52 protein-coding genes, 1 tRNA gene, 1 pseudogene and 1 riboswitch (1 of these 55 only partly in view) are annotated in these 57060 nt (G+C 70.5%); of the genes and pseudogenes, 31 read left to right on the top strand and 23 right to left on the bottom strand.

The genetic code is table 11. The features are described 5' to 3' along the window. The 3 genes from H293_RS0124965 to fahA all read right to left on the bottom strand — a co-directional run. A protein-coding gene (locus H293_RS0124965; RefSeq protein WP_020120575.1) for a GntR family transcriptional regulator crosses the window boundary here: on the bottom strand, nt 1–133 show its beginning. Its footprint begins 653 nt before the window's first position; only the first 133 of its 786 coding nucleotides appear in the window; it begins with the start codon at nt 131–133; the stop codon falls past the left edge of the window. A 214-nt stretch (nt 134–347) separates the two neighbouring features. After that, nucleotides 348–1289 (bottom strand): M56 family metallopeptidase, encoded by a 942-nt coding sequence (locus H293_RS0124960; RefSeq protein ID WP_020120574.1) that lies wholly within the window; start codon nt 1287–1289, stop codon nt 348–350. Between the two features lie 153 nt (nt 1290–1442). After that, nucleotides 1443–2666, bottom strand: coding sequence for a fumarylacetoacetase (fahA, locus tag H293_RS0124955; RefSeq protein ID WP_020120573.1), 1224 nt, complete (start codon nt 2664–2666; stop codon nt 1443–1445). Nucleotides 2667–2940: 274 nt separating this feature from the next. Here fahA and H293_RS0124950 point away from each other — a divergent pair, with 274 nt between their 5' ends. After that, nucleotides 2941–4179 (top strand): carboxylate--amine ligase, encoded by a 1239-nt coding sequence (locus tag H293_RS0124950; RefSeq protein WP_020120572.1) that lies wholly within the window; start codon nt 2941–2943, stop codon nt 4177–4179. A 66-nt stretch (nt 4180–4245) separates the two neighbouring features. Further along, nucleotides 4246–5448: an FAD-dependent oxidoreductase gene (locus tag H293_RS0124945; protein ID WP_028808170.1), complete on the top strand. Its 1203-nt coding sequence runs from the start codon at nt 4246–4248 to the stop codon at nt 5446–5448. A 52-nt stretch (nt 5449–5500) separates the two neighbouring features. On the opposite strand, the gene H293_RS0124940 is transcribed toward H293_RS0124945, so the two are convergent. Then, nucleotides 5501–5899: a hypothetical protein gene (locus H293_RS0124940; RefSeq protein ID WP_020120570.1), complete on the bottom strand. Its 399-nt coding sequence runs from the start codon at nt 5897–5899 to the stop codon at nt 5501–5503. Between the two features lie 370 nt (nt 5900–6269). Further along, nucleotides 6270–7479, bottom strand: a pseudogene (locus tag H293_RS52870) (RNA-guided endonuclease InsQ/TnpB family protein). A 716-nt stretch (nt 7480–8195) separates the two neighbouring features. Here H293_RS52870 and H293_RS0124925 point away from each other — a divergent pair. From H293_RS0124925 to H293_RS0124905, 5 genes are all read left to right on the top strand, one after another. Beyond that, on the top strand, nt 8196–9527 hold the full coding sequence (locus H293_RS0124925) for an ABC transporter substrate-binding protein (RefSeq protein ID WP_020120568.1): 1332 nt from the start codon (nt 8196–8198) through the stop codon (nt 9525–9527). After that, nucleotides 9524–10519, top strand: a complete 996-nt coding sequence (locus tag H293_RS0124920; RefSeq protein ID WP_020120567.1) for a carbohydrate ABC transporter permease — start codon at nt 9524–9526, stop codon at nt 10517–10519. Before H293_RS0124925 ends, H293_RS0124920 begins: the two co-directional genes overlap by 4 nt. Beyond that, nucleotides 10516–11385 carry a carbohydrate ABC transporter permease gene (locus tag H293_RS0124915; RefSeq protein ID WP_020120566.1) on the top strand — a complete coding sequence of 290 codons (870 nt, stop codon included), beginning with the start codon at nt 10516–10518 and terminating at the stop codon, nt 11383–11385. The genes H293_RS0124920 and H293_RS0124915 overlap by 4 nt, the downstream gene beginning before the upstream one ends. Nucleotides 11386–11426: 41 nt before the next feature. Continuing rightward, nucleotides 11427–12455 carry a LacI family DNA-binding transcriptional regulator gene (locus H293_RS0124910; RefSeq protein WP_020120565.1) on the top strand — a complete coding sequence of 343 codons (1029 nt, stop codon included), beginning with the start codon at nt 11427–11429 and terminating at the stop codon, nt 12453–12455. Nucleotides 12456–12920: 465 nt separating this feature from the next. Beyond that, the gene (locus H293_RS0124905; protein WP_020120564.1) at nt 12921–13733 is read left to right on the top strand and encodes an HAD family hydrolase; all 813 of its coding nucleotides are present in this window, start codon (nt 12921–12923) and stop codon (nt 13731–13733) included. Between the two features lie 3 nt (nt 13734–13736). On the opposite strand, the gene H293_RS0124900 is transcribed toward H293_RS0124905, so the two are convergent. Further along, a complete protein-coding gene (locus H293_RS0124900) occupies nt 13737–14219 on the bottom strand; it encodes a transglycosylase SLT domain-containing protein (RefSeq protein WP_020120563.1) in 483 nt (160 codons plus the stop codon). A gap of 3 nt (nt 14220–14222) precedes the next feature. Next, nucleotides 14223–14397, bottom strand: a riboswitch (cyclic di-AMP (ydaO/yuaA leader). A gap of 270 nt (nt 14398–14667) precedes the next feature. Next, a complete protein-coding gene (locus H293_RS0124895; RefSeq protein WP_020120562.1) occupies nt 14668–16692 on the bottom strand; it encodes a CocE/NonD family hydrolase in 2025 nt (674 codons plus the stop codon). Nucleotides 16693–16943: 251 nt separating this feature from the next. Between H293_RS0124895 and H293_RS0124890 the strand changes: the two genes are divergently transcribed. The 4 genes from H293_RS0124890 to H293_RS0124875 all read left to right on the top strand — a co-directional run bounded on the left by H293_RS0124890 (nt 16944) and on the right by H293_RS0124875 (nt 21624). Continuing rightward, nucleotides 16944–17954 carry a polyprenyl synthetase family protein gene (locus H293_RS0124890; RefSeq protein WP_020120561.1) on the top strand — a complete coding sequence of 337 codons (1011 nt, stop codon included), beginning with the start codon at nt 16944–16946 and terminating at the stop codon, nt 17952–17954. A 466-nt stretch (nt 17955–18420) separates the two neighbouring features. Continuing rightward, on the top strand, nt 18421–19659 hold the full coding sequence (locus tag H293_RS0124885) for a LolA family protein (protein WP_020120560.1): 1239 nt from the start codon (nt 18421–18423) through the stop codon (nt 19657–19659). A gap of 32 nt (nt 19660–19691) precedes the next feature. Continuing rightward, nucleotides 19692–20708, top strand: coding sequence for an ABC transporter ATP-binding protein (locus H293_RS0124880; protein WP_020120559.1), 1017 nt, complete (start codon nt 19692–19694; stop codon nt 20706–20708). Beyond that, on the top strand, nt 20695–21624 hold the full coding sequence (locus H293_RS0124875; protein WP_020120558.1) for an ABC transporter permease: 930 nt from the start codon (nt 20695–20697) through the stop codon (nt 21622–21624). Before H293_RS0124880 ends, H293_RS0124875 begins: the two co-directional genes overlap by 14 nt. Here H293_RS0124875 and H293_RS0124870 read toward each other — a convergent pair. From H293_RS0124870 to H293_RS0124860, 3 genes are all read right to left on the bottom strand, one after another. Continuing rightward, nucleotides 21614–22204, bottom strand: coding sequence for a flavodoxin family protein (locus tag H293_RS0124870; RefSeq protein ID WP_020120557.1), 591 nt, complete (start codon nt 22202–22204; stop codon nt 21614–21616). The two genes, H293_RS0124875 and H293_RS0124870, sit on opposite strands and share 11 nt — an antisense overlap. 110 nt (nt 22205–22314) lie before the next feature. Continuing rightward, nucleotides 22315–23466 (bottom strand): amidase, encoded by a 1152-nt coding sequence (locus H293_RS0124865; protein ID WP_028808167.1) that lies wholly within the window; start codon nt 23464–23466, stop codon nt 22315–22317. Then, nucleotides 23463–23957 carry a DUF6668 family protein gene (locus H293_RS0124860; protein WP_020120555.1) on the bottom strand — a complete coding sequence of 165 codons (495 nt, stop codon included), beginning with the start codon at nt 23955–23957 and terminating at the stop codon, nt 23463–23465. The genes H293_RS0124865 and H293_RS0124860 overlap by 4 nt, the downstream gene beginning before the upstream one ends. A 129-nt stretch (nt 23958–24086) precedes the next feature. Between H293_RS0124860 and H293_RS0124855 the strand changes: the two genes are divergently transcribed. Then, on the top strand, nt 24087–25562 hold the full coding sequence (locus H293_RS0124855) for a hypothetical protein (protein WP_020120554.1): 1476 nt from the start codon (nt 24087–24089) through the stop codon (nt 25560–25562). 15 nt (nt 25563–25577) lie between these two features. On the opposite strand, the gene H293_RS0124850 is transcribed toward H293_RS0124855, so the two are convergent. The 4 genes from H293_RS0124850 to H293_RS0124835 form a co-directional block, all read right to left on the bottom strand. Beyond that, complete coding sequence (locus tag H293_RS0124850) at nt 25578–26528, bottom strand: M28 family metallopeptidase (RefSeq protein WP_020120553.1); 951 nt, start codon at nt 26526–26528, stop codon at nt 25578–25580. Nucleotides 26529–26688: 160 nt separating this feature from the next. Further along, a complete protein-coding gene (locus tag H293_RS0124845; protein ID WP_020120552.1) occupies nt 26689–27141 on the bottom strand; it encodes a VOC family protein in 453 nt (150 codons plus the stop codon). 262 nt (nt 27142–27403) lie between these two features. Continuing rightward, a complete protein-coding gene (gene rarD / locus H293_RS0124840) occupies nt 27404–28408 on the bottom strand; it encodes an EamA family transporter RarD (protein ID WP_020120551.1) in 1005 nt (334 codons plus the stop codon). Nucleotides 28409–28536: 128 nt separating this feature from the next. Beyond that, entirely contained in the window at nt 28537–29391 is an 855-nt protein-coding gene (locus H293_RS0124835; protein WP_020120550.1) for an SDR family oxidoreductase, read from the bottom strand. A 91-nt stretch (nt 29392–29482) separates the two neighbouring features. On the opposite strand from H293_RS0124835, the gene H293_RS0124830 reads away from it, so the two are divergent. Together H293_RS0124830 and H293_RS50010 are read left to right on the top strand one after the other, a co-directional pair. Beyond that, complete coding sequence (locus H293_RS0124830; RefSeq protein ID WP_028808165.1) at nt 29483–29878, top strand: winged helix-turn-helix transcriptional regulator; 396 nt, start codon at nt 29483–29485, stop codon at nt 29876–29878. Then, nucleotides 29879–30370: a DUF6082 family protein gene (locus tag H293_RS50010; protein WP_020120548.1), complete on the top strand. Its 492-nt coding sequence runs from the start codon at nt 29879–29881 to the stop codon at nt 30368–30370. A gap of 110 nt (nt 30371–30480) precedes the next feature. Here the strand turns inward: H293_RS50010 and H293_RS0124820 are convergent, their stop codons facing one another. From H293_RS0124820 to H293_RS0124800, 5 genes are all read right to left on the bottom strand, one after another. After that, a complete protein-coding gene (locus H293_RS0124820) occupies nt 30481–31560 on the bottom strand; it encodes a 2-oxoacid:ferredoxin oxidoreductase subunit beta (protein WP_020120547.1) in 1080 nt (359 codons plus the stop codon). Beyond that, complete coding sequence (locus tag H293_RS0124815; RefSeq protein ID WP_020120546.1) at nt 31553–33481, bottom strand: 2-oxoacid:acceptor oxidoreductase subunit alpha; 1929 nt, start codon at nt 33479–33481, stop codon at nt 31553–31555. The genes H293_RS0124820 and H293_RS0124815 overlap by 8 nt, the downstream gene beginning before the upstream one ends. A gap of 275 nt (nt 33482–33756) precedes the next feature. Next, entirely contained in the window at nt 33757–34416 is a 660-nt protein-coding gene (locus H293_RS0124810; RefSeq protein ID WP_028808164.1) for a response regulator transcription factor, read from the bottom strand. A 909-nt stretch (nt 34417–35325) separates the two neighbouring features. Next, nucleotides 35326–36669, bottom strand: a complete 1344-nt coding sequence (locus H293_RS0124805) for a sensor histidine kinase (protein WP_020120544.1) — start codon at nt 36667–36669, stop codon at nt 35326–35328. Between the two features lie 133 nt (nt 36670–36802). Next, entirely contained in the window at nt 36803–38026 is a 1224-nt protein-coding gene (locus H293_RS0124800) for a sensor histidine kinase (protein ID WP_028808163.1), read from the bottom strand. Nucleotides 38027–38249: 223 nt separating this feature from the next. Here H293_RS0124800 and H293_RS0124795 point away from each other — a divergent pair, with 223 nt between their 5' ends. From H293_RS0124795 to H293_RS0124730, 14 genes are all read left to right on the top strand, one after another. Then, nucleotides 38250–38672, top strand: coding sequence for an NADH-quinone oxidoreductase subunit A (locus H293_RS0124795; RefSeq protein ID WP_020120542.1), 423 nt, complete (start codon nt 38250–38252; stop codon nt 38670–38672). Continuing rightward, the gene (locus H293_RS0124790; RefSeq protein WP_020120541.1) at nt 38663–39373 is read left to right on the top strand and encodes an NADH-quinone oxidoreductase subunit B; all 711 of its coding nucleotides are present in this window, start codon (nt 38663–38665) and stop codon (nt 39371–39373) included. Before H293_RS0124795 ends, H293_RS0124790 begins: the two co-directional genes overlap by 10 nt. Beyond that, a complete protein-coding gene (locus H293_RS50005) occupies nt 39370–41451 on the top strand; it encodes an NADH-quinone oxidoreductase subunit C (RefSeq protein WP_051138153.1) in 2082 nt (693 codons plus the stop codon). Before H293_RS0124790 ends, H293_RS50005 begins: the two co-directional genes overlap by 4 nt. Next, entirely contained in the window at nt 41448–42416 is a 969-nt protein-coding gene (locus H293_RS0124780; RefSeq protein ID WP_020120539.1) for a complex I subunit 1/NuoH family protein, read from the top strand. Before H293_RS50005 ends, H293_RS0124780 begins: the two co-directional genes overlap by 4 nt. A 2-nt stretch (nt 42417–42418) precedes the next feature. Beyond that, a complete protein-coding gene (locus tag H293_RS0124775) occupies nt 42419–42988 on the top strand; it encodes a NuoI/complex I 23 kDa subunit family protein (protein ID WP_020120538.1) in 570 nt (189 codons plus the stop codon). Then, nucleotides 42985–43713, top strand: a complete 729-nt coding sequence (locus tag H293_RS0124770; protein WP_020120537.1) for an NADH-quinone oxidoreductase subunit J family protein — start codon at nt 42985–42987, stop codon at nt 43711–43713. Before H293_RS0124775 ends, H293_RS0124770 begins: the two co-directional genes overlap by 4 nt. Next, nucleotides 43713–44129 carry an NADH-quinone oxidoreductase subunit NuoK gene (gene nuoK / locus H293_RS0124765; RefSeq protein ID WP_020120536.1) on the top strand — a complete coding sequence of 139 codons (417 nt, stop codon included), beginning with the start codon at nt 43713–43715 and terminating at the stop codon, nt 44127–44129. The genes H293_RS0124770 and nuoK overlap by 1 nt, the downstream gene beginning before the upstream one ends. After that, nucleotides 44126–46120, top strand: coding sequence for an NADH-quinone oxidoreductase subunit 5 family protein (locus tag H293_RS0124760; protein WP_020120535.1), 1995 nt, complete (start codon nt 44126–44128; stop codon nt 46118–46120). The genes nuoK and H293_RS0124760 overlap by 4 nt, the downstream gene beginning before the upstream one ends. 6 nt (nt 46121–46126) lie before the next feature. Continuing rightward, nucleotides 46127–47701, top strand: coding sequence for an NADH-quinone oxidoreductase subunit M (locus H293_RS0124755; RefSeq protein ID WP_020120534.1), 1575 nt, complete (start codon nt 46127–46129; stop codon nt 47699–47701). Between the two features lie 14 nt (nt 47702–47715). Beyond that, the gene (locus H293_RS0124750; protein ID WP_028808162.1) at nt 47716–49260 is read left to right on the top strand and encodes an NADH-quinone oxidoreductase subunit N; all 1545 of its coding nucleotides are present in this window, start codon (nt 47716–47718) and stop codon (nt 49258–49260) included. 211 nt (nt 49261–49471) lie between these two features. Further along, entirely contained in the window at nt 49472–50335 is an 864-nt protein-coding gene (htpX, locus tag H293_RS0124745; protein ID WP_020120532.1) for a zinc metalloprotease HtpX, read from the top strand. Continuing rightward, nucleotides 50332–50724, top strand: a complete 393-nt coding sequence (locus H293_RS0124740) for a YccF domain-containing protein (protein ID WP_020120531.1) — start codon at nt 50332–50334, stop codon at nt 50722–50724. Before htpX ends, H293_RS0124740 begins: the two co-directional genes overlap by 4 nt. A gap of 15 nt (nt 50725–50739) precedes the next feature. Continuing rightward, the gene (locus tag H293_RS0124735) at nt 50740–51912 is read left to right on the top strand and encodes a barstar family protein (RefSeq protein ID WP_020120530.1); all 1173 of its coding nucleotides are present in this window, start codon (nt 50740–50742) and stop codon (nt 51910–51912) included. An 84-nt stretch (nt 51913–51996) separates the two neighbouring features. Continuing rightward, nucleotides 51997–52566, top strand: coding sequence for an SMI1/KNR4 family protein (locus H293_RS0124730; RefSeq protein WP_020120529.1), 570 nt, complete (start codon nt 51997–51999; stop codon nt 52564–52566). A 30-nt stretch (nt 52567–52596) separates the two neighbouring features. Here the strand turns inward: H293_RS0124730 and H293_RS0124725 are convergent, their stop codons facing one another. After that, nucleotides 52597–53841, bottom strand: coding sequence for an APC family permease (locus H293_RS0124725; RefSeq protein ID WP_020120528.1), 1245 nt, complete (start codon nt 53839–53841; stop codon nt 52597–52599). A gap of 212 nt (nt 53842–54053) precedes the next feature. Here H293_RS0124725 and H293_RS0124720 point away from each other — a divergent pair, with 212 nt between their 5' ends. Next, on the top strand, nt 54054–54320 hold the full coding sequence (locus H293_RS0124720; protein WP_007384028.1) for a GlsB/YeaQ/YmgE family stress response membrane protein: 267 nt from the start codon (nt 54054–54056) through the stop codon (nt 54318–54320). A 101-nt stretch (nt 54321–54421) separates the two neighbouring features. On the opposite strand, the gene H293_RS0124715 is transcribed toward H293_RS0124720, so the two are convergent. After that, on the bottom strand, nt 54422–54910 hold the full coding sequence (locus H293_RS0124715; RefSeq protein ID WP_020120527.1) for a YajQ family cyclic di-GMP-binding protein: 489 nt from the start codon (nt 54908–54910) through the stop codon (nt 54422–54424). Nucleotides 54911–55145: 235 nt separating this feature from the next. Between H293_RS0124715 and H293_RS0124710 the strand changes: the two genes are divergently transcribed. Further along, nucleotides 55146–55227: transfer RNA gene (locus H293_RS0124710), tRNA-Tyr, on the top strand. Between the two features lie 256 nt (nt 55228–55483). On the opposite strand, the gene H293_RS59270 is transcribed toward H293_RS0124710, so the two are convergent. Together H293_RS59270 and H293_RS0124700 are read right to left on the bottom strand one after the other, a co-directional pair. Next, nucleotides 55484–55660 (bottom strand): hypothetical protein, encoded by a 177-nt coding sequence (locus H293_RS59270; protein ID WP_020120526.1) that lies wholly within the window; start codon nt 55658–55660, stop codon nt 55484–55486. Between the two features lie 341 nt (nt 55661–56001). After that, on the bottom strand, nt 56002–56541 hold the full coding sequence (locus H293_RS0124700) for a hypothetical protein (RefSeq protein ID WP_020120525.1): 540 nt from the start codon (nt 56539–56541) through the stop codon (nt 56002–56004). A 275-nt stretch (nt 56542–56816) separates the two neighbouring features. Between H293_RS0124700 and H293_RS0124690 the strand changes: the two genes are divergently transcribed. Next, nucleotides 56817–57060 (top strand): helix-turn-helix domain-containing protein (locus H293_RS0124690; protein WP_028808160.1); only part of this gene is annotated, 244 nt, incomplete at its 3' end.

Genomic DNA, 57060 nt, shown 5'->3' with positions numbered 1-57060 from the left:
CGGTGAGGATCTGGTGGCGGAGGAGATCGGCGAGTTGCCGTGCCTGGTCCGCCCGCAGCCGGCGCCGGGCCCGGGCGGCGACGGTGGTCGCGCCCTGACCGGCGTGGTCCCGGATACGGTCGGTGGCTGGCATGGCTGGAACCATACCGACCTGGTAGGAAAACCTGTGTTGCCGAATTGTTGCGCCACCTGACGGAGCAACGGTTCACCGCCTGACCTGCGGTTCCTATGCCTGTGGGGCGAGATGTGCCACCTGCCGGTGAAAGGTGGGGGTGACTGCACCCACCCAGGGGCGCGGGGAACTGCGCGCCCAGCCCCCACCGGCCGAAAGCCGAAAAACGACCGCCCTACGCCAGCGCCGACAACCCCGGCCCAAAAACGATCAGCAACGGCAACAACGGCACCAGCGCAGCCGTCGCAGACGTCAGCGCCCGCTGCCTGCGCAGCAACCGCGGCGGCGGCTCCAGCAACCGATCCACCCGCTCACCCAGCAACCGATGACTGGACGCGCACGACAGCACCCCTCGATGCTGGTTCAGCTCGATCAGCGCCAGCGCCGTCGTCAGATGCCCGCACCGCCGCGACGCCGTGTCGTCCGCCGCCAGCTCCACCAGCCGGTGCGTCTGGTCGCAGAAGTGGGCGAACAGCGGTACCCGCGGGAACCCCGTGGCCAGCGCGGTCGACAGGTGGAGCAGCCAGTCGTGGCGGGCCCGCGCATGGCCGCGCTCGTGGGTGAGGACCGCGTCCAGCTGGTGGTCGGTCAGCCGGTGCAGCGCGCCGGTCGTCACGATCAGCTGCGGCGGATTCCCCGGCATCCACCAGGCGTCCGGGTACTCGTCCTCCAGCACCAGCAGCGGTCCGCGGGTCGCCGCCCCCAGCCCGGCCGGCAGGTCCGGCGCGCGCTCCCGCAGATGCTCACGGGCCAGGCCCCGGCGCCGACGGGCCTCGACCAGTTCACGGGCCAGCATCGCCGTGGTCCACGCGGCACCGGCGGCCAGCAGGAGGGTGGAGGCGACCGCCCAGACCGGCGCGGCCGACAGGTCGTACGCCGCGGTCACGGCCGGCGGCGCCGGGGCGAACACATGGTCGCGGACCGTGTGGAAGACCGCCGCCGCGCCCAGCACCAGCGCGGTCAGGCAGCACAGCAGCACCGTGGCGACCAGGCACTGCCACACCCACAGCCCCACCACCGGTTCCCGTTCGGGCCACGCGGCCCGGGTGAGCGCGCGCGGCACCGGCACGGCGGCCGCGACGGCGACGGTGCTCAGCAGGAGCAGGCAGAGAGTCATGCCACGGGCTCCGGATCCTGATCGGAGACAGGGGAGGTGGGGCGGTGTGGTGAGGCGCTGCTGGGCGGTCGCACGTCGTCCCACGCATGCCGCCCGCCGCCAGTATGCCGTGCGTGGAGGCCGCGTGGCAGGGCTCGAACGGCTCCGAACGCCTCACACGTCCCTGGACACCACCCGTCCCACCACGTCCCCCAGCCCCACCCGGACCCCGTCCGGACCGGGAGCCCACGCCGACAGCGCCACCACGTCGCCGTCCTCCAGGAACGTCCGCTTCCCGTCGGGGAGTTCCAGCGCGTCCCGTCCGTTCCAGGTCAGCTCCAGCAGCGACCCGCGCTCGGCGGCGGAGGGCCCGCTCACCGTCCCCGAGCCGTACAGGTCACCCGTCCTGAGCGAGGCCCCGTTCACCGTCATGTGCGCCAACTGCTGGGCCGCCGTCCAGTACATGCTCGAGAAGGGCGGCTCCGACACCACGTGACCGTTGATCGCGACGGAGATCCGCAGGTCGTAGCCCCCCGGCTCCACGTCGGAGGCGGAGTCGTCCAGATACGGCAGCAGCTCGTGCGTCCGCTCCGGCGGCGCCACCCGCGCCTCCTCCAGCGCGTCCAGCGGGGTGATCCACGCCGACACCGACGTGGCGAAGGACTTGCCGAGGAACGGTCCGAGAGGGACGTACTCCCAGGCCTGGATGTCCCGCGCGGACCAGTCGTTGAGCAGGCACAGTCCGAAGACGTGCTCCCGGAAGTCGCCGAGCCCGACCGGCCGGCCCAGCTCGGACGGCACCCCGACCACGAAGCCGACCTCCGCCTCGATGTCGAGTCGCACGGACGGCCCGAAGACGGGAGCCGCGTCGGCGGGAGCCTTCCGCTGCCCCGAGGGCCGTACGACGTCCGTGCCCGAGACCACCACCGTGCCCGAGCGGCCGTGGTAACCGATCGGCAGGTGCTTCCAGTTGGGGGTCAGGGAGTCCGCCGCGTCCGGGCGGAAGATCTGGCCGACGTTTCGCGCGTGGTTCTCGGAGGCGTAGAAGTCGACGTAGTCCGCGACCTCGAAGGGGAGGTGGAGGTCGACCGACGACAGCGGGTGGAAGAGGCCAGCGATCGCCTCCTGGTGCGCCGGCACCGTCACCCACGCGGTCAACGCGCGCCGCACGTCCGACCAGGCCGTGCGGCCGGCGGCGAGAAGCGGGCCGAGGGAGGGCCGGGCGAGCAGGGAGACGTACGGGGAGCCGAGGGCCGCGGCGGCGGCTCCCGCGTCGAGGACGTGGTCGCCGAGCCGGACGCCGACGCTCCGGTCGGCCGAGCCCGAGGGCGAGAAGACGCCGTACGGCAGGTTGTGCGGGCCGAAGGGGTCGCCCTCGGGCAGGTCGAAGGGGGGCATGGGGTGCTGCCTCACTCTCGCGCATGCCGTGCTGACCAGGTGGTCGCGGCACACGTTGCGGTCCGGGTGGTCGGGCCACACGTTACGGCCGAGTCGCCGGTCACGGGAGTGTCTGAAGGGTTGGCGATGTGGCTAAAGAGTTAGCAATGTCCTGTTAAGGGACGGTCGGAGGCTTCCATTCCGGCTTAGCGTCCTTTGCGAGCACGGACGGGGTGGGTGGGGTCGCGTCCGTGGGGGGACGCGTGGGGGGATTGTGGCCAAAAGCGCGAGCAGTGTGCCGTTCAAGGTCGACCGTGACGTACCGGCCTTGATCGTCAAGTTCGGCGACTACCCCCTGCACCACGGGGGAGTCGGCGCGATCCGCAGTCTGGGCCGCCTCGGTGTGCCCATGTACGCCATCACGGAGGACCGATACACGCCCGCGGCCGCCTCCCGGTACCTCACCCGCGCCTTCGTCTGGCCGACGACCGGAACCGAGGACCCCGGCCGGCTGGTCGAGGGGCTGATCCGGATCGGGCGCCGCATCGGCCGCCCCGCGGTCCTCGTCCCGACCGACGAGGAGGCGGCGGTCCTGATCGCCGAGCACCAGAGCGACCTCTTCGGCCGGTTCCTCTTCCCGCGCGTGGAGCCCGGCCTCACCCGCCGGCTGGCCAGCAAACAGGGCTTGCACGAACTGTGCGTGGAACACGGGATCGCGAGCCCGCGGGCCGCCTTCCCGCAGTCGTACGAGGAGATCGTGGCCTTCGCCGAGACGGCCCGATTCCCGGTGGTGGCCAAGAACCGCGAGGCGTTCGTACGGCGCCGAAGGCCCGCGGTGGGCGGCACCACGCGCATCGCCACCCGTGAAGGGCTGCTCGCCCTCGCCCGTGACTGGGGCGAGCGGCCCGGGGTGATCCTCCAGGAGTACCTGCCGCGAAAGGAGGCGGAGGACTGGATCGTGCACGCCTACTTCGACGACAACTCCACCCCGCTGGCCCTGTTCACCGGCGTCAAGGTGCGCTCCTGGCCGCCGCACGCGGGCATGACGGCCAACGCGTACGTCGTCGACAACCCGGAACTCGCGGACCTCGCCGCACGTTTCGTCAAACAGATCGGCTACACCGGCATCATCGACCTCGACCTGCGCTTCGACCGGCGCGACGGTCAGTACAAACTGCTCGACTTCAACCCCCGGATGGGCGCCCAGTTCCGGCTCTTCGAGAGCGAGTCGGGCGTGGACGTCGTCCGCGCCATGCACCTGGACCTGACCGGGCGGGCCGTCCCGGAGGGGGAACAGCGGGCCGGTCACCGCTATGTCGTGGAGAACATCGACCTGCCCGCCCTGCTCGCCTACCGCCGCAGCGGCTATACGACCCCGCACGCGCCGGCGCGGCCGAGCGGGACCGAACTGGCCTGGTTCGCGGGTGACGACCCGCTGCCGTTCCTCACCATGCTCGGGCGCTTCGTGCGGCCCGGCGCGAAGCATCTCTACCAGCTGTGGCGCACCAACCGCCGCGGCAGATCGACCAGTTGAACAGCGGCTCCACGAACAGCGGAACCACCACGAAGTGACGAAGTGAACGTCCTGGGGAGGGACTTCGTGATCCAACCGGTAGCAGTCATCGGCGCCGGGCCCTTCGGCCTGTCGACCGCGGCCCATCTGCGGGCGCGCGGCATCCCCGTGCGCGTCTTCGGCGACCCCATGGTCAGCTGGCGCGACCACATGCCCGCGGGCATGCTCCTCAAGTCCACCCCGGCCGCCTCCAACCTGGACGCGCCGCAGCCCGGGCACACCCTCGTCGACTACTGCGACGCGGCGGGCATCCGCCGGCTGGTGACCGACGAGGACATCATCCCCGTGGAGACCTTCATCGCCTACGGCCAGTGGTTCCAGCAGAAGCTGGTGCCCGAGCTGGAACAGGTGCGGGTGGTGTCCGTGGACCGCAGCGAGCGGGGCGGCTTCCAGCTCAAGCTGGACTCGGGGGAGTCGTTCACCGCACGGGCGGTCGTCGTCGCCACCGGTCTCTCGGGGCTCTCCCACCTGCCCCCGGAACTGTCCGCCGCCGCACCCGACGGCCCCGCCCCCACCGGTCCGGTCTCCCACAGCTCCCAGCACCACGACCTCAGCCGGTACTCCGGCAAGGAGCTGATCGTCGTCGGCGCCGGCCAGTCCGCGCTGGAGACGGCCGCCCTCGCGGCGGAGGCGGGCGCCCAGGTCAGGGTGGTCGCCCGTGGACGCGGCAGTGTGGACTTCGGCGCCCCGCCGTGGAAGCAGCCGAGGCTGCGCCCGGAGTCGCCCTTCGGCCGCGCCTGGTCGCTGTGGGCCCTGACCTACTACCCGCACCCCTACCGCCGGCTCCCGGCCGGCGCCCGCCACTACCTGGTCCGGCGGGTCCTCGGCCCGCTCGGCGCGTGGTGGCTGCGCGACCGCTTCGAGGGCAAGGTCCAGGTCACCGAGGTGGACCGGATCCTCAAGGCGGACACGGCCGGCGGCCGTCCGACCCTGGAGGTCCGCACCCATGGCGGCACCATGGACCGCCTCGACGCCGACCACGTCGTCGCGGCCACCGGCTACCGCGTCGACCTCGCCGCGATGGACTTCCTCGGCCATGAACTGCGCGCCGCCCTCGCGGTCAGCCGGGGCACGCCCAGGCTCGGCGCCGGATACGTCTCCTCCGTGCCGGGCCTGTACTTCACGGGCCTGCCGGCGGCGGCGTCCTACGGCCCGGTGATGCGCTTCGTGTGCGGCACGGAGTTCGCCTCCCCGAGGCTGGCCCGACACCTGGCGGCGGCCCACGGCTAGCCTCACGAGGTGCAGACACGCGCCCGGCACCTGCTGCCGCCCACGGCCGGCCTCACGACGTGCAGACGTCCTTCAGCCGGTCGGCCGCCGCGTCGATCCTGCCGGTGTCCGGGTGGGCGTCTCCGTCGAGGATGGACTTGTTGTAGTCCTCGATCGCCTGGTCGAGGTCCTTGACGGCCTTGTCGACCTTGCTGCCGGCCGAGTCGTCGTGGGCCTTGTTGATCTCGTCGACGTTCTTGTCGATCGTGGCGATGGACTCGTCGGTCTTCGAGGGGTCTTTCACCGCGTCCCAGCCGGCCTCGTGGATGGCCTTGACGCTGTCGGCGATCGTGTCGGCGTTCGACACGCAGTCCAGGGAGTTGTCCACGTCGTCGGGGTCGCAGCCGGTGGCGAGGACGGCGGTGAGGGCGACGGCGGTCAGGGCGGTGGCGATGGTGAGGCTACGGCGCATGGCTGTGGCCAACCCTTTCTCGGGGCGGGATTCGATGCCGTCCACGATTCCGTCACCGGTCCGCGGCCACGAGGGAGCTGCCTGGTCTATGCGGGGTGTATCGGGCTACACCCCCGCAGCGGCCACCGAGGGGCTACGACCGATAACGCCCGAGCGTCCGCAGCCCCCGCAGCGCCCTGTCCTCGAAGTCGAACAGCGCCAGGTTCTCCCACGCGTTGCCCAAGGACAGGTCCGTCTGTCCCAGCCGGTGCCCGCGCCGGGAGGTAGGGAGCGGTGGGTGGGGGTGGGTCCACAGACCCTCCCATTGACTTGCTCCTCGCCCTGAAGTGAAGGGCGAGGATTCTGGCCGTCCCTGCCGAAAGCCGTGCCGCTACGCGACATGGCTTTCGGCGAGGATTCCGTGGCTTCCTGTTTCTTCGCGCTGTGCCAGAACGGGTTCTGGTCTTACCGGCGCTCCGCAGGCCGATACCGCCAGTCCAGCGGCCTGTTTCACGTTGATCGCGGCATTGTGGTCCCGGTCGTGGACGGTGTCGCAGACGGGGCAGGTCCATTCCCGCACCTGCAGAGGCTTGGGCCCGTCCCGGTGGCCGCAGGCGGAGCACGTCTGGCTGGTGGGCTCGAACCGGCCGATCTTGACGAAGGCCCGTCCGTACCGCTGCGCCTTGTACTGCAGCATGGTCACGAACTGGGCCCAGCCCGCGTCGTGCACGCTCTTGGCCAGCGTCGTGCGCGCCAGTACCGACACCGCCAGATCCTCCACCGCGACCGCTTGGTTCTCGCGGATCAACTTCGTGGAGAGCTGGTGGTGGAACTCCTTGCGCGCATCGGCCACAGCCGTGTGGGCGCGGGCGACCCTCATACGGGCTTTGGCCCGATTGTTCGATCCCTTCTGTTTGCGGGAGAGCTCCCGCTGGGCCTTCTTCAGTTTCTTCTCCGCCCGGCACAGAAACCGGGGGCTGTCGATCTTCGTGCCGTCGGAGAGGACTGCGAGTGAGTCAGCCCCAGGTCGATGCCGATCGCGGCCCCGAGGTCCGGCTCCGTCCAGCGGGCCCGGTCAATGTCGGGGTCGGTGTCGATGACGAAGCTGGCGAAGTACCGGCCCGCCGAGTCCAGGATGACCGTGACACTGGACGGCACGGCGGGCAGGACGCGCGACCACGTCACCTTCACGTCGCCGATCTTCGGCAGCGTCAGCCGCCCACCGCTGGTGATCTTCCAGCGGGCGTTCGCAGTGAACCGGATCGCCTGCCGGGCATCCTTGCGCGACCTGAACCGCGGCGCACCCACCCTCTTCCCCTTGCGCTCCCCCTTCAGCGAAGCGAAGAAGTTCCGGTACGCGGCCTCCACATCCCGTAAAGCCTGCTGCAGGACGACCGAGGAGACTTCGCCCAGCCAGGAACGTTCGGGGGTCTTCTTGGCGTGGGTGATCAACTGCTGGGACAGGGCCGCTGTGCCGCGCGGGCATTCTCACGGGCGCGCACCGGGTCGTTGAACACGACACGGGCACACCCGAACGCCCGCGCCAACGCGGCGCGTTGACCAGGCTCCGGGTACAAACGGAAAGCATACCGAAGCTGCATTCGGCGATCGTACGAACAGGCGGCACGCGATGTCGCCGGGAACATCCGTTCCCTGCCTCACCCCGGGGTTGCAGCGTCCGGCTCTCTGCCGGAATGTCACCGTGGCGCTCCGCCCCACAGTCACGAGATCGGCTTCACCACCGGCGTGAACACCGATGCACTGCCGATGAAACCCGGTAGCCGTAGCCGAGTCCCTGCCCGTTCGGCATGCCCTCGGTCAGCTGCGATGGGTCGTACAGGGTCGTTGACGTCATCCTCGCTCTCCAGCGCGAACGGGTATGCGGTCTCGGCGATCCCGCATGGCCTGCCTTAACGCGCCGTGATGGCGGCCGCCCCGGGCAGCGGCCCATTGCAGGAGGGGGCCTTTCATGAACGGTCACGGAGATACCGGCGCTGCGATCAGTTCGCCGCCCGAGGGGGTCCGTAGAACGGGGCGAGGGGAGTCGGCGTAACGCCTGACGATCACAGAAAACCCCTGATTTTCTGTGATCGTGCACAGCTCACCTCGCCCCTGTCATCGGCGAGCAACAAGTAGGTAACCCCACGCACCCGCCATTGACAAGGGGCCGAAACAATTCTCTACTGTGCACGATCACAGAGTCGCGCGGCCCTCGCGCACAGCCTCTCGGCCACGTCCGCAGAACCTCCCCCCACGGCGGTTGCCGCGAACGCGCGACGTCTCGAGACCGGCTGGTTCCAAGTCAGGGGAGATGTAGATGTCGATCAACCGCCGCCAGATCAGCAGGCGCACCATCCTTGCCGGGGCCGCAGCCCTCGGCCTCACCGGCACGCTCGCCGCCTGTGGCGGTTCCGACGACAAGGACTCCGGCGAGAGCAGCGGGCCCGTCAAGCTGACCTACTGGTCGTGGGCGCCGAACATGGAGAAGGTCGCCGCGATCTGGAACAAGAAGAACCCGGACATCACGGTCACCGTGTCCAAGCAGGCCAGCGGCGGTGAGATCGTCTCCAAGCTGATCACCGCGAAGAAGGCCGGCAACGCCCCCGACCTCATCCAGGTCGAGTACCAGTCGCTGCCGACCCTGGTCTCCAACGACGTCCTGGCCGACATCACCAAGTACGCCGGTGACACCAAGTCCCAGTTCGCCGAGGGCCTGTGGGGCATGGTCACCCTCGGCACGGACGCGCTCTACGCGATCCCGCAGGACGCCGGGCCGCTGATGTTCTACTACCGCGAGGACCTCTTCAAGAAGCACGGCCTCACCGTCCCGAAGACCTGGACGGAGTTCGCCGAGACCGCCCGCGCCGCCAAGAAGGCCGTCCCGGACGCCTACTTGACCACGTTCTCCGCCAACGACCCCGGCCTGTTCGCGGGCCTTTCCCAGCAGGCCGGCGGCAAGTGGTGGACCGTCGACCCGTCCGGCAAGTGGACCGTCGGCATCGACGACGCGGCCACCAAGCAGGTCGCCGAGTTCTGGGGCGGGCTCGTGCAGGAGGGCGTCATCGACAACCAGCCGATGTACACCCCGGCCTGGAACAACGCCCTCAACAAGGGCACCCACCTCGCCTGGGTCTCCGCCGTCTGGGCGCCCGGTGTGCTGGTCTCCTCCGCGCCCGACACCAAGGGCAAGTGGCGCATGGCCCCGCTGCCGCAGTGGAAGTCCGGCGAGAACGTCACCGGCAGCTGGGGCGGTTCCTCCACCGGCGTCTCCACCGACTCCAAGCACGCCGAGGCCGCCGCCAAGTTCGCCACCTGGCTGAACACCGACCCGGAGGCGCTGGCCGCCCTGGTCAAGGAGGTCGCGATCTACCCGGCCGCCACGAAGGGCCAGTCCGGGGACGTCCTGACCACGCCGGAGTTCTTCTCGAACCAGGCGGACTTCTACACCACGGCCGGTGAGATCGCCGCGACCACCGCCGCCGCGGCCTGGGGCCCCAACGTCAACACGGCCTACACCACCTTCCAGGACGCCTTCGGCAAGGCCAGCAAGGCGAAGAAGGAGACCCAGTTCGACTCCGCCCTCGCCACCATGCAGTCGAAGACCTTCGGCGACATGAAGAAGCAGGGTTTCGAGGTGACCGAGGCATGACCAGCGCTCCGCTCAAGGGCTCCGTCCTCACCGAGGCCGGGCCCTTGGCGGACGGCACCGGCACCGCCCAGTCCGTCCGCCCCAGCCGCCCCCGCCGCCGTGGCCGCAGCGCACCGTACTGGTTCCTGGTGCCCACCCTCACCCTCTTCGCGGCCTTCACCGTCGTGCCCATCGGGTACGCGATCTGGCTGAGCCTGCACAAGGTCCGGGTCAAGGGCATCGGACTCGGCAAGGGCGCCCGCGAGCAGGTGTGGAACGGCCTCGGCAACTACACCGACGTCCTCAAGGACTCCGAGTTCGGCCACAGCATCCTGCGCGCCTTCGGCTACGGCCTCATCGTCATCCCGACCATGCTGGGCCTCGCGCTGCTGTTCGCGCTGATGCTGGACACGCCCAAGGCGCGCAGCGCGCCCTTCGCCCGGCTGATGATCTTCCTGCCGTACGCGGTGCCGGGCATCATCGCCGCCCTCATGTGGGGCTTCCTGTACCTGCCGGACGTCAGCCCCTTCTACTACCTGCTGGACAAGTTCGGCCTCCCGCAGCCCGACCTGTTCGACGGCGGCAACCTCTACCTCTCCTTCGCGAACATCGCGGTCTGGGGCGGCACCGGCTTCAACATGATCGTCATCTACACCGCCCTCAGGGCGATCCCGCCGGACATCTACGAGGCGGCCAGGATCGACGGTGCGACCGACCTGGGCATCGCCCTGAAGATCAAGATCCCGATCGTGATGCCCTCCCTGGTGCTCACTTTCTTCTTCTCGGTGATCGCCACCCTCCAGGTCTTCACCGAGCCGATGGCCCTCAAGCCGCTCACCAACGGCCTGCCCAGCTCGTGGAGCCCCCTGATGGCCATCTACGACAAGGCCTTCCTCCAGTCCGACATCTACGGCGCCTCCGCCACCGCGGTCGTCCTGGCCCTGGCCACGTTCGTCCTGTCCTTCACCCTGCTGCGCATCTCCGACCGCTACACCCGGGAGGACCGGGCATGACCCCCCTCACCCTCACCGCCGGCACCACCACGAAGGCGCGCCGCACCGCCTGGGTGCCCACGCTCGTGCTGATCCTCGGCGCGCTGTACTGCCTGATCCCCATCGCCTGGGTGGTCGTCGCGGCGACCAAGGACCGGTCGGAGCTCTTCTCCACCTTCACCTTCGCCCCCGGCGGCGGCTTCTTCCAGAACCTCAGCGACCTGACCGCCTACCGGGACGGCATCTTCTGGCGGTGGATGGCCAACTCGGCCTTCTACGCCGGTCTCGGCGCCCTGCTCTCCGCCGCGGTCTCCGCCGCCGGCGGCTACGCGCTCGGCCGCTACAGCTTCCGCGGCCGTGAGGCAGTCTTCAAGATGATCCTGGCCGGCGTCCTGGTGCCGTCCATCGTGCTGGCCGTACCGCAGTACCTGCTGCTGTCGAAGCTCGGCATGGCCGACTCGTACGGGGCGATGCTGCTGCCGTCGATCCTGTCGCCGTACGGCGTCTACCTGGTCCGCATCTACGCGGCCGCGTCCGTGCCCGCCGAACTCATGGAGGCCGCCCGCATGGACGGCGCGAGCGAGTGGCGGATCTTCTCGCGGATCGCCGTACCGATGATGATGCCCGGGCTGATCACGGTGTTCCTCTTCCAGTTCGTCGGCATCTGGAACAACTTCCTGCTGCCCTACGTCATGCTGGCCGACGACGAGAAGTTCCCGATCACCCTCGGCCTGTACACGCTGCTCGCCCAGGGCGCCTCGCAACCGGCCCTGTACACCCTGGTCATCACCGGGTGTCTGCTGGCGATCGTCCCGCTGATCGGGCTCTTCCTGGTGATCCAGCGGTTCTGGTCCCTGGACCTGATGAGCGGCTCGGTCAAGGCCTGAGGCTCCGGGCTCCCCTTCACGAACGTCTCCGAACGAGGAACATGACCACCAGCGCGAACGGACGCCGCAAGCCACCGACCATCCACGACGTGGCCCGGGAGGCGGGCGTCTCGCGGGGCACCGTCTCCCGCTTCCTGAACGGCGGCCACTACGTCTCGCCCGCCGCCCGGCGGGCGGTCGAGGCCGCCGTCAGGAAGACCGGGTACGTGGTCAACCGGCATGCCCGCAGCCTCAGTACGGGCCGGTCGGACTCGGTGGCGTTCCTGCTGACCGAGCCGCAGGAGAAGTTCTTCGAGGACCCCAACTTCAACGTCCTGCTGCGGGGTTGCACCGAGCGGCTCGCCCAGCACGACATCCCGCTGCTGCTGATGCTCGCCGAGAGCGACGACGACCGGCGCCGGCTGACCCGGTACATCACCTCGGGCCACGTCGACGGGGTGCTGCTGCTCTCCAACCACAGCGGTGACCCGGTCGCGGCAGAACTGCACGACGCCGGGATCCCGTTGGTGGTCTGCGGCAAGCCGATCGGGCGGGGGACCAAGGTGAGTTACGTGGCCGCCGCCGACCGGGAGGGCGCGCAGGACATGGTCCGTCATCTCCTCGCCGGCGGCCGTCGCCGTGTCGGCATGGTCACCGGGCCGCTGGACATGCCGGGCGGCCCCGACCGGCTGGCCGGCTACCGGGACATGCTCGCCGAGGCGGGCCTGCCCTACGACCCGGCACTCGTCGTCGAGGGCGACTTCCGGCGCAGCGGCGGCGAACGGGCGGCCCGCCGCCTGCTGGCCCAGGCCCCGGACCTGGACGCGGTGTTCGTCGCCTCGGACCTCATGGCCCTGGGTGTGGTGGGCGTCCTTCAGCAGGCCGGGCGCTCGGTCCCCGATGACATCGCTGTCGGCGGCTTCGACGACTCCCCGGCGGCCACCGCCATCGCCCCCGCCCTCACCACCATGCGTCAGCCCTTCGACCGCATCAGCGCCGAGATGGTCCGCATGCTCCTCGCCCAGATCGCGGGCGAGGACACGGCCGGAGTGATCCTCCCGACGGAACTGGTGGTCCGGGACTCGGCGTAGCGCTCCGCGGGAAGCGCCGAGGGGCGGCCCGGGCGCGGGGGTACAGCGGTCTCCGCGGCGGCGAACGCGACGGCGCGCATGGCGGTCTCGGCGGCCGGTCAGGTGGCCTATGCGGCCGGTCAGGCCGGCGGCGCCGCAGCCGGTGAAGCGCGAGCGGCACCGGCCACTTTGGCCCACCGTCGAAGTCCTCGGCCAAGACCACCCGTCGGCTCGTGGGGAGGCCGGGAGGCCGCCGCCGGAGAGCGGGAGGCTCGCGGCCTTCACAAGGGTCCGCCGGTGGTGGTGAACGCCCGCGACCGGCCGAGGGTTTCGGGCCGCGCCCGGCAGGGTCCGTCGGCCGGGGCCGTGCCGTACCAGCGCGTGACCGCCGCACCCCGGAACCGGAACCGCCGTCAACGCATGTGAAAGCAGCAGCCGTCCGGTTCGCGTCGAGTCGGAGGGGCCAACCATCCGTATTCTCTGATCATGGCCGCCTCTTCCGCATATTCACTGATCGCCACTGACCTGGACGGAACGCTGCTGCGGACCGACGACACCCTCTCCGACCGGTCGTTGGCCGCGCTCGCACGGGTGGCCGCGGGTGGGGCCCGGCATCTCGTCGTGACGGGCCGGCCGGCGCCCAGAGTGCGGCCGCTGCTCGACGACCTCGGCAGCACGGGGCTCGCGGTGTGCGGACAGGGCGCGCAGGTGTACGACGCCGGCGCGGACCGTCTGCTCTGGTCGGTGACCTTGGACCGGGAGCTGGCCGAGACCGCGCTGGGCAAGATCGAGGCCGAGGTCGGGCAGGTGTACGCGGCCGTGGACCAGGACGGAGTCGACGGACTCACGCTCATCGAACCGGGCTACCTGATGCCCCATCCGACCCTGCCCGCGGTGCGGGTCGGCCGGCGCGACGACCTGTGGTGCGAGCCGATCAGCAAGGTGCTGCTGCGCCACCCCTACCTGTCCGACGACGAGTTGGCGGTCACGGCGCGGTCGGTGGTGGGTTCGCTGGCGACGGTCACCATGTCGGGCCCCGGGACCGTCGAACTCCAGCCATGCGGCATCACCAAGGCGACCGGCCTCGCGCTGGCCGCCGAACACCTGGGACTCGGGCCCGAGGTGACGATCGCCTTCGGGGACATGCCCAACGACATCCCGATGTTCGACTGGGCGGCCCGTGGTGTGGCGATGGCCAACGCCCACCCCGAACTCAAGGCCGTGGCCGACGAGGTGACCCTGTCGAACGAGGACGACGGCATCGCCGTCGTCCTCGAAAGACTGTTCAGCCAGGCGTAGTTCCTAGTACGCGCCAAACACGTTGTCGATGGACCCGTACCGCTGCGCCGCGTAGTTGCAGGCCGCGGTGATGTTCGCGACCGGGTCGTACGGGTCCCACGAGGTGTTGGCCACGTGGTACGCGTTGAAGGTCGGGTCGATCACCTGGAGCAGGCCCTTGGAGGGCGTGCCGGCGGCCGCGTTGGAGTCCCAGAGGTTGATGGCGTAGGGGTTGCCGGAGGACTCACGGATGACGTTGCGGTAGATGCCGTCGTAGGAGCCGGGGATGCCGTGCTCCGCCATGACGGCGAGGGAGGCCCGGATCCAGCCGTCGAGGGTGTTGGAGTAGCCGAGCGTGGTCGCGGTCTGCACGGTCGGGGTGGCCGCGGACGCGCTGGTCGCGCCGATGAGCGGGAGCGCGAGGACGGCGACGCCCGTACCGGCGACGGCGAGCCTGCGGACGAGACGGCTGGTAACGGGACGGCGGTGCTGAGCGGCAGCGGGCATGGCGAAGTTCCTCTCCGTCGCCTGCGAGGTGAGCTGTCGGGTTCGGGCGGGAGCTGCCCGGCCACGCTTGCGAAAAGCGCGACTTCACCCCAAGCCGTACCGGTATGTCCGAAGACATCCGGCCCGGCGACTTACCTGGTTCCCCCGCTCCTGCCGTGGTTCTCGGTGGGTGTAGCGGGCGGTGGCAGGATTCGGCGGCCGCCCGACAGGCCGGGAACGTATGCGAGAGCACATGTCCGGAACAAGTGGCGAATTCACATGCGATGCCTATTGACCTTGGTAAGAGGCATTTGAGGCACTTGATCCTTTGCGTTCGCCAAGCCTCAACTCGCGCACGGCGAAAGGTGGATCGACAGATTCCGGATGTTCGCCGATCCGTTCGTCCGCGTGGGCCAAGTCACAGCCAAGCGCAAGAGGGGTAAAACGGTCAGGAATGCCCAACTCGTGTTCAACCGGCCGTGCGTGGGATCCGCTTCTCCCACGTCCGATGGAAGACCACCTCGTCGCCGGCGGTGCACACGACCTCGTCCGAGGTGTGGAAGTCCGTCCCGTCGCAGGTGATCTCCGAGCGGGTGCGGACGGTGGTGTCCCAGGCGAGCTCGGGGCGGTGCAGCCGGATCGTCAAGTCCGAGCGGGTGCGGGCGGACAGAGGGTCCTGCTCGTCGATCGTGTACGTCTCCAGCGCGTCCTCGGTGATCTCCAGCCCGTCGGGGTACACGCGCGTGCCGCCGTACCTGGGGTCGACCTCCAGACGCCACTCGCCCTTGGCCACGTCACGGACGACCAGGCGCTCCGGGCGGGGTTCGTCCAGGGTGGCGGGGCTCCATCCGTCAGCGGCTACGCCGCGGGTGACCCCGAGCGGCGCCGACTGCTCCGGCTCCTCGAAGGCGATGTCCGAGGCCGATTCCCGCGCGCGTACCGGCAGTTCGAGGAAACTGCCCGCCGGCTCCAGGGTGAATCCGGCCTGCGAGCCGGGCTGCGGCCAGATCCACGGCCAGTACGCGGAGGAGACGGCGAGCCGGATGCGGTGACCGGGCGGGAAGGCGTGCCCGATGCCGTTCAGCTCGAAGGCCACCTCCTGTGTGGCCCCTGGCTCCCAGGGCACTACCCGGTCCCGTCCATGGCGGGCCGAGAGGTTCAGCACCCCTCGCGTGACGAGCGTCGACGACCCGTCCGGGGCGACATCGCAGAGCCGCGCGGCGATCTGCCCGCGCGACACCTCCGAGGTCACCCTGAGCCGCACCCGCGGCCGCCCGAGGACCCACGTCTCCTCGCCCGTCGCGAACTCGAAACAGGCCGAACGGGCGTCCTCCTCCCGCTGATCCGGCGGCAGGTCGGCGTCGTTCCCGAGAGGGCGGAAACGGCCGGCGTCCACGCCCGTGTGCTGCGGGGAGCGGACCAGGACGGGGGCGCCCTGAAGGCCGTACGCCACCGTCGTCACGTGGGGGGAGGGCCAGGACGGCTCGCCGACCCAGCGGCCGGGCAGGGTGTCGAGGACGGTGGCCGGGGGGTGGGAGTCGCTGACGTAGGCCCTCAGGAGGGGTTCCCTCATGACGCCGGTGTCGATGCCCTTGAGGTGCTGGTCCCACCAGCGAAGGGTCTCCTGGAGGAAGCCGATCGCCGGGCCGGGCGGCAGGCCGCGGTCCGGGTACTGGTGCGACCAGGGGCCGACGATCCCCCGTACCCGGTCGGCCGGCAGGTGCTCGACGAGCCGCAGGACCGTGTCGCGGTACGGGTCGTGCCAGCCGCCGACCGCGAGGACGGCCGCGCCGATCGCGTCGTAGTCCTCGTCCTCGCGGACGCTGCCGTGGCGCCAGTAGTCGTCGCGGGTCTGGTGGCCGAGCCAGGTGTGGACGAACGGTTCGACCGCGTCGAGGCGCGCGAGCCACATCTCCCGCCAGGCGTCACCGACATGGAGGGGATCCGGCGGCCGGGCGACGAAGGCCAGCATCGTCGCCGCCCACGCGTGCATGTCGGCCGCGAGGACGGAACCTCCCCTGTAGTACGCGTCGTTGTCGTAGCGGTCGTCGGTGCAGCAGACGGTGACGACCGCCTTGAGCGGTTCGGGTGCGAGGGCCGCGATCCGGAGGGAGTCGAAGCCGCCCCAGGAGATGCCGAACATGCCGACCCAGCCGTCGCACCAGGGCTGCGCGGCCAGCCAGTCGACGACCTCGACCCCGTCGGCGAGTTCGGCCGCCGAGTGCGCGTCACCCGGCAGGCCCTCGCTGTTGCCGTGCCCGCGCACGTCGACCCGGACCGAGGCGTAGCCGTGGCCCGCGTACCAGGGGTGGCGCTGCCCGTCGCGGGGCGCGGTCCAGTCGGTGAGGCGGTACGGCAGGTATTCGAGGATCGCGGGTACCGGTTCCTGGGTGAGGGGTCGCCACACGCGTGCGTACAGGAGTGTCCCGTCCGGGAGCGGGATGCGGACGTCGTCGTGCACCGTCTCGTAGGGGAAGGACGTACGGATGCGCATCGGTGGGGTCCCGTCGGTCTCAGTGCGCCGGGTGTCACGACGAGGGCGACTACTTCCCTACAAATCGATTGATATCCATTCTTTTCAGGTGATCAAAAACATACCGGTCGTGATCCGATACCGCCTGGCATGGACGGGGCGGGCGCTATCGGTGATCCAAAGGTGACCGGATACGCTGACTTGAGTGATGGCAGCGACCTATCGACATTCCGCGTAACCGCCAGTAGACACCAGCAGACAGGAGACCCCTCGTGACCGTCGTCGGGCCGTTCGGGCTGAGCGTGCGGGACCAGGCTCTGGAAGCCGATGTCCAGGCCGGAATGACGGCTGTCGAGGAGGGACTGCTCGAGGCCACCAAGAGCGAGGTCCCCTTCATCACGGAGGCCGCCCAGCATCTGGTGCGGGCGGGTGGAAAGCGCTTCCGGCCGTTGCTGGTGATGCTCGCCGCCCAGTTCGGCGACCCCTATGCGCCGGGCGTGGTGCCGTCGGCCGTGGTGGTGGAGCTGACCCACCTCGCGACGCTGTACCACGACGACGTCATGGACGAGGCCGAGGTCCGGCGGGGCGTCGACAGCGCCAACACCCGCTGGGGCAATTCGGTGGCCGTGCTGACCGGTGACTTCCTGTTCGCCCGGGCCTCGCACATCCTGGCCGACCTCGGGCCCGAGGCGGTCCGGGTGCAGTCCGAGGCGTTCGAGCGCCTGGTCACCGGCCAGATCCTGGAGACGGCCGGCCCGCAGGACGGCCGCGACCCGGTCGAGCACTACCTCGACGTGCTCGGCGGCAAGACGGGCTCGCTGGTCGCGGTCTCGTGCCGCTTCGGGGCGATGATGTCCGGTGCCGACGAGAGGGTCGTGGACGTCCTGACCCAGTACGGCGAGCGCCTCGGCGTCGCCTTCCAGCTCGCCGACGACGTCCTGGACATCGCCTCCGACTCCCACGAGTCCGGCAAGACGCCGGGCACGGACCTGCGCGAGGGCATCCCCACGATGCCGGTCCTGCGGCTGCGGGAGCGCGCCGCCCGGCTCGGCCTGGCCGAGGACATCGCCCTGTGCGAGCTCCTCGACTCCGACCTCACGGACGACGACCGGCACGCGGAGGCACTGGCCGCCCTGCGCACCCATCCCGCGCTGGAGCAGGCCCGCCGGGACACCGTGCGCTACGCGGAGGACGCGCGCGCGGCCCTGGCCCCGCTGCGGGAGTGCGGCGCGCGGGCGGCGCTGATGGAGCTGTGCGACGCGGTGGTCCACCGGGCGGGCTAGAGCCCGTTGGCGAAAGTGGCCTCGTCGCCCGGAGGGCGGCCGCGCGGCGTTCGGTGCGTGCTCTGGGGGTCGCCGGCCGGAGGCTGGGGGAGTGCCGCCCCGAAGCCCTCGTACTGGGCGCAGTCGGGCTTTCGGGCGGTGCGGCGAGTGGGGGTGCCCCCTCTGGGGGAGCGCGCCGGGCGTCGCGCGGCAGAGGCCACCTTCGTGACAGCCCCAGGTCCGGTCGGGCAGGTCCGGCCGGTCCCGAGCAGTGACGCCCCCTACGGGTTGTAGGGGGCGTCGGCATGTCGTGTCATACCCCAGGTGTACGTGGAGTTGGCCCCGAGGGCTGACGCATGCTCATGGCCGATTTGGTCAGATGGACATCACGGAAAACACCACTCCTCACCGATTCGGGTGAGAATGGCGGCTACAGGTGGACGCACGGGAGTTGACAGCCGCCGCCGACGACGGAGGTAAGGCACACATGGCACCGTACGAATCCGACGACAGCGTGACCGCCGCGGACGCCGAAGAGCTGCGTTCCGCGCGTCGGCGCAAGGCCGCGCGGTACGTCGTGCCGGCCACGGTGGTGGGGATCGCGGCGGCGACCATCGGGCTCGTCCCGGCGCTCGCCGACTCCGGCGACCCCGACCTGCCGAAGATCAGCGCACAGGAACTCATCGAGAAGATCGCCGCGTCGGACGTGCAGCAGCTCTCCGGCACCGTGAAGATCACCACGGATCTCGGTCTGCCGGACCTCGGCGGCCTGGAGAGCTCGCTCGGCTCCGCCGCCGGACCCTCCGGATCGGGCGACTCGTCCGCCGACCCCACCACCAAGCTCACCGAACTCGCCTCCGGCACGCACACGCTGCGCGTCGCGGCGGACGGCGAGGACAGGCAGAAGGTCTCGCTGCTGGAGAACGCGGCCGAGTACAGCCTCATCCACAACGGCAAGGACGTCTGGGGGTACGACAGCAAGTCCAACTCCGTCTTCCACACCACGGCCTCCGGGAGCGAGGGGAAGCAGAAGGAAGAGCTCCCGGCCACGCCCAAGGACCTCGCCCAGGACGCCCTCAAGGCCGCCGACAAGACCACGTCGGTGACGGTGGAGGGCACCGCGCAGGTCGCGGGCCGGGACGCCTACCGCCTGGTCATCAAGCCCAAGGACGAAGGCTCCACGGTCGGTCAGATCACCGTGGCCGTGGACTCGAAGACCGGTCTGCCGCTGAAGTTCACGCTGACACCGGCCAGCGGCGGTTCCGCCGTCGTGGACGCGGGCTTCACCCAGGTCAGCTTCGCCAAGCCGGCCGCCGCCACCTTCGACTTCACCCCGCCGAAGGGCGCGAAGGTCGAGGAGGGGGACGCGCCCAAGGCATCCGGGCACGCGGAGCACCCCGGCAAGGGTCCCTCCAAGGACCTCGGCAAGGGCGCCGCCGACGAGTTCGGCAAGAACGGCCCCGAGGGCCTGAACGTCATCGGGGACGGCTGGGACTCCATCGCCACCTTCGACACCGGCGGCCAGGGCGTCCCGTCCGGCTCCGAGGTCGGCGGTGACATGGGCGGCTTCCTGGACTCGCTCGGCGACAAGGTCTCCGGCGGCTTCGGGAAGGGCACCGTCTTCAAGACCCGCCTGATCAACGCCCTGATCACCGACGACGGCAAGGTGTACGTCGGCGCGGTCACCAAGGACGCGCTGGTGAAGGCGGCCGACGCGGCGAAGTAGTCCCGAGCGGGCACGACGAATCGAGGGAGCCGATGGACCAGCCGTCCGCCACGGACCCGGACCCGGAGGGGTCGGGCGACGGCGCAGGTGGTGACGCGGGCGGGGACGAGAGCGGGGATGAGAGCGTCATCCGCACCCGTGCCCTCACCAAGCGCTACCGCGGCGGACAGCTCGCCGTGGACGGTCTCGACCTGACCGTCCCGGCGGGCAGCGTCTTCGGCTTCCTCGGCCCGAACGGCTCCGGCAAGACCACCACCATCCGCATGCTGATGGGCCTCATCGAACCGACCTCCGGCACCGCGCGCGTCCTGGGCCGCCCCATGCCGCGCGCCGCCCGGACCGTACTCCCGCACGTCGGCGCGCTCATCGAGGGCCCGGCCCTGTACGGCTTCCTCTCCGGCCGCGACAACCTCGTCCGCTACGACGCCGCGGACCCGACCGCCGACCCCCGCACCCGGAACACGCGCGTGGCGGCCGCCCTGGACCGGGTGGGCCTGGCGGCCGCCGCCGGCAAGAAGGCGAAGGCGTACTCGCTGGGCATGAAACAGCGCCTCGGCCTGGCCGCGGCCCTCCTCCAGCCCCGCAGACTCCTGGTCCTGGACGAACCGACCAACGGCCTGGACCCGCAGGGCATGCGCGAGATCCGCTCCCTGGTGAGGGAGCTGGCCTCCGACGGCACGACCGTCTTCCTCTCCTCCCACCTCCTCGACGAGATCGAACAGGTCTGCACCCACGCGGCGGTGATGGCCCAGGGCCGCCTGATCACCCAGGGGTTGGTGGCGGACCTGGCGGCTGGGACGAGGGGCAGGTTGGTGGTGACGACTCCGGACCCGGCGGATGCGGCGAGGGTGCTGAAGGAGCAAGGGGCCGGCGATGTGGTCGTGGCCGAGGACCGGGTCACCGCCGACCCACCCGACGGGGAACTGGCGGACATCACCATGGCGTTGGTGACGGCGGGGGTGAGGGTGCGCGGCTTCGGAGTGGAGAGGGCCTCTCTGGAGGACGCTTTCGTGGCCCTGACAGGGGAGGGCTTCGATGTCGCAGGCTGACGTGAAGGGGCGCGGGGCTGTTTCGGATGTGCGGCTACCGCCGCGCGGGCGCGACCAGCCCCCACAACCCGCGAGCCGCCGTACGACCTTCTACGGCACCCTCTTCCGCAACGAACTCCACACCACGTTCCGCCGCTGGCGCACCCTGGCCCTGCTCGCCGTCCTCGCGGCGGTCCCGATCCTCGTGGGCATCGCGGTGAAGATCGAAACCGGTGACGGCTCCTCGACCACCGGCGGCGGTGGCGGCCCCGCCTTCATCTCCCAGATCACCAACAACGGCCTCTTCCTGGTCTTCACCGCCCTCGCCGCGACCCTCCCCTTCTTCCTTCCGATGTCCATCGGCGTCATCGCGGGCGACGCGATCGCGGGGGAGGCCAACGCCGGCACCCTCCGCTACCTCCTGGTCGCCCCCGCGGGCCGCACTCGGCTGCTCCTGACCAAGTACGCGACGGTGATGACGTTCTGCCTGGTCGCCACCCTCGTGGTCGCCGTCTCGGCGCTGACGGTGGGGGCCGTCCTGTTCCCGCTCGGCGACCTGACGACGATCTCCGGCACTCAGATCACCTTCGCGGAGGGACTGGGCAGAGCCCTGCTGATCGCCCTGGTGGTGGCCGCGTCACTGACCGGCGTGGCGGCCCTGGGCCTGTTCGTCTCGACGCTCACGAACAGCGGCATCGCGGCGATGGCGACGACGGTGGGCCTGCTGATCACGGTCCAGATCCTCGACCAGATTCCCCAACTGCACGCGCTCCAGCCGTACTTCTTCTCCCACTACTGGCTGTCCTTCGCCGACCTCATGCGGGAGCCGGTCTACTGGGACGACCTGGTGAAGAACCTCGGCCTCCAGGCGCTGTACGCGGCGGTGTTCGGCTCGGCGGCGTGGGCGAGGTTCCTGGCGAAGGACATCACAACGTGACCAGCTCGTAGGGGAACCGCGCGAGTGGGGCCTCCTGGTCGAAGAAGGTCTTCGCCCGGGCGAGCGCGTCGGTGTCCCGCAGCACGTCACCGGGCTTGCTGCCGTTGCCGAGGAGCACCCCGCCGAAACGCATCCCCATGTACGCGGCCGAGTTGTTCAGGGTGCCGATCAGCGGGGCGGCGACCTCGAACTCCTCGTGCGCCAGCGCGGTGACACCCCACAGCGTGCGCCCCGCCATGGTCGCCTTGAACTCGGCACCCGGCGTGCGCAGCCAGCCCGACCAGTAGTCGAGGTAGCGCTTGACGTGCGCGGAGACCGAGTACCAGTACAGCGGGGAGGCGATCACGATGTCCGTCGCCGCGAGCGTCGCGTCGAAGAGCAGCGCCGTCTGACCGATCGTCGGACGCACGTGGTCCGTGTCGTGCCGCAGATCTTCGAAGTCGGGCAGTGGATGCTCCGCGAGGTCGATCCACTGCTGCTCGACGTCCGGAGGCAGTTGTTCGGCGGCCCGGCGGGCCAGCAGTTCGGTGTTGCCGTCGCTGCGGCTGCTGCCGAGCACGAACAGGAAACGTCGCGTCATGGAGAGCTCCAGGCTGATCGGCGTACGGTAATTACTCGCACATGCATTATATGTGCGTGCAAGTAACTGTCCAGGGGGTGCCCGGGTACCGTGCCTGGGTGCTTGGTGTCTCAGGCGGATGCCTGTGCCGCCCGTGCCACCTCCAGCAGCAGCGCCTCGCCGCCGTGCCGGGCCACGAGCTGGAGTCCGACCGGGCAGCCGTCGGGGCCAAGGCCCGCCGGGAGGCTGAGCGCCGGGTGCCCGCTGAGGTTGAAGGCCCAGGTGAGAGCGGTGGAGTAGCGCTCACCCGGGCCTTCGTGACCGTGCGGCGGGCAGGGGGTCGTGGGCGTCAGCAGCAGATCGGCGTCGGCGAAGATCTCGTCGAGGAGACGGTCGTTGGCGGCCCGGATCCGCTCGGCGTCCCGCAGATCGGCCCCCGGGGTGCGCAGCGCGAGCCAGGCGGTGGCCGGGTCGCGCAGGCGCGGCGGGGCGAGGGGCCGGACGAGCCGTAGGACACCGGCGTCGGCCAGCCGCGCCACCGCCGCGCGGGCGATCCGGACGATCCCGGGGGCGGGGTCGGCGAAGCCGAGATCGGGGGACCACTGGACGGGGACGGGGACGGGGACGGGGACAGGGACGGCAGGGGCGTGGGGCGGCTCGGTACCGGAGACCGCGTGCCAGTAGGCGGCCGCGTCACAGGCGTGGCGGACGAGGATGCCGGGGGCGGTGAGGCCGGTACCGGTGCGGCCGTGGCCGGGATTCGTGGTCTTGAGGCCGATCACGCCGCACCACGCCGCCGGGATCCGTACCGACCCCGCCCCGTCGCTCCCCGTCGCCATCGGGACGAGTCCCGCGGCCACCGCGGCCGCGGAGCCCGCCGAGGACCCGCCCGGGGTGCGGTCGGCGCGCCAGGGGTTGACGGTACGGCCGTGGGCGCCGAGCCCCCAGGTCTGCCAGAGAGTTCCGGGACCGGGCACGGAGGTCGCGCCGACGGGTACGCACCCGGCCGCGAGGAGCGCCGCCGCACCGCGCAGCCCGTGACGCCCCTTCACCCCGATCGGCACCCCGGCGAGCGGCGGCCGCTCACCCGACTCGACGCGGAGATCGATCTCGCGTGCCCGGCGCAGCCCCTCCTCCTCCCACACCTCGGCGAAGGCGCACAGTTCGGGATCCACGCTCCGGATCCGCTCCAGGGCGCGGGCGACGACGTCGACGGCCCGCAGCGAGCGCGAACGGACCGCTGACGCCAGGTCCACGGCGGAGAGGGCTGCGGTCGCCGTCATGGAGCGGCGGTGGCCCGGGTGAGCCGGACGAGTGCCTCGGTCCCGCGTGGAGGCGTCCCGTCCGGATCGCCGAGGCGCCACGCGGGGACCCAGGGCACCCGGTACACGTCGACCGTGGACTCGATCTCCTTGACCTGCCGGGCGAGCGGGCGCGGGAGCCGGCCGGGAGCGTCCGCGACGAGCACCACGGCGTCGAGGTCGAGCCCCGGCGGGTGCTCCCCGCGCCGGAAGAGCTCCAGGGTGCGGCGGGCGGCGAGCAGCCCGGCGGCATGCGTACGGGCGACGAGCAGGACGGAGGCGGGGGCACCGGGCCCCGGCCAGTCGCGTCCACTGTCGTGACCGCCGTAGACGGCGGCCAGGGTGGAGACGCCGGCTCCGCCGTGCGTGCCGACCCACGCGAACCGCCTCCCGGTCGGGGCCACCGGCCCGCGGATCCAGATCTCCGGCCCCTGCTGCACGCTCTCCGCCTCTCGCCGCACGTCGGTCCGCATGCCCGCGCCCCGACCCTGTCATCCCACCCGCCCTCCCCCTCCTGGAACAGGCCTGTGACATCACGGTGACGTGAGAACCGGGGGCGAGCGGAGAGACTCGACAGTACGTGCACGACCGTGAAGGATGAGATGTCTCGACTCAGCCGCGACAAGAAGCGGGACCAGCAGCGGGGGACGACCCCGATCGACGTCCGCGTCCCCCTGACGGGTGAGTCCGCGACGGTGGCCGGAACAGCGGTCACCGCGTCACCCGGCGAGGAACTCCACCAGACCGTCCTGACCCACCTCCAGCACCTCGCCCGCACCGGCGGCCACCCCGTCCACGCCACGATCCACGACGCCCGCATCGGCTACGTGGTCCCCCTGGAAGTCGCGACGGACGGCGCCAGCCGCTTCATCGGGGAGCCGGTACGGATGACTCCGCCGGAGGCGGCGGACCGGAACCGGGCCGCCGAGCGGGGAGCGTTCGGGGGGCCGGCACCCGAGCAGGGAGACCGGCCGTCGCCGTCCGGCGCCGGGGAGCAGCCCGCGGAGCAGTCCTGGCCGCCTGCGGCCTCCGCCCCGCACGAGGGGCCCACGCAGCTCCTGCGGCAACTCGACGAGCCCGCGCGGGACCCGGCCCCCACGTTCCGGCCGAGCGACCTGCCCGAGCCGCACCCGACGGACGCCGAACCGTCCCCGACCCAGGTCCTGCGCCGGCTTCCGGACACCCGCTCCACCGGCCCGGCTCCGGCGCAGGCCCCCGGGACGGTCGTACCCCCGACGGGCGAGTTCGGCCCGCCCCCCGTGATGGACGCGAGCCCGGCCGCCACCCCGTCCCCGCCGTCCCCGACCGACCTCGCCTACGCACCCGGGCCCCTGCCACAGACCGGCCCTGTCCCGCCGCCGTCCGACGCCGTACCGGCTCCGGCCCCACGATCGACCGCCGACCCCGTTCCCGACCCGCAGCCCCTGCCCCTGCCGACGGCCGGTTTCGCCGCCGTCGCGCCCCAGCCGCTTCCGTCGGCCGCGCCCGCCCCGCGGGCCGCCGCCCCCCTCATCGACCCGGTCCCCCTCCTGGACGACCCCGGCCCCAAGCCGACGCCCGTGCGGGGGTTCGACGCCGTCGCCGAGGCCGTTCTGGGAGAGGGGCTGGTGATCGACGAGGGCGCGGTGCTCGCGGAGCCGGTCGGGCGGATCAGCGAGGCCGTGCGGGAGGGACGGACGGACGCTGCCGCCGCGTTGGCGGAGCAGGCGGTCGGCGAGGCCTCCGAGACCCTGGGCGCCGAGCATCCCGACGTGCTGCGGGTGCGTGAACTCGCCGCCTACATCGCCTACTTGGGCGGCGAGCCGGTCCAGGCCGCGGAGATCTCCCTCGACCTGGCCGGCATCCACCACCGCGCCGGGGACGCCGAGGCGGCCTACGGCAACGTGCAGAGCGCGGCCACCGCGTGGAAGGCCGTACGGGATCCGCTGCGGGGCCTGGCTCTCGGGCGCGAGCTGCTCACCCTGTGGACGGACCTGGCCGCCGGAGAGGGTCCGGCGGCCGAGGACCCCGACAAGCTGGAGTCGGCCCGCACCAGGATGCTCCGCCTCGCGGAACGCGCCCGGAAGGCCGACCAGTAACCCGGAGGAGGGCCGTTACCGCGACAGCTCCCACACCGCGTACGCCACCGCGTCGCTGTTGCGGTCCAGGGCCGTGTCGTCGATGTTGGCCGAGGTGTCGCACGAGGAGTGGTAGCAGCGGTCGAAGGCCAGCCCCGAGGTGCCGCCCCACTTGGCCGCCTGCGCCGCCGTCTTGACGTAGTCGGCGCCGCTGAACAGACCGCCCACCGGTACGCCCGCGTTCTTGAACGGCGCGTGGTCGGAGCGGCCGTCGCCCTCGGTCTCGATCTCGGTCGGGACGCCGAGGCCGGCGTAGTACGCCTTGAAGGTCTTCTCGATGGCAGGGTCGTCGTCGTAGACGAAGTAGCCGGGGTTCGGCGAGCCGATCATGTCGAAGTTGAGATACCCGCTGATCCGTGAACGGTCCGTGGTGGCCAGGCGGTTGACGTAGTAGCGGGAGCCGACCATGCCCAGTTCCTCCGCGCCCCACCACGCGAACCGCAGGTGCTTGGTGGGGTGGTAGCCGGCCCGGGACACCGCGAGCGCGGTCTCCAGGATCGCCGCGGAACCGGAGCCGTTGTCGTTGATGCCCGCGCCCGCCGTCACGCTGTCGAGGTGCGAGCCGGACATGACGACCTGGTTGGTGTCGCCGCCGGGCCAGTCCGCGATCAGGTTGTAGCCGGTGCGGCCGGAGGACGTGAACTGCTGGACGGTCGTGGTGAATCCGGCGGCGTCCAGCTTGGCCTTCACATAGTCGAGGGAGGCCTTGTAGCCCGTGCGGCCGTGCGCGCGGTTGCCGCCGTTGGCGGTGGCGATGGACTGGAGCTGGGTCAGATGCGCCTTCACGTTGGCCACCGGGATGTCCGGGGCCGCGGCCACCACGGGCTGTCCCGCGGGGGCCGCGCCCGCTATGGATCCGCCGGCCAGGAGAGAGACGGTCGCGACGACGGCGGCGGCCGTGACGCGTCCGGGAACCGAGAGCTTCATGTGGGGGGCTCCGAATTCCGTGGGAACCCCTGGAGTCACAGGGATTCCACAGCGAATGGGTGCCTGGATGGTGAAGCTGAGGTTGACTCTCCGTCAAGAGCGGAATCCGGTCAGGGGAGTTCGTATACCGGAGCGCAGGGGGTCACCGGATGGCAGGGGATCAGTGGACGCAGAATTCGTTCCCCTCCGGATCCGCCATGACCACCCACGCCCCCGACGGCTCGCTCACCTCGCGCAGCACTGTCGCCCCGAGCCCCGTCAGCCTCTCCACCTCGGCGGAGCGGCTGCCCTCCCCGGGGTGCAGGTCGAGGTGGAGCCGGTTCTTGACGGTCTTCGGCTCCGGTACGCGCTGGAACAGCAGCCGCCGTCCGAGCCCGGTGCCGCTGTCCTTGTCGTACGGGTCGTCCGGATGCCGTACGGCGACCAGGTCCCGGAAGGCCAGGCGGGCGTGGTACTCGACGACGGCCTCGCGCGGCAGCGCGCCGAGCTCCAGCAGCCGCTGGATCAGGGCGTCGTTGTCCTCGGTCTCGTAGCGCAGTGCGGCGGCCCAGAAGTCGGCCTGGGCGTGCGGGTCCTCGGCGTCGATCACGACTTTCCAGTGCACGGGTGTCATACCGTCACTTATAGCGGTGACCACTGACAGCGGCCCCGCTGCCCCGCTCACACCGCCCAGGGCCCTTTCCTGCCGGCCGGCACGAACTGGTCCTGCTGGTCCTACCTGGCGATGCTCCGGACGCTGATCATCGCGGGCACGGCATTCGCGTCGGCGTACGGGCCGCTGACGATCGTGGCGACGGGGGGGAGCCGCGTCCGAGCAGGGCCTGGCGGGCGGGCCCTGCACGCGGCGACCCAGTTCGGCTCGACCTGGCGGCGGTCTAGGGCCTTGCGGCGGGCGACTCCAGCGGTTCCGGACCCGAGGCCGGACTCTCCGCCTTCCGTACGGCGCTGACCGTGCCCGTCGTCATGACGGTGCTGGGCCTGCCGATCTCCCTCCTCAGCGTCCGCGCGGTGCGCAGGGCGTCCCAGGTGAGCAGCGTCAGCGCCAGCCAGACCAGCGCGAACCCGGCCCAGCGCTCGGGCGGCATGGCCTCGCCGAAGTAGAAGATGCCGAGCAGGAACTGGAAGACCGGGGCCAGGTACTGGAGCAGCCCCAGCGTGGACAGCGGCACGCGGATCGCCGCGGCGCCGAAGCAGACCAGGGGGAGCGCGGTGACGATGCCGGTCGAGGCGAGCAGTGCCGCGTGCCCGGGGCCCTCGGAGGCGAAGCTGAGGTTGCCCTGGTGGCCCAGCCACAGCAGATACCCGAGCGCGGGCAGGAACTGGATCGCGGTCTCGGCGGCCAGCGACTCGACCCCGCCCAGGTTCACCTTCTTCTTGACCAGGCCGTACGTGGCGAAGGAGAAGGCGAGGGTGAGGGAGATCCACGGCGGCCGGCCGTACCCGACGGTGAGGACGAGCACCGCGGCGGCGCCGATCCCGACGGCCACCCACTGCACGCGCCGCAGCCGTTCCTTCAGCAGCACCACACCCATGGCGATGGTGACCAGGGGATTGATGAAGTACCCGAGCGAGGCCTCGACGACATGGCCGGCGTTCACGGCCCAGATGTAGACGCCCCAGTTCACGGTGATGACGGCGGCGGCCACGGTGATCAGGGCCAGTCTGCGCGGCTGCCGCAGCAGCTCACCCGCCCAGGCCCAGCGCCGTACGAAGACCAGCGCGACGGCGACGAAGACGAGCGACCACACCATCCGGTGGGCGAGGATCTCGGCGGCGCCGGCGGGCTTGAGCAGCGGCCAGAACAGCGGGACGAGTCCCCACATCCCATAGGCCGCGAAACCGTTCAGCAGACCTATGTGCCGCTCGCCCCTGGACTTCACGGACTCTCCTCCTCGTACTGTCCTCGCCTGGACGAAGGTAACGCCGAGCACCCCCGCCTGTCATGCCCGTATCGCCATACGGTCATGACAGGCGGGGGTGGAGCGCCGAAGGGCCCTTCGGGGCAGTGTCAGCCCTTGAGCGCGGCCTCGATCGACGCGGCGATCGGAGTGGCGGGACGGCCGGTCAGCCGGGACAGGTCACCGGAGGTGACGACCAGCTCACCCTTCTCGATGGAGGCGCCGACACCGGCGAGGATCGCGGCGAACGGCTCGGGCAGCCCGGCACCGGTCAGGATCCCGGTGTAGGCCTCGACGGACACGGCGTTGTAGACGATCTCCTTGCCGGTCTGCTTGCTCAGCTCGGCCGCGAACTCGGCGAAGCCCCAGGGCTCGTCGCCGCCGAGCTCGTACGTCGTGTTCTCGTGCCCTTCGCCGGTCAGCACGGCGACCGCGGCGGCCGCGTAGTCGGCGCGCGAGGCGGTGGAGATGCGGCCGTCACCGGCGGCCTGGACGACGGCGCCGTGCTCCAGGGCGGGGGCGAGGTTCTCCGTGTAGTTCTCGTTGTACCAGCCGTTGCGCAGCAGCGAGTAGGGCAGACCGGAGGTGAGCAGGGCCTCCTCGGTGGCCCGGTGGTCGTCGGCGAGCGCGGCGTTCAGGGTGCTGGGTGCGCTGGTGTACGCGAGGAGGGCCACGCCCGCGGCCTTGGCGGCGTCGATGACGACCTGGTGCTGGGCGGGGCGGCCCTTGTCGAACTCGTTGCCGGAGATCAGCAGCACCTTGTCGCCGGCCGCGAAGACGCCGTCGAAGGTCTCGGGGCTGTTGTAGTCGGCGACGGCTATCTTCACGCCCTTCGCCGCGAAGTCGGCGGCCTTCTCCGGGGTGCGGACGACGGCGGTGACCTGCTCGGCGGGAACCCTCTCGAGCAGCTGCTCGACGACGTGACGGCCGAGGTGTCCGGTGGCTCCGGTGACGACGATGCTCATGATGTGCGATCTCCTTGTGGGGTGCGGTGGCACTAACCATAAGGGAAGCGCTAACTCTTGGAAAGTACCCACCTTGAAGTAAGGTACTGGCATGGCAGTAAGTGCAGTGAACCCCTTGATCTCGTCCGGCGAGACGATGTGCCCCCACCGCCTGGTCCTGGAGCACGTGACGAGCCGTTGGGGCGTCCTGGTCCTCATCCAACTGCTCGACCGCCCTCACCGCTTCAGCGAACTCCGCCGGGCGATCGGCCGGGTGAGCGAGAAGATGCTCACCCAGACGCTCCAGACCCTCGAACGCGACGGCCTGGTCCACCGCGACGCCAAGCCGGTGATCCCCCCGAGAGTCGACTACTCCCTGACCGGCCTCGGCCGCGAGGCGGCGGAGCAGGTACGGGGGCTGGCGGAGTGGACCGCGAGGAGGATGTCGGCGGTGCAGGAGGCGCGGGAGGGATATGACGCGCGGAAGGCCGACACCGGGCAGCGGTGAATGCGGGCGGCGCTTGCCGGGCACACATCTCTTGGGGTGGTGGCTGCCATGGAGTCGGAGTCGTCCGGGGAGTTATGCGGCCTGACGGAGGAGATCCGTCGCGCGAACCTGATCCAGTACTACCGCAGGCACCTGGAGCAGTTGGACCGCGCGATCGACGACCCCTCACTCGCCGCCGCACTGAGCACCGTGCAGGACGTGACACCGCAGAAGCGCCGGCAATTGCTCTTCGCTCACAAACAGTACGTGCTGATCATGCTGGGGCTCTTCATCGGCATCACCCGTAGAAGTGAACTCCTCGGCACACTACGGGTGTTGAGTCGCAACCCGGTGTTCCGGGAGTACTGGGAGCGGACCGGGCAGCAGCGCATGGACCTGCCCGAGGAGTCGTTGGAGGCACGGATCGGCAGAGCCGTGGACGCGACCATGGCGGAACCATGGAGACCTGTCCGGCGGACGCCGCCCGCGCCAGCCATGAGCGCATCGCCGTGATCACCCGCGAGACCCTGCTCCGCGCCAAGAGGGACATCCCCGACGTCTGAACGGTGAAGGGCCCGGACGCTGTGGTGCGGCATCAGGGCCCTCTGCATGCCGCGCGCCGGTCAGCCCACCACCGTCCAGGTGTCGCCCCCCGCCAACAACGCCCCCAGATCCCCCTTGCCGTTCTGCTCAATGGCCGTATCCAGCTGGTCCGCCATCTGCGTGTCGTACACCGGCCGGTCCACCGAACGCAGAACGCCGATCGGGGTGTGGTGGAGCGTGTCCGGGTCGGCCAGGCGGGACAGGGCGAAGGCCGTCGTCGGGGACGACGCGTGCGCGTCGTGGACGAGGATCTGCGACTCGTTCTCCGGCGTCACCGGCACCACCTTCAGGTCGCCCGTCGCCGCGTCCCGGACCACGCCCTTGGACAGGTCCGTGCCGAAGCGGATCGGCTGCCCGTGTTCGAGGCGGATCACCGCTTCCTCGGCCTGCTGCCTGTCCTTGAGGGCCTCGAAGGCGCCGTCGTTGAAGATGTTGCAGTTCTGGTAGATCTCGATCAGCGCGGTGCCGGGGTGGGCGGCCGCCTCCCGCAGCACCGACGTGAGGTGCTTGCGGTCCGAGTCCACCGTCCGGGCCACGAAGGACGCCTCCGCGCCGATCGCCAGGGACACCGGGTTGAAGGGCGCGTCCAGCGACCCCATCGGCGTCGACTTCGTGATCTTGCCGACCTCGGAGGTGGGGGAGTACTGCCCCTTCGTGAGGCCGTAGATCCGGTTGTTGAACAGCAGGATCTTCAGGTTGACGTTGCGCCGCAGGGCGTGGATGAGGTGGTTGCCGCCGATGGACAGCGCGTCGCCGTCACCCGTCACCACCCACACCGACAGATCCCGGCGCGAGGCCGCGAGACCTGTCGCGATCGCCGGCGCCCGCCCGTGGATGGAGTGCATGCCGTACGTGTTCATGTAGTAGGGGAACCGCGACGAGCAGCCGATGCCCGAGACGAAGACGATGTTCTCCTTGGCCAGCCCCAGCTCCGGCATGAAGCCCTGGACCGCCGCGAGGATCGCGTAGTCACCGCAGCCGGGGCACCAGCGGACTTCCTGGTCGCTCTTGAAGTCCTTCATGCTCTGGCGGCCCTCGGCCTTGGGGACGAGCTGAAGCGCTTCGATCGTGCCCGTGCCTTCCGTGGACGTCTCAGCCATCGATGGCCTCCTTGAGAGCCGTGGCGAGCTGTTCGGCCTTGAACGGCATGCCGTTGACCTGGTTGTAGCTGTGCGCGTCGACCAGGAACTTCGCCCGCACCAGCGTGGCGAGCTGCCCGAGGTTCATCTCCGGGATGACGACCCTGTCGTACGCCTTCAGCACCGCGCCCAGGTTGCGCGGGAAGGGGTTGAGGTGGCGCAGATGGGCCTGCGCGATCGACTCACCGGCCGTCCGCAGCCGTCGTACCGCCGCCGTGATGGGGCCGTACGTCGAACCCCAGCCCAGCACCAGCGTGCGCGCCCCGTGCGGATCGTCGACTTCCAGGTCCGGTACGTCGATCCCGTCGATCTTGGCCTGGCGGGTACGGACCATGAAGTCGTGGTTGGCCGGAGCGTAGGAGATGTTGCCCGTCCCGTCCTCCTTCTCGATCCCGCCGATGCGGTGTTCGAGGCCGGGTGTGCCGGGCACGGCCCAGGGGCGGGCCAGGGTCTGCGGGTCGCGCTTGTAGGGCCAGAAGACCTCGGTGCCGTCGTCCAGGGTGTGGTTCGGGCCCTGCGCGAACTGCACGGTCAGATCCGGCAGTTCGTCCAGCTCCGGGATCCGCCAGGGCTCGGAGCCGTTGGCCAGGTAGCCGTCCGAGAGCAGCATCACCGGCGTGCGGTACGTCAGCGCGATCCGGGCCGCCTCCAGCGCCGCGTCGAAGCAGTCGGCCGGGGTGCAGGGGGCGACGATCGGCACCGGCGCCTCGCCGTTGCGCCCGAACATCGCCTGGAGGAGATCCGCCTGCTCGGTCTTGGTCGGCAGACCCGTCGACGGGCCGCCTCTCTGGATGTCGATGACCAGGAGCGGCAACTCCAGGGAGACCGCGAGCCCGATGGTCTCTGACTTCAGGGCCACGCCAGGACCGGAGGTCGTCGTCACCGCCAGCGAGCCGCCGAAGGCCGCGCCCAGCGCCGCGCCGATGCCCGCGATCTCGTCCTCGGCCTGGAAGGTCCGTACGCCGAAGTTCTTGTGCTTGCTCAGCTCGTGCAGGATGTCCGAGGCCGGGGTGATCGGGTACGAGCCCAGGAACAGCGGCAGGTCCGCCTGGCGGGACGCGGCGACCAGTCCGTAGGACAGCGCCAGGTTCCCGGAGATGTTCCTGTAGGTGCCGGTCGGGAACGCCTTCGTCGCCGGGGCGATCTCGTAGGAGACGGCGAAGTCCTCGGTCGTCTCGCCGAAGTTCCAGCCGGCCCGGTACGCCGCCAGGTTCGCCTCGGCGATCTCCGGCTTCTTCGCGAACTTCGTCCGCAGGAACTTCTCCGTGCCCTCGGTGGGCCGGTGGTACATCCACGACAAGAGGCCGAGCGCGAACATGTTCTTGCTGCGCTCGGCCTCTTTGCGAGTGAGGTCGAAATCCTTGAGGGCCTCGACGGTCAGCGTGGTCAGGGGGACCGGATGAAGGCTGTACCCGTCGAGGGAGCCATCCTCCAGCGGCGAGGCCGCGTACCCCACTTTCTGCATCGCCCGTTTGGTGAACTCGTCCGTGTTGACGATGATCTCCGCACCGCGCGGCAGGTCGGCGATGTTGGCCTTGAGGGCGGCCGGGTTCATGGCCACGAGCACGTTCGGCGCGTCACCCGGAGTGAGGATGTCGTGGTCGGCGAAGTGCAGCTGGAAGGAGGAGACGCCCGGCAGGGTTCCGGCAGGGGCCCGGATCTCGGCGGGGAAGTTGGGAAGGGTGGACAGGTCGTTGCCGAAGGACGCCGTCTCCGAGGTGAAACGGTCACCCGTGAGCTGCATCCCGTCACCGGAGTCGCCCGCGAAACGAATGATCACCCGGTCGAGGCGGCGGACGTCCTTCACGCCGGCCTCTTTGCGCTGCTCTCCCACGACGGCTTCGTCGGCCTGCTCCGCTGAGCTGCTGACCTGACTGGTCACTGAACTGGACCTCCCTCTGGGCGGCTGTTCGGGAGCGGCCTTCCCGCAGGCCTTCCCAGGATCAACCCTACGACCGCAGGGGTCGCCTTCCCTCGGCCATTCGCATGATGGACGTGGATTTGAGACGTTACAAAGCACTGACTTGTCATCATTTGCTCGCCCCCCGGCGCTTTCCTCGAAGACGCTCCCTCGTCGTTCTCCGGTTCTCGGTCCCGGGCGGCTTCTCCGTGCCGCCCGCCGACCGCCGTCCTCGTATCTGACACGGTGTCAGACGGTCAGGAGTTCAGGTAGGTCAGCACCGCCAGCACCCGCCGGTGGTCCCCGTCGCTCGGGGACAGCCCGAGCTTCAGGAAGATGTTGCTGACGTGCTTCTCCACGGCCCCGTCGCTCACGACGAGCTGCCGCGCGATCGCCGAATTGGTGCGCCCCTCGGCCATGAGTCCCAGGACCTCCCGTTCCCGGGGCGTGAGATGGGCGAGCACGTCCTGCTTACGGCTGCGTCCCAGCAGCTGGGCGACCACCTCGGGGTCGAGGGCGGTGCCGCCCTCGGCCACCCGCACCACCGCGTCCACGAACTCACGCACCTCCGCGACCCGGTCCTTGAGCAGGTACCCCACCCCGCGGCTGGACCCGGCCAGCAACTCGGTGGCGTACCGCTCCTCCACGTACTGCGACAGTACGAGTACCCCGAGTCCGGGATGTGCCTTGCGCAGTTGTACGGCGGCTCGCACGCCCTCGTCCGTATGCGTCGGAGGCATCCGCACATCGGCGACGACGACGTCGGGCAGCTCGCCCTGGGCGTCCAGCTCACCGATGGTCTTGATCAGTGCCTCTCCGTCGCCCACACCGGCCACGACGTCGTGCCCGCGGTCGGTCAGCAACCGGGTCAGGCCCTCCCTCAGCAGCACTGAATCCTCGGCGATGACCACCCGCACCCTGTCCTCCACGACTCTCGACCCCCCAGCCCACTGCCTGCCCACTCGCTGGACAAGTCCAGCATTCCAGCATTCGGATGCGGGCGGGCGCGGGCCACGGGAATCGGGCCCAGGAATCCGAACAAAGAGCCGAGAACGGGGGGTGATGCTCGAGATCCGGCCATGTTTTGCGGCAGAGGGGAAGACGGCGGCCCCCTTGGGGGTGGGTGGGGACACCTGACTTTGCGCGGGGCGCCGGCCCTATCGCGAAGGGCCCGGCGCCTGAGGGCGCACGGCGGCAGCGAAGCCCTGCGGGGGTGGCCTGGGCAAGGGGGCCGAGCCCTTGGGCAGAGTCCGCGGGACACGGCCCCCGCCGGCCCCGACGCCCCAGCCTTCCCACCGCCCCCGCGCGACGCAGCCCTGGCCCGGCCGCAGGCCCGGTCGGACCCGGCGCGGTCCGGCCTCTGCGCAGCGGTCCGACCTCGGCGCGGCACAGCCACGACCAGGCCGCAGGCCCGGTTGGAGCCGGCGCGGTTCGACGGTTGCGCGGTGCAGCCACGGCCGGGTGGCGGTTCCGGTCTGGTCGGGGTCCAGCGCTGATCCGGGTGCAGCTCTGGTCCGGCTCAGGCGCGGTTCGGCCCGGCGCGGTTCGATGGCTGCGCGGTGCAGCCACGAGCGGGCGGCGGTTCCGGCCCGGTCCGGGGCCAGCGCCGACCCGGGCGCAGCTCCGGCCCGGCCCCCGCCGGGCGTAGCCCCCATCAGCCTCCGCCCGCCGCAGCGAAAGCCTCCACATCCACGGCCGGCACCCAGCCGAACCCTCCGCGCGGGGCGACCGCCCTTGGGGGAGGGGCATGAGTAAGGGGCGGTGAGGGTGACAACACCCCACCGCCCCTCACCCCTCACTCACCCTCAGTCCTCACACCGCCCCCGTCACACCCGCTCGCTCCGCCAAGGCAGCTCCGCCGTCACCCGGGTGGGTCCGCCGACGGGGGAGTCGACGACCAGGATGCCGTCCACCGCGTCCAGGCGTTCCGCGAGCCCCGTGAGGCCGGACCCGGAGGACACGTCGGCTCCGCCCACCCCGTTGTCCACGACCTGCAGCATGAGCCGGTTCTCCACCCGCCACACATCCACCGCGGCGAACGTCGCCCGGGAGTGCTTGCTGATGTTCTGCAGCAGCTCGGACACCGTGAAGTACGCGATCCCCTCGATCGCCGGCGCCGGCCGGGCCGGTAGATCCACCTCCACCTGCACCGGCACCGTGCACCGAGAGGCCACCGCCGACAGCGCCGCGTCAAGACCACGGTCGGTCAGCACCGCCGGGTGGATCCCCCGCGCCAGATCCCGCAGCTCCTGGAGCGCCGTCTTCACCTCGCCGTGCGCCTCGTCCACCATCCGCGCCGCCGCCGCGGGATCCTCCGTGAGCTTCTCCTTGGCCAGCCCCAGATCCATGGCCAGCGCCACCAGCCGAGCCTGCGCACCATCGTGCAGATCCCGCTCGATCCGACGAAGATCCGCGGCCGCCGTATCCACCACGACCCCCCGGTCCGACTCCAGCTCCACCACCCGCGCCGACAGCCGGGTCGGCCCCAGCAGCCCGTGCACCATCACCCGGTCCACCGTCGTCAACGCCCGTACGATCCACGGCGTGGCCAGCGTGAACAACAGCCCCACCAGCGCGGTCACGCCGATCTCGAACGGGTTGTTCAGATAGACGTGGTGGGTCTCGTCGCCGTAGAGCTGAAGCCCGTCCTGACCGACGTACGCCGGGAAGACCCAGAACCACAGCGGATACGTCAGCAGCGCCCAGCCGTACACCCAGAAGTTCACCGCGACGGCGAACGAGAAGATCGCCCACGGCAGGTGCACCACGGAGTACAGCAGCGTCCGCCACGCCGTCCCGCTCTTGAGCACCGCCCCGATCCACGCCATGAACCCGGACTTGCGCACCCTGAGCGGCTCCGGATCGCCGACCTCGAGACCCAGCAGCCCCCGCGCCCGCGCCCGCTCCAGCGCCCCGAGCCCACGGCACCCGGCGAGCCCGGCCGCGAAGACCGGAATCCCGAGGAAGGTCACGAGGAGGCCCGCGCCGAGCGAGATCATCGTGACGGCGTACGTGAACATCACGATGCTGATCGGCAGGCTCAGCAGCACATAGCCGAACTCCCGCCAGGTCCGCCCCTCGAACGGCGCCCGCAGCCCGGCCGGCACCCGGTGCCGCCGTACTGTCTCGGGGAACCCGAGCCCACTGTCGTACCCGTAGTCCGTGGCCATCGACGTCGTCCTTCTTCTCTCGTCCCGCGCCTGTGGTGTCGTAGCTCCACCCTGCTGGGCCGCAGCTCAACGGACCATGGAGGCCGTCGGCCTCTTGGAAGGGGGGTTTTCCCCACCCCTTCTTCCCCTGGTGCTACGACCGCTCCGGGACCCGGTCCCGCCACGGCAGCTCCGCCGTGACGACCGTCGGGCCGCCCGGCGGGGAGTCGATGACGAACAGTCCGTCGACCGCGTCAAGGCGCTCCGCGAGCCCGCGCATCCCGGTGCCGCCGTCGAGCCGGGCGCCGCCGCGGCCGTCGTCCCACACCTGGATGAGCAGCCGGTCCTCCGCCCGCCACACGTCGACCGACGCCGACCGCGCCCCACTGTGCTTGCTGATGTTCTGGAGCAGCTCCGAGACGGTGAAGTAGGCGATCCCCTCGATCGCCTGGACCGGTCGCGCGTCGAGGTCGGCGGTCACCTTCACCGGGACCGTGCAGCGCGAGGCGACCGAGGAGAGGGCAGCGTCGAGCCCCCGGTCCGTCAGTACGGCGGGATGGATGCCCCGCGCCAGATCCCGCAGCTCCTGGAGCGCCAGCTTCACCTCGCCGTGCGCCTCCGCGACCATCGCCTGCGCGTACTCCGGGTCCTCCAGGAGCTTCTCCTTCGCGAGGCCGAGGCCCATGGCCAGGTTGACCAGCCGGGCCTGCGCCCCGTCGTGCAGATCGCGCTCGATGCGCCGCAGGTCGGACGCGGCCGCGTCCACCACGACCCCGCGGTCCGACTCCAGTTCCGCGATACGCCGTTCCAGCTCGTCGGAGGGCGACAGCAGACCGCGCACCATCGCCCGGTCGACGTTGGTCAGGCCCCGCGCGATGAACGGCAGCACCGGCCACAGCACGAACAACGAGGTCAGCGTGATGGTGAAGGTGAGCACACCCCAGGGCAGCCGGATGAAGTCGTACAGCACCGTCCGCCAGCCCACCGGATCCTTCACCCCCATCCACAGCTGGGCGAAGAAGCCGGTGCCGCCGTTCTTGGTGCGCCACGGCAGGGGGCTCGGTTCGTCCACCCGCACCCCGAGCAGCGCCCGGGCCCGGGCCCGTTCCAGTTTGCCCAGCTGCCGCGCGCCCAGCAGACCCGCCGCGAGCAGCGGGAACCCGATCACGGTGACGGTCAGCCAGAAGCCGGTGAAGAGCACTGTCACGACGTAGACGAAGCCGAGGATCGACACCGGGAGATTCGCCAGGAGATGCGTGATCTCCTTCCAGGTGTGCGCGTCGAAGGCGATACGGGCCGGCGGCGGCCGGCCGTCGTCGGTTCCGCCGTGTCTGCCGGTGGTCACGGCACGGCTCGGGGACGAGTGGCGTTCGGTCATATGGGCTAGCGTGCCGCGCGAGACGGCCGCGCGCCATGAGGCGGACCGCCGCGGCTTGCTGGGGAAAACCCCACCTTGGCCTTTCGGCCGGCTTTCCTCGGGTGACGGGCTGCTTACCGTCTCTTTATCAGGGCCTAGACTCCCGTGCGTACAGATCGTCGAACAGTGGTGTTCAGCGTCTTCAACGTGTTCAGCGTGTTCACACAGGGAGCGAGGGGCGGACGTGCCGGAACCGACCGTCGTCGATGCAACCGTCGTCGATCCGACCGTCGTCGCGGCGGACTACTTCCAGTCGTACTCGGTCGTCGGACTGCTCGCCGTCGTCGGCGTGCTGTTCGTCGCGGTCGCCTTCGGCGCCGGCCGGCTGCTGCGACCCGTGGTCCCGACCCCCGAGAAGCTCCTGACCTACGAGTGCGGAGTCGACCCCGTCGGCGAGGGCTGGGCCCACACCCAGGTCCGCTACTACGTCTACGCCTTCCTCTACGTCATCTTCGCCGTCGACTCGATCTTCCTGTTCCCCTGGGCCACGATCTTCGCGGCCCCCGGTTACGGCGCGACCACCCTCGTCGAGATGTTCATCTTCCTCGGCTTCCTCGCCGTGGGGCTGCTGTACGCGTACAAGAAGGGTGTCCTGGTATGGACGTGAACCACGCGGCCGACACCGCTGCCGGCTCACCGGCCGACTCCGGCGCCACGGAGCCCGTTCTGCTCCCGGAGCCGAAGCGGCTGGGCGCCCTCGCCCGCCTCGCCCCCGAGCCGATGAAGGTGATCCTCAACTGGGGCCGCCGGTACTCCCTGTGGGTCTTCAACTTCGGTCTCGCCTGCTGCGCCATCGAGTTCATCGCCGCGTCCATGGCCCGCCACGACTTCATCCGCCTCGGTGTCATCCCCTTCGCCCCGGGCCCGCGCCAGGCCGACCTGATGGTCGTCTCCGGCACGGTCACGGACAAGATGGCGCCCGCGGTGAAGCGCCTGTACGAGCAGATGCCGGAGCCGAAGTACGTCATCTCCTTCGGCGCGTGCAGCAACTGCGGGGGCCCCTACTGGGACTCCTACTCCGTCACCAAGGGCGTCGACCAGATCATCCCCGTCGACGTCTACGTCCCCGGCTGCCCGCCCCGCCCCGAGGCCCTGCTCCAGGGAATCCTGAAGCTCCAGGAGAAGATCGCGAGGGAGTCGCTGGGGGAGCGGTACGGGACGCCCACGACCCGCCCGTCGACGGCTGCGCTGCAGAGCGGGCTGGTCAGGCCGCCGGCGCCGACTCCGGGTTCGCCGACTGCCGGTTCGCCGACTCCCGGTTCGCCGAGTCCGGGTTCGCCGAGTCCGGGTGAGGGGGACGCCCAGTGACCGCCGTCGGCTGGCTCCCCGCCCCCGCCGAGGAACTCTTCGGCGCCGAGGCCACTGCCGAGGAGTCCTACGAGATCCTCACGGTGGACGTCCCGCCCACGACCTGGCTCACCGCACTGCGCGTCGCCCGCGACGAACTGGGCTGCACCTACTTCGACTGGCTCAGCGCCGTCGACGAACCCGGCACCGGCTTCCGCGTGGCCGCCCACGTGGCGGCCCTCGCCCCGGTACGACGCCTGCTCCTGCGCACGACGATCTCCCACGACACGCCGGTGCTGCCCACCGCCGTCGACATCTACGCGGGCGCCGCCTGGCACGAGCGCGAGACCCACGAAATGTTCGGCGTCACCTTCGAGGGCCACCCCTCCCTGGACCACCTCCTGCTGCCGGAGACCTTCGAGGGCCACCCCCTCCGCAAGGACTTCGTCCTGGCCGCCCGCGTCGCCAAGGCCTGGCCCGGCGCCAAGGAACCGGGCGAGTCCGAACACGGCGGCCCCAAGCGCCGCCAGATGCTCCCCCCAGGAGTCCCCGACCCGAACGAATGGGGCCCCCTGAAGGGCCAACTCCCCCCGGCCCCCACCCGCCCGACGCGCGGCCCAGCCCGCACCCCGGGCGAACGCCCCACCCGCACCCCCGGAGAACGCCCACCCGCAGCCGACCGCCCGGCCCGCCGGGCACGCTCGGCGGCGGAGGGGTCGGCGAGTCAGGCAGAGGCGTCTGGGGCGGCGGGCGCCCCGGGTGCGGCAGGCGCTGCGGGTGTTGCGGATGTGGCGCGGACTGGTCCGCGTCGGGCGCGTTCGGCTGCGGAGGGGTCGGCGAGTCAGGCGGAAGCGTCTGGGAGCGCGGGCACGGCGGACGCGTCGGGGACCGCTCCACGCCGGGTAGGTACGGCGGCCGAGGGCTCCGCGAGTCAGGCGGAGGCCCCTGCGGCCTCGGGTGCCGCTGGGACTGCGGGTGCCGCTGGGACCGCGGGGGCCGGCCCACGGCGTGCGCGCACGCCGGCCGAGGGCTCGGCGAGCCAGACTGCGCCCGGGGCGACGGAGGATGCTGCCGCAACCTCAGCGACCGCTGTGCCTCGGCGTACGCGTACCGCTGCACAGGGCTCCGCCAGCCAGACGGCACCAGGAGTTGACGACACCGGGGCCGGTGCCGGGGCCGGTGCCGGTTCGGCAACCCCGGCCGACGGCGCACCCGAGGCGGAGGCTCCGTCAACGGGCTTGCCCGCGTCCTCGCCGGATGCCCCGGCAAAGGGATCACCTGCACCCGAGTCGGAGACCCGGGCGCCTGATGCACCCACATCTGCTTCCAACGCCTCGGCGCCCGATGCGCCAGCAGCGCAGTCCCCGGGAGCGGCGGCGGGCGGTGTCCCGGCCGGGCCCCGTCGGGCACGTACCGCCTCGGGCGGTTCCGCGAGTCAGAGGCCCACCGCGACCGGCTCCGGGCCGTCGATCAACGAGGCCGGCCAGAGCCCCGCCCCGCCGAAGCCTCCCGCGACCCCTCGCAGCCCGGACGCACCATGGCACCACGCCCGCCCGGCCTTCGACGCCCCGGAACCGAAGCGGCCTCCCACACCTGAGGACACCGGACCTTCCGGACCCTCTGAGCGTCCTGAGGAGCCCGAGGTGCGCAAGACCACCGAGAAGCCCCGGGATGCTGGAGTCGTGGCCCCGGAAGACCTCGCGGCTGCCGAAGAGCCCAGGGCTTCCGCAGGCCCCGAGGTAGGGGAGGAGCCGCCGACGCCTTCCGTGGAGCCGACCTCCGAAGAGTCCACGACCTCCGAAGAGTCCACGACCTCAGAGGAATCCCCGACCGTAGAGAAGTCCAAGGCCCCGGAGCGGCCCCAGACCCCCGAGTGGCCCCAGACTCCCGAGCGGTCCCGGACTTCCGAAGTTCCTGAGGCTCCCGAGGACTCCCAGTCCTCCGACCGCCCCGAAGACGCGGGCCCGAACCCCGACCCCACTGCCCCGGCTCCCGAGAACCCCGCCGCCAAGAACTCGGCTCCCGAGAACCCGGCCCCGGACAAGCCCTCCACCCCCGACCCCCCCACCCCCGACAAGCCCGCAGGAGGCCCGCAGTGAACGACGCTCTCGACGTCGCCCTGCGACTCCTGATCGTCTTCGTCGTCTTCCTCACCTTCCCCCTGATCATCGGCCAGACCGAGCACAAGGTGATGGCCCACATGCAGGGCCGCCTGGGCCCGATGTACGCCGGCGGCTTCCACGGCTGGGCCCAACTCGTCGCGGACGGCGTGAAGTTCGCCCAGAAGGAAGACGTCGTGCCCGCGGGCGCGGACCGCCGTGTCTTCCAGCTCGCCCCCGCCGTCGCCCTCCTGCCCTACCTCCTCGTCCTCCTCGCCATCCCGATCGGCCCCGGCGAGGGCGCCGTCGGCCAGGTCGTCGACGCAGGCGTGTTCTTCGTGCTCGCCGTGATGGGCGTGGGCGTCCTCGGCTCCCTCATGGCCGGCTGGGCCTCCGCCAACAAGTTCTCCCTCCTCGGCGGTCTGCGCACCGCCGCACAGCTCCTCGCCTACGAGCTCCCGATGCTCCTCACCGCCGCCTCGGTGGCGATGGCGGCCGGAACCGTCTCCCTCCCCGGCATCCTCGACGCCTTCGAGTGGTGGTGGCTGCCCTGGCAGATCGTCGGCGCGATCGTGTTCTTCGTCGCCGGCCTCGCCGAACTCCAGCGCCCTCCCTTCGACATGCCGGTCGCCGACTCGGAGATCATCTTCGGCGCCTACACCGAGTACACCGGACTGCGCTTCGCCCTGTTCCTCCTCGCCGAGTACGCCGGAATCGTCGTCCTGTGCGGCCTGACCACCGTCCTTTTCCTGGGCGGCTGGCACGGGCCCTGGGGCGCCGACGGTCTCGGCTGGGTCTGGACCCTCCTCAAGACGGCCGTGCTCGCCTTCGTCGTCATCTGGCTCCGCGTGACCTACCCCCGCCTGCGCGAGGACCAGCTCCAGAAGCTCTCCTGGACCCTCCTCGTCCCCCTCTCCCTCGCCCAGATCGCCCTCACCGGCATCGTCAAGGTGGTGATCCAGTAACCATGGCCCCCATTCCTGGCTCGGGACTGGCCAAGGGCCTGGCCGTCACCCTGCGCACGATGACGAAGAAGACCGTCACCGAGCAGTACCCCGACGCCCAGCCCGACCTCCCGCCCCGTACCCGCGGGGTGATCGGCCTGTTCGAGGAGAACTGCACGGTCTGCATGCTGTGCGCCCGTGAGTGCCCCGACTGGTGCATCTACATCGACTCCCACAAGGAGACGGTCCCGGCGGCGACCCCCGGTGGCCGCGAACGCAGCCGTAACGTCCTCGACCGCTTCGCCATCGACTTCTCCCTCTGCATGTACTGCGGTATCTGCATCGAGGTGTGTCCTTTCGACGCCCTGTTCTGGTCCCCGGAGTTCGAGTACGCCGAGACCGACATCCGCGAGCTCACCCACGAGCGGGACAAGCTCCGGGAGTGGATGTGGACCGTCCCGGCCCCACCGGCCCTCGACCCCGGAGCCGAGGAACCGAAGGAGATCGGCACCGCCCGCAAGACCGCCGAGAAGCTGGCGGCGGCCCAGGCCGAGCCGACCGCGCCGGCCGACCCCCAGGGGGAAGAGTCGTGACCCTCGCTCAGGAGGCGCACGGCTTCCTCTCCCCGACCGGCGTCGAGATCGCCTTCCTCCTCGTCGGCCTGGTCACCTTCGGCGCCGCGATCGTCACCGTCACCACCAAGCAGCTGGTGCACGCCGCCCTGTGGCTGGTGGTGGCCCTCGGCGGCCTCGCCGTCGAATACCTCCTGCTCACAGCCGAGTTCATCGCCTGGGTGCAGGTCCTCATCTATGTGGGTTCCGTCGTCGTCCTCCTTCTGTTCGGTCTGATGCTCACCAGGGCCCCCATCGGCCGCTCCCCGGACGCCGACTCCGGCAACCGCTGGGCCGCCCTCGTCGTGGCCCTCGCCGCGGCGGCCGCTCTCGTCTGGGTGGTCGCCGACGCCTTCCGCACCACCTGGATCGACCTGGACGGCCCCGCCGCCGGATCCACCGAGGCCACCGGCGCGAGCCTCTTCCAGAACTGGGTCCTCCCCTTCGAGGCTCTCTCCGTCCTGCTCCTTGCGGCACTGGTCGGCGCGATCGTCCTGTCCCGCAAGGCGAAGGCGGAGTTGAGTTCTCCCCCTGTGAACTCCCGAGTCGCGACCGGTAGTTCCCCATCCGTCCCGGATTCCCGTAATCACCCGATCGGGCGAAATGAGCCGGTCGCTGGAACCAAATCGACCAAGGGAACCCCGTCGACCAGAGGAACCGAAACGGCCAAGGGAACCGAGTCCGCCGAGCAGGAAGGCGCCCGCTGATGCACCTCGCCTATCCCGCCGTACTCTCCGCCCTCCTCTTCTGCACCGGCCTCTACGGCGTCCTCGCCCGCCGCAACGCGATCCTCGTCCTGATGTCGGTCGAGCTGATGCTCAACGCCGTCAACCTGAACCTGGTCGCCTTCGACGTCTGGCTCAGCAAGGCCGCCGAGGAGACCCTGCACTCCGGCCAGGCCCTCACCCTGTTCACCATCGCCATCGCCGCCGCCGAGATCGGCATCGGCCTCGCGATCGTCCTCGCCGTCCACCGCAACCGCGGCACCGCCGACATCGACAAACTCCGCGACACGGCCGAGGGCCACGAACCCGACGACCGCGACGACACCGACAGCGAAGCCCGTCCGGCCGAGCAGGCCGCAGGATCCGGGCGGACCGGGAAGGCTGAGGCCACCGCGTGACCACGACCACCCTCGCCGTCCTCGTCCCCCTCCTTCCTTTCCTGGGCGCCGCGACCGGCCTGCTCCTGGGCCGCACGGCCCCCGGGTTCGTCCGTCCGCTCGCCGTCCTGCCTCCCCTGGCCGCCCTCGCGCTCGCCGTTGTGGTCGCCGTCCGCCAGGGCGGCGACCAGGCGGTGAACGCCGCCACCGAACTCACCCCGACCGGCTCGGTCCCGATCGAACTCGCCCTGTACATCGACGGCTTCGCCGCGCTCGTCGCCGTCCTCGTCGGCTTCGTCGCCACCTGCGTGCAGATCTACTCGACGGGCTACCTGCGCGACGACCCGCGCTACCCCTCATACGCCGCTCTCGTCTCCCTCTTCACCTCCGCGATGCTGCTCGTCGTCTACTCCGGCGACCTGATCGTGCTGCTGGTCGGCTGGGAGATCATGGGCATCTGCTCGTACTTCCTGGTCGGCCACTACTGGGAGACCCCGGAGGCCCGCGCCGCCTCCCTCAAGGCCTTCCTGGTGACCAAGCTCGGTGACGTCCCCTTCCTGATCGGCCTGTTCGCGCTGGCCACCGACGCCGGCTCCTTCCAGATCACGAAGGTCCTCGACACCGTCTCGCACGGCGGGCTCGACCATCCGACCCTGATCGCCCTGCTCCTTCTCGCGGGTGTGGCCGGCAAGTCGGCGCAGTTCCCCCTGCACACCTGGCTTCCCGACGCGATGGCCGGCCCCACGCCCGTCTCCGCGCTGATCCACGCCGCGACGATGGTCGCCGCCGGTGTCTACTTCATCGCCCGTCTCCTCCCGGTCTTCGAGGCCTCCCAGGCCGCGATGGTCGTCCTCGCCGTCATGGCCGCCGTCACGATGCTCGGCTCCGGTCTCGCCGCGCTCGCCCAGGACGACATCAAGCGCGTCCTCGCCTACTCGACGATCGGCCAGCTCGGCTACATGACCGGCGCCCTAGCCGTCGGCGACCGCGGTGCCGCCGTCTTCCACCTCATCTCCCACGGCGCCTTCAAGGCGCTGCTGTTCCTCGCGGCCGGCGTGATCATCCATGCTTCCGGCACCAACTCACTGGCCGTCATGTCCCGGATGAAGGACCTGCGCGCCCGTATCCCCGACGCCTACTGGACGATGACCGTGGCGCTCCTCGCGCTCGCCGCGATCCCGCCCTTCAGCGGCTTCTTCTCCAAGGAGTCCGTCCTCGGCGCCGCCGAACACGTCGCCACCGGCCACTCGGAGCACGTTCCTGGTGCCGCGGGCTGGATCACTCTGGTCGCCGGCCTGCTCACCGCCCTCCTGACCGCCGCATACGCGACCCGTCTGTGGCTGCTGACCTTCTACGGGCGGGGTGTCGAAGCCCCCGACCACGGCCGCCAGCCGCTGACGATGACCGTGGTGCTGTGGGTCCTCGCGGCCCCTTCCCTCGCCCTCGGCGCGTTCGCCTACCGCGTGCTGCCCGACTGGTTCGACGGGCGCGACCTCACCCCGACCCTCACCACCTCCGTCACCGGCACGGGCGTGGCCCTGATCGGCGGCATCGTCACCTACGCGGCCTGGCGCCACACCAGCTCGATCGCGGCCCGCGTCCCGCTCGGTGCGGTCGCCGCCCACCCCGAAGGCGACGCCGGACTCGTCGAGGCCGAGGCCATCGCCGCCCATGAGCCCGCCTACGGAGATGTGGCCTACGCGCCCGACCCCGCCGACCCCGGACGGTTGCTGCTCGGGCCCCTGCACCGCCACGCGGCCGTCGGCTTCCACCTGGACGTCCTGTACACAGCCCTCTTCGTCCGCCCGGTCCAGGCCGGAGCAGCCCTCGTCCGCTTCCTGGACCGCGAGGTCGTCGAGACCTACGTACGCGGCGCGGGCGCGCTGCCCCGTTGGCTCGGCACCGCTGTACGACGCGCCCAGACCGGAAATCTCCAGACCTATGTGAGCGCGCTGCTCGCCGGCACCGTCGTCCTCGCGGTCGCCGTCGTCCTCGTCGCCACGGGAGCGTGAGCAGGCGTGATCGATATCAACGAGTCCGTGATGCAGTTCCTTCTGGCGTTCGTCGTGGCCGGCCCGCTCCTGGGTGCTGTCACGGCTCTGCTGCCTGCCCCGCCCGGACTGAAGGGGAAGTCGCCCGACCAGGCCGTACTGCGGCACGGGGTGACCGTCACCGGCGTGATCCTCATCGCCGCGATCGTCCTCGCGCTCGGCTTCGACCACGACCATCCGTCGAAGATGCAGGCCACGACCGACATCAGCTGGATCCCCGCACTCGACGTGCGCCTCCACCTCGGCATCGACGGCATCTCCCTCCCCCTTCTGGTCCTGACCGCGCTGCTGACCTTCCTCTGCGCGCTCTACTCCTACTTCAAGATGCCTTCGGGGCCGACCCCGAAGGCCTTCGTCGCGCTGCTGCTCGTCCTTGAGTCCGGCACCCTCGCGACCTTCGCCGTCCTCGATCTGCTGCTGTTCTTCCTCGCGTTCGAGACGGTGCTCATCCCGATGTACTTCCTCATCGCCCGCTGGGGCGGCGCGGACCGCCAGGCCGCCGCCTGGCGCTTCATCCTCTACACACTGCTCGGCTCGGTCGTCATGCTGCTCGGCCTGCTCCTGATCGGGGTCAAGGCGGGCACGTTTGACATGGTGGCACTCGCCACTGACAACGGCCGGTCGCTGACCACATCCGTGCAGGTCATCGCCGTTCTGGCGATCGGGATCGGACTCGCGGTCAAGACCCCGATGTGGCCGCTGCACAGCTGGCTGCCCGACGCCCACACCGCCGCGCCGACCGTCGGCTCGGTGCTGCTGGCCGGCGTCCTGCTGAAGATGGGTACGTACGGGTTCGTCCGCATTCTGCTGCCGATCGCGCCCGACGGCTTCCGCGACTTCGCGCCCTACCTGGCCGCCTTCGCCGTGGTCGGGATCATCTACGGATCACTGGCCTGTCTCGCCCTCGCCAAGCGGGGCGCGAAGGGCGATCTCAAACGCCTCATCGCCTACTCCTCCGTCGGCCACATGGGCTTCGTCCTGCTCGGCATCGCCACCATGACCCCGACCGGCGTGAACGGCGCCCTGTTCGCCAACATCGCCCACGGCCTCATCACCGGCCTCCTGTTCTTCCTGGTCGGCGCCCTGAAGGACCGCACCGGCACCACCGACCTCGACACCCTGGCCGAGGAGACCGGGGCCGCCCTGTACGGCAAGGCCCCCCGCCTCGGCGGCCTGCTGGCCTTCGGCGCGGTCGCCTCGCTCGGCCTGCCCGGCCTCGCCGGGTTCTGGGGCGAGATGCTGGCGCTCTTCGGAGCCTTCAAGCCCGCGGACGACCTCAGCCGCCCCGCCTTCCTCACCTTCATGGCGATCGGCGCGTTCGGCACCCTCCTGACCGCCGCCTACATGCTTGTCGTGGTCCGCCGCGTCTGCATGGGCGCAACACCCCAGGACGCCCCTCAACTCGCCGATGTCCACACGTACGAGTTCGCGGCCTGGACGCCGCTCGTGGCCCTCACCGTTGTGGCGGGCCTGTGGCCGAAGGCCCTCCTCGGCCTCACCGACCCGGCCGTCCAGCAGCTCCTCGCAGGAGGCAACCGATGAGCACCCTGGCCGCCATGGCCCAGCCACTGGCTTCGTCGGCCCAGCCGCTGACCGCGACGGCCGCGAACCTCGTCCAGTCCGTCGACTGGCTCGCGATCGCGCCGCCGACCGTCGCAGCGGTCGTCGGACTCATCGTCCTCGTCGCCGACCTGTTCGTCGGCGAACAGAGAAAAGCCCTGCTCGGGTGGGTCTCGGTAGCGGGCCTGGCCGCCGCCGCGCTCCTGCTGCTGCCCCTCCTGGACGGCGACCGCAGCACCTTCTGCCTGACCGGCGACGGCGGTGTCTGCAGCTACACGGCGGACCGCTTCACGCTCGTCATCCAGTTCCTCGTCCTCGGCGGCGCCCTCCTCGCCGCTCTCCTGTCGGTCACCACCCTCAAGGACGCCGACAGGAGACTCCCCGAAGGGGAGTACTGGTTCCTGTTGCTCTCCTCGGCCGCCGGAGCCGCCCTCCTGCCGGCCTCCCGCGACCTGGCGACCCTGATCGTCGCCCTGGAAGTCGCCTCCCTGCCCGCCTTCGCCCTGGTCGGCATCCGGCCCGGCGACAGGAGGTCGTCCGAAGCAGCACTGAAGTTCTTCCTGTCCTCGGTCACCGCCACCGCGGTCAGCCTCATGGGCATCAGCTTCGTGTACGCCTCCACGGGCACCCTCTACCTCACCCAGGTCGCCGACCGCATCCAGCACGTCGACGGACAGCTCCACACGCTCGCCCAGACCGGTGTCGTCCTCACCCTCGTCGGTTTCGCCTTCAAGACCGCTGCTGTGCCCTTCCACTTCTGGGTGCCCGACACGTACGTAGGCGCGCCTCTCCCGATCGCCGCCTACCTGTCGGTCGTCGGCAAGGCGGTCGGCTTCTCCGGGCTGATCCTGATCACCGTCGTCGCCCTGCCGTCGTACGCCGACGTCTGGGGACCGGCGCTCGCCGCGCTCGCCGCCCTCACCATGACCGTCGGCAACGTCGGCGCCCTCCGGCAGCAGGCCACGCGCGCGTACAGCGCCGTACGGCTGCTCGCCTGGTCCTCCGTCGGCCAGGCCGGCTACCTCCTCGTCCCGATCGCCGCCGCCGCGTACTCCGACGACGCCGAGCGGTCCGTAGGCTCCACCGTCGCCTACGCCCTCATGTACGCCGCCGTGAACCTCGGCGCCTTCGCGGTCGCCGCGCTGGTGGGCCGTACGAAGCCCGCGAACCGCATCACCGACTACCGCGGCCTCTACGCGACCAACCCGTTCGCCGCCCTCCTGCTGGCCTTCTTCCTGCTCTGCCTGGCCGGGCTGCCGCCGGGCATCATCGGCCTGTTCGCCAAGGTCACCGTCTTCTCGGCGGCCGTGGACGCGGGCCTCGGCTGGCTCGCCGTGGTCATGGCCGTCAATGTCGTGATCGCGCTGTTCTACTACCTCCAGTGGACGACGCTGCTGTTCCGGGCCCCGGACGGTGAACCCGCCGCACACCGCGTCCCCGCCCCTCTCACCGCCGCGCTCGCCCTGACCGGCGTCCTCGGCGTCGCCCTCTCGGGCGCGCCCCAACTGGTGCTGCGCTTCGCCGACACCGGGCTCTTCTGAACCGGCCCTTCCGAACCTGAACCGCCCTCCCGGACCGTCACCCGGACGGCCCACCTGGGCCTCCGCGCGCACAAGGGAACTAGTGGTCCTCGCCTGGCGTTGAGCAAGACGGGAAGGTCCACTGGACGTGACACCACGGACTGTGGCATCGGAAGACATCGGAGACCAGTAAGCAAAGGGTTCCCCTGCTGCACCACTTGGAGGGCGTACCGTGCACCGCCGGCACAACGGGCTCAGGACCGCAGTCCTCCTCGGGGGACTGTCCGCACTCATCATCGTCATCGGCAGCTTCTTCGGCCGTATGGGGTTGGTCGTGGCCGTCCTGATCGCGCTGGGCACCAACGCGTACGCGTACTGGAACAGCGACAAGCTGGCTCTACGCGCGATGCGTGCCCGTCCGGTGAGCGAGTTCGAGGCACCGGCGCTGTACCGCATGGTCCGCGAACTCTCCACCCAGGCCCGTCAGCCCATGCCGCGGCTGTACATCTCGCCGACCGAGGCGCCCAACGCCTTCGCGACCGGCCGCAACCCGCGCAACGCCGCGGTGTGCTGCACCGACGGCATCCTGCGCATGCTGGACGAGCGCGAACTGCGCGGTGTCATCGGCCACGAGCTCAGCCATGTCTACAACCGAGACATCCTGATCTCGTCGGTCGCCGGCGCCCTCGCCTCCGTGATCATGTTCCTGGTCAACTTCGCCTGGCTGATCCCGATCGGCCGCTCCGACGACGACGACGGCCCGGGCCTTCTCGGCATGCTGATGATCATGATCCTCGGACCGCTGGCGGCCAGCCTCATTCAGCTGGCCATCAGCCGCTCCAGGGAGTACGAGGCGGACGCGTCCGGCGCCCAGCTCACCGGCGATCCCCTCGCGCTCGCCAGCGCCCTGCGCAAGCTCGACATGGGCACCAAGCAGCTGCCGTTGCCCCCCGAACCGCGCATCGAGACCGCGAGCCACATGATGATCGCGAACCCTTTCCGCCCTGGCCAGGGACTGTCCAAGATGTTCTCGACACACCCGCCGATGGCGGAACGCATCGCCCGGCTCGAGAAGATGGCAGGTCGCCCCCAGTGAAAACCATCCTGAACGTCATTTGGCTCGTCCTGAGCGGCTTCTGGCTGTTCCTCGCCTACCTGGCCGCGGGCGCGGTGCTGTGCATCACCATCATCGGCATCCCGTTCGGCATAGCGGCCTTCCGTATCGGCGTCTACGCCCTCTGGCCCTTCGGGTACACCACGGTCGAGCGCCGTGACGCGGGCTCACCCTCCTGCGTCGGCAACGTCCTGTGGCTGGTCCTCGCCGGCTGGTGGCTGGCCCTGGGCCACATCGCCACGGGCCTCGTCCTCTGCCTCACGATCATCGGTATCCCGTTCGGCATCGCCAACTTCAAGCTGATCCCCGTGTCCCTGTTCCCCCTGGGCCGCGAAATCGTCCCCACGGACGAGCCGTTCGCGACCCGCTGACGGACGGCCGGGGGAGTGGGGACGCCGAAGTACGTCCTGCTGTCGTACGACCGGCAGGCCGAGTTCGACGGCGGGGAGGGCTACGAGGAGACGTGGGCGTGGTGCGAGGACGCCGAAGATCTCTTCGCCGACCCGCCTCCTCCCCTCCGGGAGGTCTACGACCTTCTCGGTTGCGCTCCCGAGGGGCAGTTGAGTGAAGCCCTCACCCGCGCGGGCGCCGAAGGACCGGCGCGCCTCGGGTCACTGACCCTGGAGATCCTCGACAGGACTGGCGCGGCGGTCGGCGAGTGGCATCTGGAAGAGGCCCTCCTCCTCGGCGACCGCCCCAGCGCCCGCGACCTGACACTGCGAGACGTCACCATCGAGGGAACCGCACTCGACCGCGACTCCTACGACTACCCGCGCCGACCGCCCCTGTCCGCGGGCTACCGCCTCCTGGGCCCGCACGGCGAACCGCATGGCACCTGCCGGGACCTGGCCTGTACATCCGAGGGCCCGGACGAGCCGACGGAAATCCCTCTGCGTCTGCTGGGCTGTTCTCCACAAGGCGCTCTGCGGAGGGCGCTGGACGCAGGGGAGGAGGATCTCGGCCACGCCAAGGTCCTGCGCATCGACACCTCCGGTCGGCCCGTGCAGTCCGCGGCCGAGGGTGAGCTGCGGGCCTGGATCCCGTCGGCGCGCGGTCCCGGCCTGGTCGATCTCACCCTCGACCTGTGGTCGGAGCGACCGCCCGTCGCGGCCGGCGAGGTATGGGACCTGTGGGCCGAGGGACGCCCGACGGAGTCCAACCTCTGGGCGCGATGCGACCACGGGGGACGGCAGTTCTGGCTTCGCACGGCGCTCGACAATCACGAGCACGGTGGCCAGGACCGGCCGCCCGGCACGAGGTTCCACCTCGACGGCCGCCACATCACCGACCTGCCCGGGTTCTTCTGCGCCCTGGGCGAGGCGGTGAACGGCCCCGGCGGTTACTTTGGCTGGGGCCTGGCTGCCCTGAACGACTGCCTGCGGGGCCACTGGGGCGCCGCCCCGCCCCTCCGCCTGGTCTGGCACGATTCCGTGGTCGCCCGAAGACATCTTGGCCTCACCCCGCAAGCCACACCGCCGGCCCCCCATCGGCCACCGGACTTCGACGAACTCCTCGCCTTTCTCACCGAAGGCGATCGCGTCGACGTCCACCTCGCCTGAGCCGACATCGGCCGGAATTTTCCACAACCCGGAGGTTGTCCACAGGCCTGCCCGGTTGTCAGTCCCGCCCTGCATCATGAATGCATGACCGAGAGCGAGCAGTTGCTGGCACGGGTGGCGGACAAGGCCCGCAACACCCGACCGTGGGGATGGACTTCCCTGCCCGAGCCGGTGGAGGCGGACACCCTGGCCCGCGCCGAGGCCGCACTGGGCTTCCCCCTGCCCCCGCTGCTCGCCGACCTCTACCTGCGGATAGGAGACGGCGGATTCGGCCCGGAGTACGGCCTGTTGCCCCTGCTCGACAGCGCTCCGGCCGGTGAACCCGCGGCCGTCGTGCAGTACCTGGCCAACCGCAAGAGCGGCCGTAAGGACCCCGACTGGCCCTGGCCCGAGGGTGTCCTGCCGATATCCCACTGGGGCTGTGCGATGTACGCGTGCGTGGACTGCCACAGCCGGGAAGCTCCGGTCCTCCTCTTTGAACCCAACGCCGGCGACCGCGACCACTCCTGGTTCGTGGACGCCCCCACCCTCACGGACTGGCTGCGGGCCTGGGTCGACGGCACGGGCTGGTACGAGGAGATGAACGAGGAGCTGGAGATGCCCCCTTGGGCGGAGTTCCCGATACGCACGGCACCGCCGACCCCCGCGACCTGACGACCCCTTCAGAGGCGCCCGCCCGCTGATCTACCGCCCCGCCCACCACTGCCGTACCCCGTACGCCACCACCCCGACCGCCAGCACCCCCGCGCCCGCGGCCACGGAGACCCCGGGCAGCGCGAAGGCCAGCACCACACACCCGAGCAACCCCACCACCGGCACTCCCCGGGCCGCCGGAGCCGAACCGAGCGTCCAGGCCGACGCGTTGGCCACCGCGTAGTACACGAGCACACCGAAGGAGGAGAAACCGATCGCGCCCCGTACGTCCACCGTGGCGGCGAGGACCGCGACCACCGCGCCCACGGCCAGCTCGGCCCGGTGCGGCACCTGGAAACGGGGATGCACGGCGGCCAGCGCGCCCGGCAGATGCCGGTCCCGGGCCATGGCGAGCGTCGTCCGTGAGACGCCCAGAATCAGGGCGAGCAAGGAGCCGAGCGCTGCCACGGCGGCACCCACCCGCACCACCGGCACGAGCCCCGGCATCCCGGCCGCCCGCACCGCCTCGGCCAGCGGCGCGTTCGCATGGCCCAGAGCGGCAGCGCCCAGTACGGAAAGGACAGCCACCGCCACACCCGCGTACACGACCAGTGTGATGCCCAGCGCCAGGGGGATCGCGCGGGGGATGGTGCGCGCGGGGTCCCGTACCTCCTCACCGAGGGTCGCGATACGCGCGTACCCCGCGAACGCGAAGAACAGCAGACCGGCCGCCTGCAGCACCCCGCCCACCCCGCCGGAGACCCCGGCGTCCAGCCGCCCGGCCTGTGAGGCCCCGGACCCCAGACACACGACCACCACGGAAGCGAGGACAGCGAGGACCACCGCCACGATCGCCCGGGTCAGCCAGGCGGACTTCTGGATCCCCCCGTAGTTCACCGCGGTCAGAGCCACCACGGCCGCGACGGCCACGGCGTGGGCCTGCCCCGGCCAGACGTACGCACCCACCGTCAGCGCCATCGCCGCACAGGAGGCCGTCTTTCCGACCACGAACGACCAGCCCGCGAGATAACCCCAGAATGGCCCGAGCCGCTCCCGCCCGTACACATAGGTGCCGCCGGAGGCTGGATAGATGGCGGCCAGCCGCGCCGAGGACGTGGCGTTGCAGTAGGCGACCACGGCGGCGACGCCGAGCCCGAGCAGCAGCCCGGATCCGCCTGCGCTGGCTGCCGGCCCGAGGGCGGCGAAGATCCCCGCGCCGATCATCGAGCCGAGCCCGATGACGACGGCGTCACCTACTCCCAGCGTGCGCCGAAGTTCGGCACCGGAATGCGTCATGGGCCGCACCCTACTGATGCCGTGCAACCGAGGGACGCGGCCCTGACGTCCTCTCCAGCAACGAAAGGCGAACACCCGCTCGACGAACACCGCACGCAGGCCGGACTCGTAAGACGTACGACCCATGCACACGAGCGCTCGCCCGGTCCGCCGGGACGGAGATCACAGTCCGCGGACAGTGCGGGCACAGCGCGGAAGGGCAGGTTCAGGGCATGAGCATCATCGGCTGGATCATCCTGGGGCTGTTGGCCGGAGCCATCGCCAAGTTCCTGCTGCCGGGCCGTGACCCGGGCGGCTTGATCGGGACGACTCTCATCGGCGTCGCCGGCGCGTTCATCGGCGGCTGGATATCGGCCCGCTGGCTGGACCACCCGGTCAGCAAGAGCTTCTACGACGGTCCCACCTGGGCCGCCGCGATCGGCGGCTCCCTCGTGCTCCTGATCGCCTACCGTCTCCTGTTCGGCAACTCGCGCGACTGACCCCGAACCGCAGCCAGCAGGCGAGAAGGGTGGGCACCGGCCAGGTGCCCACCCTTCCTCGTGGATCGGTGCCGATCGGTGTCGATCGGTGAATCAGCGGCTCACCGGTAGTTCACGAACTGGATCGCGAAGTCGAAGTCCTTGCCCTTCAGCAGGGCGATGATGGACTGCAGGTCGTCACGGCTCTTCGAGCTGACCCGCAGCTCGTCGCCCTGGACCTGGGCCTTCACGCCCTTCGGGCCCTCGTCACGGATGATCTTCGCGACCTTCTTGGCGTTGTCCTGGGAGATGCCCTCCTCGATCGACGCGAAGATCTTGTACTCCTTGCCGGAGAGCTGCGGCTCGCCCGCGTCGAGCGCCTTCAGCGAGATCCCACGCTTGATCAGCTTGGACTGGAAGACGTCGAGGACGGCGTTGACCCGGTCCTCGGAGTTCGCCTCCATCAGGATCTTGTCGCCGGACCACGAGATCGAGGCACCCACGCCCTTGAAGTCGTAGCGCTGGGAGATCTCCTTGGCGGCCTGGTTGAGGGCGTTGTCGACCTCCTGCCGCTCGACCTTCGAGACGATGTCGAAACTGGAGTCGGCCATGTCCTGTGGCTCCTTGTATCGGGGTGCGTGTCAACGTGCGTACGGATGCGTATCGGCGTACGTGGGGGCGGGCGCCGAGCCCGGTGTGAACCCGGGCCGCATCCGCCCAAGCCTAGTCACCCCATGCCCTCCGGGCGCAGATGAATCGGGTGGCGAAGCACCCCTCGGCATCGGGTATTGTTTACGTCGTTGCCACGGAGCACCGACGTAAGACGGTTCGAAGGGCAGCAACCCCGGCGGTGTGCCCGAGCGGCCAAAGGGAGCAGACTGTAAATCTGCCGGCTCAGCCTTCCCAGGTTCGAATCCTGGCGCCGCCACGCTGAGAAAAGACCCCCTCTGATCAGGGACGCAACCTGATCAGAGGGGGTCTTTCGTTGATCATCTCTCTTCGACCCGCGGTGGACGGGGGCGCGGACGTGTCTGACCTCGTACCGCTCATATCCCACTGTCGTCGAACGACTGGAAGACAGTCAGCATCAACGGGCGGGACGGCTGGGTCGCAGCAAAGTATGTGGCGTTGGGCGCCTGATTCCCTCGGAGCAGACCCGGTCCGCCCCTCGAGCTTGTCGGCGGTCATCCGTCCCGGGTGTCGTCCACCTGTTCGCCTTCCGCCTGGGACGGCTCAGTCCTGGGGACATCCGGGTGCATGGCCGCGCGTTCGGCAGGATCGTCCCGCTCGCCCTCAGCCTGGGAGGGCGTGTGAGAGTACAGCCACGGTTCGTAGTTCGAGTCCGAGGCGCCGGTTTTCATGGCAGGCCTCCTTGGTCGCTTGCCTTCCATGCTCCTCCTCAGACCGCAGCGGAGCTAGGGCGGTAGCGGGCTCTGGGGCGAGACGTGGGCGAGAAGTCTGCGTTTTTGAACGCCGGACACACCTCCCTGCTGTTGGATGGGGGGCGAGCGAGTGATCTTGAGGGGACCGTAGATCTGCGCAATGCCCGGGCCTTCCGACGGTCCGTGCTCAGGACGAGCATCATGCCCCCAGATGAGCACCGACTCGACGGATTCACTGCGGAAACGCAGGGGGGAGGCGGTCTCTTCGTGTGTCGGACGGTCTGGCGTCGGGTTGCGGGTACAGGACGGTGCTGTGCGCTTCAGGACACGCGTTCGTGCTCCTCTCGTAGTGCTGCGCGCATGTAGTGGAAGCGGTCCAAGGCCCGGCGCCTCATCCAGACGACCCAGCAGCAGAGGCAGATCATGGCGACCGCGAAAACGAGCGGGAAGGCCAGTGAGCCGGTGGCCACCCCGAGGGCGAGCAGGGCAGCGGTGATCAGGCCCATGAGGCCCAGCCAGTGCGGCAGCCACCGGCGGTTGCGTTCCAGCAGGCTCAGTTGGTCGTCGACCAGCCGCCGCATCGATTCGCGTTCCCCGGGCTCGCTCGGCACCTCGCGATGCCGGATCCTGCGGCTGAGCTCGGCGAGGCCGCGCGGGTCGGTGCCTGCCGCGCGGCTCGCCCGACGACGCCGTACGGCCACGCACGTGACGCCGATGGCGGCGTAGAAGAACCCCTGGATCACCCAGAGGACCGGATGGTCGCCCCTGCGGAACAGGGCGCTGACCCCCACGCCTAAAAGGAAGATCATGACCGCCTGTGCGGCCAGACTGCGTGCGAGCCAGCGCTTGAAGGAGCGCACGGCGCGTAGCTCCTCGGAATCGACAAAAGCCCCCGTCGTTTCCGAATGCCCTTTCGGCAGCCGCCTATTGGCAACGGCCGCAACAAGCCGTCAGCCCCTGTGCCCGGCAAGCCCCGAGGGCTGCTCGCCCGTAACCCTGTCGCCGTTCCTCGCACTCCCCCTCGGCGTCCGCCCCACCCAGTCCCCGCCTAGTGCCGCATCAAGCAACGTTCGCCCCGTGGTGATGTGTCGCCCGGTTGCTGCGCTGGGCAACATTGGACGGCGAGAATGCTCGCGTGGCTGAACGAGTACGGATTCGGGAGATCGATGATGACGAGGGCAGGAGGTTGCTGCGGATCATCCGCAGAGGCACCGGTTCCGTGGTGACCTGGCGGCGGGCCCAGATGGTGCTGTTATCGGCGCAGGGCATGCCCGTGGCGAAGATCGCCGAGGTGACGTTCACCAGTCCGGACCGGATCCGGGACGTGATCCACAACTTCAACACCGACGGCTTCGACTCGCTCTACCCGAAGTACAAAG

Source organism: Streptomyces canus 299MFChir4.1 (assembly GCF_000383615.1).
GTDB classification, from domain to species: Bacteria; Actinomycetota; Actinomycetes; order Streptomycetales; family Streptomycetaceae; genus Streptomyces; species Streptomyces canus_C.
Note: the sequence above shows the minus strand (reverse complement) of the source record. Positions and strands in the feature narration are given on the sequence as shown.

Bases quoted from the DNA above. Each gene is read 5' to 3' on its own strand.
- H293_RS0124715 (WP_020120527.1), bottom strand. From the start codon at position 54,910: ATGGCCGACTCCAGTTTCGACATCGTCTCGAAGGTCGAGCGGCAGGAG.
- H293_RS0124805 (WP_020120544.1), bottom strand. From the start codon at position 36,669: ATGGCCACGGACTACGGGTACGACAGTGGGCTCGGGTTCCCCGAGACA.
- H293_RS0124725 (WP_020120528.1), bottom strand. From the start codon at position 53,841: ATGACGCATTCCGGTGCCGAACTTCGGCGCACGCTGGGAGTAGGTGAC.
- H293_RS0124860 (WP_020120555.1), bottom strand. From the start codon at position 23,957: ATGCGGACCGACGTGCGGCGAGAGGCGGAGAGCGTGCAGCAGGGGCCG.
- H293_RS0124850 (WP_020120553.1), bottom strand. From the start codon at position 26,528: ATGAAGCTCTCGGTTCCCGGACGCGTCACGGCCGCCGCCGTCGTCGCG.
- H293_RS0124845 (WP_020120552.1), bottom strand. From the start codon at position 27,141: ATGACACCCGTGCACTGGAAAGTCGTGATCGACGCCGAGGACCCGCAC.
- H293_RS0124775 (WP_020120538.1), top strand. From the start codon at position 42,419: ATGGCCCCCATTCCTGGCTCGGGACTGGCCAAGGGCCTGGCCGTCACC.
- H293_RS0124830 (WP_028808165.1), top strand. From the start codon at position 29,483: ATGGCAGTAAGTGCAGTGAACCCCTTGATCTCGTCCGGCGAGACGATG.
- H293_RS0124910 (WP_020120565.1), top strand. From the start codon at position 11,427: ATGACCACCAGCGCGAACGGACGCCGCAAGCCACCGACCATCCACGAC.
- H293_RS0124905 (WP_020120564.1), top strand. From the start codon at position 12,921: ATGGCCGCCTCTTCCGCATATTCACTGATCGCCACTGACCTGGACGGA.
- H293_RS0124915 (WP_020120566.1), top strand. From the start codon at position 10,516: ATGACCCCCCTCACCCTCACCGCCGGCACCACCACGAAGGCGCGCCGC.
- H293_RS0124925 (WP_020120568.1), top strand. From the start codon at position 8,196: ATGTCGATCAACCGCCGCCAGATCAGCAGGCGCACCATCCTTGCCGGG.
- H293_RS0124870 (WP_020120557.1), bottom strand. From the start codon at position 22,204: ATGACGCGACGTTTCCTGTTCGTGCTCGGCAGCAGCCGCAGCGACGGC.
- H293_RS0124960 (WP_020120574.1), bottom strand. From the start codon at position 1,289: ATGACTCTCTGCCTGCTCCTGCTGAGCACCGTCGCCGTCGCGGCCGCC.
- nuoK (WP_020120536.1), top strand. From the start codon at position 43,713: ATGCACCTCGCCTATCCCGCCGTACTCTCCGCCCTCCTCTTCTGCACC.
- H293_RS0124790 (WP_020120541.1), top strand. From the start codon at position 38,663: ATGGACGTGAACCACGCGGCCGACACCGCTGCCGGCTCACCGGCCGAC.
- H293_RS0124940 (WP_020120570.1), bottom strand. From the start codon at position 5,899: ATGCGCCGTAGCCTCACCATCGCCACCGCCCTGACCGCCGTCGCCCTC.
- H293_RS0124720 (WP_007384028.1), top strand. From the start codon at position 54,054: ATGAGCATCATCGGCTGGATCATCCTGGGGCTGTTGGCCGGAGCCATC.
- H293_RS50010 (WP_020120548.1), top strand. From the start codon at position 29,879: ATGCGGGCGGCGCTTGCCGGGCACACATCTCTTGGGGTGGTGGCTGCC.
- H293_RS0124855 (WP_020120554.1), top strand. From the start codon at position 24,087: ATGTCTCGACTCAGCCGCGACAAGAAGCGGGACCAGCAGCGGGGGACG.
- H293_RS0124750 (WP_028808162.1), top strand. From the start codon at position 47,716: ATGGCCCAGCCACTGGCTTCGTCGGCCCAGCCGCTGACCGCGACGGCC.
- H293_RS0124920 (WP_020120567.1), top strand. From the start codon at position 9,524: ATGACCAGCGCTCCGCTCAAGGGCTCCGTCCTCACCGAGGCCGGGCCC.
- H293_RS0124880 (WP_020120559.1), top strand. From the start codon at position 19,692: ATGGACCAGCCGTCCGCCACGGACCCGGACCCGGAGGGGTCGGGCGAC.
- H293_RS0124800 (WP_028808163.1), bottom strand. From the start codon at position 38,026: ATGACCGAACGCCACTCGTCCCCGAGCCGTGCCGTGACCACCGGCAGA.
- H293_RS0124865 (WP_028808167.1), bottom strand. From the start codon at position 23,466: ATGACGGCGACCGCAGCCCTCTCCGCCGTGGACCTGGCGTCAGCGGTC.
- H293_RS0124900 (WP_020120563.1), bottom strand. From the start codon at position 14,219: ATGCCCGCTGCCGCTCAGCACCGCCGTCCCGTTACCAGCCGTCTCGTC.
- H293_RS59270 (WP_020120526.1), bottom strand. From the start codon at position 55,660: ATGAAAACCGGCGCCTCGGACTCGAACTACGAACCGTGGCTGTACTCT.
- H293_RS0124895 (WP_020120562.1), bottom strand. From the start codon at position 16,692: ATGCGCATCCGTACGTCCTTCCCCTACGAGACGGTGCACGACGACGTC.
- H293_RS0124835 (WP_020120550.1), bottom strand. From the start codon at position 29,391: ATGAGCATCGTCGTCACCGGAGCCACCGGACACCTCGGCCGTCACGTC.
- H293_RS0124875 (WP_020120558.1), top strand. From the start codon at position 20,695: ATGTCGCAGGCTGACGTGAAGGGGCGCGGGGCTGTTTCGGATGTGCGG.
- H293_RS0124885 (WP_020120560.1), top strand. From the start codon at position 18,421: ATGGCACCGTACGAATCCGACGACAGCGTGACCGCCGCGGACGCCGAA.
- H293_RS0124820 (WP_020120547.1), bottom strand. From the start codon at position 31,560: ATGGCTGAGACGTCCACGGAAGGCACGGGCACGATCGAAGCGCTTCAG.
- H293_RS0124730 (WP_020120529.1), top strand. From the start codon at position 51,997: ATGACCGAGAGCGAGCAGTTGCTGGCACGGGTGGCGGACAAGGCCCGC.
- fahA (WP_020120573.1), bottom strand. From the start codon at position 2,666: ATGCCCCCCTTCGACCTGCCCGAGGGCGACCCCTTCGGCCCGCACAAC.